Below are 57671 nucleotides of genomic sequence, written 5' to 3' on the forward strand. Positions count from 1 at the left end.
CCATCATGCAGGTTCATTCACCATCAATGCATTAGAACCTCTTCATTGTTATTAATAATGAAGATCACACAAAAACAATAAATCGAGTTCAGGACGAATGACACAACACCTTTCAAAACACCGCCACATCTCTTTTACAGCACACTATACGGGTTATATCTGGTATCAAATGGGGATCTCACACGAAGCACTTGCTACCAGTAAAGGCAAATCACTGGCATATTTAGTTCACCCATTAGAGTCTTGGGCAGAGAAATATGTGGGTGGCAGCATGCGCACGACGCTTAAACAGCGCCATACCATGCTTGATCATAATTTAGAGAAGTTAATTCAAGAAAACTCTGATTTACAGGTGCTTGAAATTGCCTGTGGTTTATCACCACGTGGCTGGTGGTTTAGGCAGCATTACCCTTCTATTACCTATCGAGAACTTGATTTACCCGATATGGCACAAACCAAACAAAATGCCCTACAACAAATTGAAAAAAATGCACCTGAGATTTTATCAGTCGATTTATTTACCGAAGCCTTTGCTCAAGCATTTGAAGTGTTTGACCCGAACCGTTCACTAGTTGTGATCAGTGAAGGTTTGATTAACTATTTTGACAAAGATTTATTAAAACAACTGATCCAGTCAATTGCTCACTATGGGACTTCTTTTAAAAAGCTCCATTACTTAACCGACCTTTACCCTGAACCTGTTAAAAACAAACTCGCCAGTATTATCTGGAACAGCAGTAAATTACTTAAACTCATGTCTCGCAGCTCTTTTAGTTTTCATTTTAAAACGCCACTTGAGGTGAAAGACTTTTTTAAAGATGCAGGATTTAGTCAGGTAAGTGTTGAACAACCACAAATATTCTTTGGACAAGTTTCTAAAGAGAGAGGTGAAGAACATTTAGGCGACTTAGTTTGGACCATTCACGCCCAAACAAAATAATAAATATAAAAAATGGAAGCTCGAAATAAACAAGCTTCCATTTATAAAAACCTAATTAAGCAGTTTGTTTTTGACGGACAATAAAACGACTTAAACGATCAGCAAGCTCAAAACTGCCATGTTTAAATAAAGCACGGATTCCTTGTTCAGTAGCTTCAAAGATTAAACATTCAATCGAGAAAGTGCCTTCCTCATCTTCTAGATGCAGAGCCAGATCCCGTGGGTGTTCATTTACAAAGTCGAGCTGTGTCACATCATCTAACTTCAAGTACATCCCAAAGAAAGTCACGTCAACAATCGTCACTGACACTTCCGTTTTACATTCACGGTGGCTCAGTTTCGTTTTAGGTTGAAGAACTGAAATCCGCTCTTCACCACGGCGCTCCATGTTTTGCATTTGTTCACGTGTCATAGGAATAATGCCATCCAAATTTTGGATAGATTCACCTTTTAAGAATGAAGTAAACAAACTCATGGTTTCTTTACGACGCTGGAGCTGTGGTACATGATCAGCATTCGCAATCAGAGCAAATTCCATATCTGGACATTGCAAAGCAAAATTGGCATTTTCATGAGGCAGAGTAAAACTGTCATACTGCCCTGCTGCAACCAGTGTTTTACACTTTGGAATCGGCACATCTGTTAAACGCAAAAGTCGATTACAGTTAATGTCATAACGTTCACGCTCGGTACCCGTAAACTCAGCCATTTGCCTAAAAAATAATTTTTTAGCTGTAGGTGACATACGGGTTTTATCTAACTTGGCATGATTGACCAAATATAAAATTACCGCTTGCCCAAACTCTTCCATACGGTTTTCTTGCATGAGTTTGAGCGATTCTTCCAAAATCATTCGCCAGCTTTTACGGGTCTTTTGCATAACACCCATCAAAATCATGCGATCCATCAAATCTGGACGGTGATAGGCAAAACAAGAAGCAACGACTGAACCCAACGACATTCCCATTACAGAAACTTTTTGAATTCCGACAATATCTAACCAGCGACCTAACATTTCTGATAAATCAGGTAGTTCTAATGTTCCAGCAGAAATTCCAGTATCCCGATTGGTAATTTGTTGATTTGCACCCATAGATGGCAAGTCAATTAGAATGACTGGACCACTTTCAAACAGTTGCTCAACACAATATTTATAAGAGTTAAAATTTTGAAAAGCACCACCAACAATCACAATCGGTGTTTTGTGAATGGTTTTTGGGTCTGCAATCGCCATGTATTCAATTTTCCAGCCGTCAATCCATGTGGTACGAGCTGGTTGTTTAAAACTATCTCTATGGTAGATATCGAAAAACCCAAAACCGGCATAAGCTTGGTTTATCTCCGAATCCATTTGAATAATGGAATTCATATCCTTGCTTCCTCCTTGCTGTAATTTTTTTATGCTGCAAGAGTTCCTTCTTGAACATGTAATCTTTTATGCACAAATCTTTAAAATTTGTATTAGTTTGTATTGCACAAGTCCATTCTAAACAATTGTCTGAAATATACGCAATCGCTGAAATGACCGCTCATCTTGTTTAAGCCGCTAATAGTTTTCAAAATATTTAAATGTTTTTTTATAGCGGTCACATTTTTGAAAAAAAGCCATTCATTGTTCCGCATTTGACTGCTACTATCGTAGTCATTGGTAAATGATTAAAAACTGCTATGCAAGATTCAATTGAACAATACATGCAAAAAGTTGGGCAACAAGCACGTGAGGCTTCACGCGTTTTAACAAGTGCTTCAACTTCGCTTAAAAATCATGCACTCTCTGCTATTTATACTGCTTTAGAAAATAATCAGGCAGCAATCTTGGCGGCGAATCAAATCGACATGGAAAAAGGCCGTAACAACAAGCTTGATAGTGCCTTACTTGATCGTCTTGAGCTTACGCCCGCACGCTTTAAAGGGATGTTGCAAGGTTTAAAAGATGTGATCGCGCTTGTCGATCCAATTGGGGAAATTACGGATCTTGCATATCGCCCCACAGGTATTCAAATTGGAAAAATGCGTGTGCCTTTGGGTGTCGTTGGTATGATTTACGAATCACGTCCAAACGTAACACTTGAAGCTGCATCTTTAGCAATTAAATCGGGCAATGCCATTATTTTACGTGGTGGTTCAGAAGCACTTGAGTCAAATAAAGCCATTGCTGAAGCGATTAAACATGGTTTAAAAGTTGCTGGTTTACCTGAGCATTCAGTACAAGTGATTGAAACCTCTGACCGTGCAGCGGTTGGTCACCTCATTACCATGGCTGAGTATGTAGATGTCATTGTTCCACGTGGTGGCAAGAGCCTAATTGAACGTGTAACCAATGAAGCTCGCATTCCTGTCATTAAGCATCTTGATGGTAACTGTCATGTGTTTGTAGAAGCTCAAGCCGACTTACAAAAAGCATTACCAATTACATTGAATGCCAAAACACATCGTTACGGTGTTTGTAATGCGATGGAAACACTGCTTGTTGATGAAAAAATTGCAGACGTTTTCTTACCACGTATTGCTGAACTTTATGCTGAAAAACAAGTCGAACTCCGTGGCTGTCCAGAAACACGTCGTATTTTAGGCGCTTCTGTAAAACCTGCGACAGAAGAAGATTGGTATACCGAATATTTAGGACCAATTCTTGCTGTTAAAGTGGTTAGTGGTATTGATGAAGCAATTGACCATATCAATAAGTATGGTTCACATCACACCGATGCCATTGTGACTGAAAACTATACTTTGGCTCGTCAGTTCTTGGCTCGTGTAGATTCGAGTTCAGTCGTGATTAATGCTTCAACTCGTTTCGCTGATGGCTTTGAATATGGCTTAGGTGCTGAAATTGGTATCTCAACAGATAAAATTCATGCACGTGGTCCAGTTGGTTTAGAAGGCTTAACTTCTCAAAAATGGATTGTGTTAGGTGACGGTCAAATTCGTCAATAAGTCCTCTCTTATTTAAATAAAATGCCTGATCAATATCAGGCGTTTTATTTTGTTAGCTCCAATAAAAAACCAGCCCAAAGGCTGGTTTTTTTAATCATATGTTCATTAGAAAATAAAGTCGGTATTCACAAATTTAGAATAGTGCTCAGACACCATAGAGGCCAGCATGCCTTTGCTATCATCGGTCTGTTTAGCCGCAATCATAGCGCGGATAGAGAAAGCACGTAACGCATCATGCACAGACAGTGTACCTTCCGCAGAATCTTTACGGCCACCGAATGGGAATACATCTGGACCACGTTGACACTGACAGTTGATATTTACACGACAAACTTGATGTACAAGTGTATCGACTAAATGACCAATTTGCTCAGGATCGCTACCAAAAATACTCACCTGCTGACCATGATCCGAAGTCGTAACATATTCCAGCACAGTTTCAATGTCATCATAAACAGAGACAGGCACCACTGGACCAAACTGTTCTTCGCGATACAGTCTCATACCCTCTGTCACAGGATAAACTACGGCTGGATAGAACATGGTTTTGCAGAATTCGCCACCTTCCGGATTAACGACTTTAGCTCCTTTTGCCACGGCATCTTCAATGACTTCAGTCATATAGGTTGTACGGTGCATACCTGGCAACGGAGTAATAAATACACCCTTTTCCCAAGGCATCCCCACTTTTAGTTTAGCCAGTTCAGCCGTTAAACGCTTAACAAATTCGTCAGCTATTGACCGATGTACCATCAGCATTTTGAGCGCAGTACAACGCTGACCATTAAACGACAATGCTCCTAACAGGCACTCTTTCACTGTTAAATCCAAATCAGCATCTGGCAGAATAATGGCTGCGTTCTTTGCATCTAATCCTAGAATCGCACGCAGACGGTGAGATTTAGGATGTTGTTTTTTCAAGTGATCGGCCACTTTACTAGAACCAATCAATGCCAATACATTAATTTTTCCAGATGCCAACAGATGTGGCACCACCAATGAACCTGGCGCATAAATGGTATTGATCACACCTTTTGGAAATGAATCACGAAATGCTTCCAACAACGGTTCAAACAGCAAGGTCCCAAATTGAGGCGGTTTAAAAATGATGGTATTACCCATCAGCATAGCCGGAATCAAGGTAGCAAAGGTTTCGTTCAGCGGGTAGTTGTATGGTCCCATACATAACACGACACCTAATGGAGTACGACGGATTTGACCAATCGTACCTTCAGCAATCACAAAGCGGGAGTTGGCATTATCCAGATCTTTCAGGGCATCAATCGTTTGACGCATATAGGTGACAGTACGGTCGAACTCTTTTTCAGAGTCCGCCAAGCTCTTGCCAATTTCCCACATGATCAGTTTAACAATGAGGTCTCGCTGTTCCACCATACGCTGAATGAAATTCTGCATACAAGCGATGCGCTCACCCACTTTCATCATTGGCCATTCACCACGACCATTATTGTAGGCGCGTACTGCCGCTTCCAACGCTTCGTCACTTTCTTTCTCACCCATGACTGGATAACTACCAAGCTCAACTTGCTGCAAGCTACCGTCAGGCTGCTGAATCCAGATTGGAGAGAATGTCTTCTTGGTTGAACCAGCCCATAACTTCAACTCACCATCCACTAACGAGATACGCTGATGAATCTGAGATGGCAGACGTACGCTGTCAGGAATACTATCTACTGGGGGAAATTTATGTTGTAAATTATTTGAATGGCTCATTATTCTTATCTCCAATTATTTATAAATTTAAACCTAGCCCGTTATGAACAGGTCTAGTTTGTGTGAATACCAGTACTGTTACCGGTATTCACCTTGCTTGGGCCTCAGGCTATAGAGCCATCAAGATGTGAGTTTTAAATGAGGTTATCCTCGACACACACTATCAGTCACCCCTAGCTTCTGGATGACTTGTTCAATGATCTGTTCTGGTGTGAGCGCAATATCAATAGCAATTGCTTCATTCACATCAGGTTCCTCTAATGTATCTAGCTGAGTTTGTAACAATGATGGGTCAAAGAAATGGCCTGCTCGCTCAGCAAGACGTTGCTGCAACAGCTCATAAGAACCTTTTAAGTATATAAACTTAATATTCTGGTCCTGCCCTCTTAAAATATCGCGATACATCCGCTTTAAAGATGAGCATGTAAATACAGCCGTTTCACCATCTCTTTGTTTGGTTTCAATCGCCTGACGAATGGCTTGTAACCACGGCAAACGGTCTTCATCAGTTAAAGGAATACCTTGGCTCATTTTGCTTTTATTTGCAGCCGAATGAAGCGTATCGCCATCGAGGAACTCACAAGCCAAACGCTCTGATAACAACTCACCGATTAGGGTTTTACCTGTTCCACAGACACCCATTGCAATCACAATCATGGATTACTCACCTTTAATTATAAAATAGTGCTAAGCAGTAGCGTGAAAGATAAACCCAACACCGAAATGATCGTTTCTAATACCGACCAAGTTTTGAGTGTCTGCCCTACTGTCATACCAAAATATTCTTTGATTAACCAAAATCCTGCATCATTTACATGTGAGAACACCAATGAACCTGAACCCGTCGCAAGGACTAAAAGTTCTGGTCTAACAGCAACACCAGCTGTAGCTGCAATTGGGGCAACAATGCTACAAGCGGTAGCCATAGCAACCGTTGCAGAACCCGTAGCCAAACGGATTAATGCTGCAACAAACCAGCCCAACAATAACGGCGATAAATTTGCCTTCAAAGCTGTAGATACAATCTCATCAGAAATACCGGTGTCACGTAAAATGCCACCAAAACCACCACCTGCACCTACAATCAACATAATCCCGGCAATAGAAGCTAAACACCCGCCACAGAATTTTTCAATTTGTTCACGGTTAAAGCCCTGCATCGTACCAAAGGTAATAAAACTGACCAGTACAGCAATAAGCAATGCGATATCAGAAGTACCAATGAAACGTAGTACATCATTTGCGAAAGTTTTTGGTGCAAAGAACAGATCAGCCCAACTTCCGATTAACATGAGTACAACAGGCAACATAATCGTAAATAAGGTAATCCCAAAGCTTGGTAGCTCACGAGTCTTAGTCGTATCCGCATCAACAAACTGCTTTGCTAACGGGTTATTTTCAGACAGTTTGACGTATTTATTAATCCAGAGTGCATACAAAGGCCCAGCCACAATAGCTGTTGGAACACCGACTATTAAACTGTAAGCAATCGTTTTACCAATATCAGCATGATATGCCTGCACTGCCAGCAAAGCTGCTGGATGTGGCGGAATTAAACCATGTACAACCGACAAACCAGCAACCATCGGCAAACCAACAACTAATAAGGACTTGCCTGTCCGTTTAGCAATGTTGAACGCAATTGGAATAAGTAGAACAAAACCGACTTCGAAAAATACGGGAAGACCAACAATAAGAGCAATAAACATCATGGCCCAGTGAATATTTTTCTCACCAAACCATTTAATTAAAGTAATTGCTATTCGTTCAGCACCACCCGACTCGGCCATCATTTTGCCGAGCATCGTTCCGAGTGCGATTACAATCGCAAGGTGGCCCAAGGTTTTACCAGTACCAGCTTCATATGACTTAACAATATCGCCCATTGGCATGCCAACAGCTAAAGCTAAACCGAGTGAAACAATGATAAGAACTAAAAAGGGATAAATTCTGAACTTCGCGATCATAACAACCAATGCAATAATCGCGATTACAGTGTAGATCAGCAACATGCCACCCTGAACCGTCTCCATGGGACACTTCTCCTTGGAATTATTATTTAGGCACACTACCTAAACAAAAGTCTTCAACCACAGTAATTCCTACTGTTAAGACATTAATTTTTTATATTTAGGTGTGACCAGCACAAACTGGTCACATCAATACAGCCTTTAAAGCACATAGAATGCACTTCATTTTTTATAAATATTGACTACATTTACAATGCTCTCAACTGACTCGCAATTTGAGCTAAACGCGTAATTTCAGCCCAGTCTTGTGCAGTAACAACAGCTTTAGGCGTCAACCATGAACCACCTACACAAACGACATTAGGTTGCTTCAAGAACTCTGGTGCTGACTCTGCTGTAATTCCACCAGTCGGGCAAAAACGTAAGTTTGGAAATGGACCATAAAATGCTTTTAGCATCTCGACCCCACCTGCTTGCTGAGCTGGGAAAAACTTCACAATGTCATAGCCAAGCCCAATCGCCTGAATCAGATCACTTGGTGTCATGACTCCTGGTAATAAAGGTAAGCCAGCATCTTGCGCAGCCAAATGTAAGTCTTTGGTCAAACCAGGAGATACACCAAACTTAGCGCCTGCTTTCTTAGCTTGAGCACAATGCTCAGGCTTGGTAATTGTTCCCACCCCCACCACAATGTCGTCTGCCAACTGAGATGCTCGCTCAATAGCAGCAAGACCCGCAGCGGTACGCAACGTAATTTCAAGGACTTTTACACCACCAGCATGCAACGCACGTGATACATGTTCACCTTGTTCGGCAGAGTCAAAGGCCAACACTGGAATTACTGGGCCTAATTTGACCACATCTTCAATCTTGCTCATTACTTTGTAATTCCTTTGTCTCAAATATGCGCTTGTGGCTCTTCACCAACAAGTGAACCAAACACAGATGCCCCATGTTCAGCAGGCGCTGCTGCTGCACGGAATACACCAAATAATTCACGGCCAAAGCCGACTTCATTTTCTGCCTGATGTTCTGGTTGTGCAACAGGGCGTGACTGCCAAGTTTGTTCATCTAACTCAATATCGAGTACACCAGCCTCAGCATCAATCACCAACATATCTCCGGTTTGAACTTTAGCAATCGGCCCATTTAGTAAGGCTTCTGGAGATAAATGAATCACCGCAGGAACTTTGCCTGAAGCACCAGACATACGACCATCCGTGACTAAAGCAACGTGGAAACCTTGGTCTTGTAAAACACCCAGAACAGGCGTTAAACGATGTAACTCAGGCATACCATTGGCACGAGCACCTTGGAAACGAACAACTGCAATAAAGTCTCGGTGTAATTCGCCACGATCAAACGCTGCTTGTACTGCTTCTTGAGAGTCAAACACAATTGCCGGAGCTCTAACTTTACGGTGCTCTGGCGCAACCGCAGAAATCTTGATAACACCACGACCAAGGCGACCTTGCATTAAGCGCAAGCCACCATCTGGCTGAAACGGCGCATCAATGCTACGGAGTACTTTGTCATCGAGGCTCTGAACCACACCGTCAACCCAAGTGAGCTTACCTTCAATCAATTTCGGTTCTTTGGTGTAGTGCTGTAAACCTTTACCAGCGACTGTCGTTACATCGTTATGGAGTAACCCTGCCTCAAGTAAGTTACGAATTAGGAAAGCAACCCCACCCGCTGCTTGGAAATGGTTTACATCAGCCTTACCATTTGGATAGATTTTTGCGAGCAATGGAACAACAGCAGACAACTCATCAAAGTCATCCCAGTCAATTAAGATGCCAGCCGCGCGTGCAATCGCAATCAGATGCAATGTGTGATTGGTTGAACCACCAGTTGCGAGTAACGCCACAATGCCATTGATAATGGCTTTTTCATCGACAACATGACCAATCGGTGTGTAGTTGCCTCGCTCAGCAGTTAGGTCAAGCACACGTTTAGCAGCTTCGGCAGTAAGAGCGTCACGTAGTGGTGTGTGAGGATGAACAAATGCAGCACTTGGCAAATGTAAACCCATCACTTCCATCAGCATTTGGTTACTATTCGCTGTACCGTAAAAGGTACATGTGCCCTGACCATGATAAGCAGCCGATTCAGCTTCAAGTAAGGCATCACGGCCCACTTGACCAGTCGCGAATTGTTGACGGATTCTGGCTTTATCATCATTTGATAAACCACTACTCATTGGACCCGCAGGCACAAAAATAGTCGGTAGATAACCAAACTGTAAGGCACCAATCAGTAAGCCCGGCACAATTTTATCGCATACCCCGAGACACAATGCGGCATCAAACATATTATGAGAAAGTGCAATTGCTGTACTCATCGCAATTGTTTCACGTGAAAACAATGACAATTCCATACCGGCATTACCTTGAGTAATGCCATCACACATTGCCGGCACACCACCTGCAAACTGAGCAACACCACCATTTTCACGGGCAGCTGTTTTTATAATGTCTGGGAAGGTTTTATAAGGGGCATGTGCTGAAAGCATTTCATTATATGAAGACACAATGCCAATATTTGGTTCACGTCCAACTTTAATAATTAATTTTTCATTATCTTCCATGCTGGCAAAACCATGCGCGAGATTGGCACATGAGAGTGCACCACGAGCAGGAAATTTACCTTGGGCATGTTCAATGCGTTGTAAATATGCAGAACGAGTTTTTTGGCTACGCGCGATTACACGCTCGGTAACTTTTGCCAATATTGGGTTCGGCAAGTCCATGCTGGACGCTCCTGTACAACCGGATAAGCCGGAAAAACAAAATAGACCAAATGATATATTTAACGATCATTTGGCAGAGGGATGAATAATATTATTAAGGCAAAAAGCGACATGCAAGCCCTTATAACTCCGAGCAATACTCTAGGCCTTAGCATTAAAGACAAATAATGTTTAAGTTTTAAACAAGGAAATGATTTTATTTTTGACTATATTTACGGGTAAATTAAACATTAATAACTATGAGAAATTTCTCATAATATCAAAGCAATAAAATATCTTTATAAATGGATAAGCACTGACTTTTTTATACTTAGTTTAATATTAAAAATGTTTATAATTTATCCTTTTTATCCTATATATAAACTATTAAAACTTAATTTCAATTACGTATATTATTTGTAATACTCCCCTCTAGTTTGATTAAAATGACAGCACTTCTTTTTTCTTAAAAAATTTATACCAAATAGTTGAAAATTACTTTAATTCAAAATTTACTTTTCATAAATACATACAAAAAACTGTTTAATTCTTCTACAAAAAAACAATAAATACAGTGGTTAAGCTTTATACTCAACGAATACTAGTTATAAAAAATTTGATGGTCGATAGTGCTTAAGTCTAATGGGCTAAAGTCTATCTTGGACAGAAAAACAACACATGTTAAAACATCACAACCTGCTCTAAATGCATGTTGCAATTAATGCTTTTGATCAGGAAGTTAGGAAAACTATTTTTAAATCAGGACTTGGGTATTTCAACGTGGCTACATCAGTATTAGTTATTAATTGCGGTTCTTCATCTATTAAATACGCGCTGGTTTCAGACCGTCGTGAAGATCGTATTTATGGTTTAGCAGAAAACTTAGGGGCGGCTGATGCTCGTATTAAAGGAATTACAGTCGGTGGAGAACCACTAGAGCTCTCAATTCCCTATGCTGACCACGCCAAAGCTTTAGAAACTTTACTTGCACGTCTTGCAAACTATAAACCTCAAGCAATCGGTCACCGTGTCGTACATGGTGGAAGCCTCACCAAAGCTGAATTACTTACTCCTGAAATTATAGAACGTATTCGTGCAGCTACTCCTCTTGCACCGCTTCATAACCCAGCCCACTTAATCGGGATTGAAGCAACGATGCGCCTATTTCCTGAATTACCTCAAGTTGCTGTATTTGACACTGCATTCCACCAAACCATGCCTGCGCATGCATACCGTTATGCAATCCCTAAATTTTTATATACAGACCATAACGTCCGCCGTTATGGCTTTCACGGCACAAGCCATGCTTATGTGTCTGACCGAGGCAGTGAACTGGCTGGTAATTTCCAAAAAGGTGGTTGGTTAACAGCGCATTTGGGCAATGGTAGTTCGACTTGTGCAGTATGGAACGGACAAAGTGTTGATACTTCTATGGGGCTTACTCCGCTTGAAGGTGTTGTAATGGGTACCCGTAGTGGTGATGTCGACCCAAGCTTACATAGTTTCCTTGCAAAAAACCTTGGTTGGGACTTGGCGAAAATCGATAAAGTTTTGAATAACGAAAGTGGCTTACTTGGCTTATCACAACTTTCTAACGATATGCGTACAGTGATTGAAGCCTCTGAAAATGGCAATGAAGATGCGCGTCTTGCAATTGAAGTATTTAGCTACCGCCTTGCAAAATCACTTGCTGCACTAAGCTGTGGTTTACCGAGCATTGATGGCTTGATCTTCACAGGTGGTATTGGTGAGAACTCAGCTTATATTCGTGAAAAGACTTTAGCTTATTTACCTCACTTTGGTTTACAGCTCGATAAAGACCAGAACAACAATTTAAAACGTGGTACAGAAGGCCGTATCGATAGTGGTACAGGCCCACAAATTTGGGTCATTCCAACCGATGAAGAAGGCCGTATTGCTAAAGAAACTCGTCAGGTTGTAGACGTTTCACAAAACACATCTCCTGAAGTTAGCCTTGTTTAATTACAGAAGTCAAAGAACGTTATTCATTTATTTATAGGTTTATATGAATACAATTTTATTAATTCCTACAGGTGAAGGGGTTGGTTTAACCTCTGCCTGCTTAGGTATGATTTATGCACTTGATTGTAATGGGATTAAAGCAGGCTTTTTAAAACCGTTTTCTCAGGTAGATCAAGAAACTTTAGACCGAACTACATCATTATTTGGTCATTTATTTCAAGGTAAAACTGTTCAATCCATTTCTCATGAAAAATTAACCCAACGCATTGCGTCAGGTGAAGTCGATGAACTCCTTGAAGAAGCAGTAAGTCTTCATCGCAGTATCGCAGCCGACAATAATGTGATTATTGTTGAAGGCTTATTGCCAAATGGGCAAGACCATTTTGCCAGTGAGCTAAATGCCAGCCTTGCCCAAGCTCTCGATGCAGAAGTGGTTTTAGTGAGCACTGCTGACATTCAAAACCCACGTAAAACAGCCGAGAAAGTTGAAGCTCACTTACGTCAATTTGGTGGTGCAACTTCTAACCGAACAGCAGGTGTACTCTTCATGCGTACACGCGGGTTATCTGAGGAAACAGCTCAGATTCCTGTCGCATTTGACCCATCGCTACGTCCAACCGAAGACATCGCAAAATTCACGACAGAATTGCAAAAATATAATCGTTACTTTGGATCGAACGATTTACCCATTATTGGTTTAGTTCCATTTAGTAATACCTTAAGTGTACCTAGAACTTTAGACATTGCGAACGTGATTGATGGCCAATGGGTACATCAAGGCGAAGCGAAAACACGTCGTATTTTGCACTCAAGTTTAATTGCCTCAAGCATTGAATATGAACTGAATAAATTCATTGCTGGCGAGTTGATTATTAGTGCATCTGAACGTACCGACGTTTTACTTGCAGGTAGCTTGGCAACCAGTAACGGTATTCCATTGGCAGGCTTGGTACTGACCGAACGTGAAGCTCCTGCTCCTGAGCTTTTAGAGTTTTGCCAAAGCGCCATTAAACAAGGTTTGCCAATTTTACATACCCGTTTAAACACACTGGAAACAGCACAGCGCTTATCCGATTTTGGTAATGAAATTCCAACCGATGACACCGAACGTGCCGAGCAAGTGACTCGTTTTGTTTCAAGTCATATCGATGTCGAATGGCTTAAACAGCACAGTAATAACGGTGCAACTCCACGCCTTTCTCCTTCAGCATTCCGTCATGAATTAGTGCAAAAATCAATTGCAGCTAAAAAGCGAATTGTGCTTCCTGAAGGCGACGAGCCACGAACTATTGAAGCAGCGGCTATTTGTCAGGCTCGTGGTATTGCGCATTGTATTTTGCTAGCAAAACCAGATGCTGTACAAGACGTTGCAAAAGCACGCGGTATTGAACTACCAGCTGACCTAGAAGTTATTGATCCGGACAGTATTCGCAACCAATATGTTTCACCAATGGTTGAGCTTCGTAAGGGTAAACTCAACGAATTACAAGCCAAAGATCAATTACAAGACACCGTAGTTCTCGGCACCATGATGTTGGCGCTAGATCATGTAGATGGTTTGGTTTCTGGTGCAGTTCACACAACTGCGAACACCGTGCGCCCTGCTTTTCAGCTCATTAAAACCGCACCATCTTACTCACTGGTTTCATCCATATTCTTTATGCTTTTACCAGATGAAGTCTATGTTTACGGTGACTGTGCAATTAACCCAGACCCTACAGCCGACCAGCTTGCTGAAATTGCGATTCAGTCTGCTGACTCTGCAAAAGCATTTGGAATTGACCCACGTATTGCCATGATCAGCTATTCAACTGGTACGTCTGGCACTGGTGCTGATGTTGAGAAAGTACAGCAAGCAACTCAAATTGCACAGCAACGTCGCCCTGATTTACTGATTGATGGTCCACTCCAATACGATGCAGCTTCTGTTGAAAGTGTCGGACGCCAAAAGGCACCAGACTCACGTGTTGCTGGTCGTGCCAATGTATTTATTTTCCCAGACTTAAATACAGGTAACACGACCTATAAGGCAGTACAACGTGCAGCAAATGTAGTCAGCGTTGGACCAATGTTGCAAGGCCTCAACAAACCAGTCAATGACTTGTCTCGTGGTGCTTTAGTAGATGACATTGTCTTTACTATTGCCTTAACAGCAATTCAGGCTGAACAACAAGCTGCTGCCAAATAATTAATATCATTTAATCTTTTCTACCTCTCGCCATTTGATGTCCGCTCAAATGGCTTTTTTTATTCTCAAATAACTGCCTTAGCTGTTGGTTATTCTTAGTTTTAAATCACTTAGCATTGGTCTTATTCGACTTTCGGTCAAAAGATCAACCAATCCCCCACAAGATTGTGTTTTTGTCATATAATTTAGCCCGCTAGCTAACAGCCCGCTCAAGAGATTTTTTGGTATGACAACGATTATCAAACAAGATGACTTGATTACATCAATCAAGGACGCCCTACAGTTTATTTCGTACTATCACCCGCAAGACTTTATCCAAGCGATGAGCCGTGCTTATGATCGCGAAGAAAACAAAGCTGCAAAGGATGCAATTGCACAGATTTTAATTAACTCTCGCATGTGTGCGGAAGGTCATCGTCCAATTTGCCAAGATACTGGTATTGTTAACGTTTTCCTTGAAGTGGGCTTAGATGTTAAATTCGATTTAACAATGAGCTTAGACGATGCAGTAAATGAAGGTGTTCGCCAAGGTTACCTTGAAAACAGCAACGTTCTTCGTGCATCTGTACTTGCTGACCCTGCATTTGGTCGTAAAAATACAAAAGACAACACCCCTGCTGTTATTCACTACAAACTCGTACCGGGTAACAAAGTAGATATTACTGTTGCTGCTAAAGGTGGCGGTTCAGAAAACAAATCTAAACTTGCTATGCTTAACCCATCTGACTCGATTGTTGACTGGGTACTTAAAACTGTTCCGACTATGGGTGCAGGCTGGTGTCCTCCTGGTATGCTCGGTATCGGTATTGGTGGTACTGCTGAAAAAGCCATGATGCTTGCTAAAGAAGCACTCATGGAAGAAATTAACATGGACGAATTACTTCGCCGTGGACCAGAAAACAAAATCGAAGAACTTCGTATCGAAATCTTTGAGAAAGTAAATGCTCTTGGTATTGGTGCACAAGGTCTTGGCGGTTTAACGACTGTTCTTGATATTAAAATTAAAGATTACCCATGTCACGCTGCTGGTAAACCAGTTGGTATGATTCCTAACTGTGCTGCGACTCGTCATGCTCACTTCCAGCTTGATGGTACAGGTGTAGCTCATATTCAAGCACCAAAACTTGAAGACTACCCATCTGTAACTTGGGACTCTTCACAGTCTAAACGTGTAAACCTTGATACCATTACTCAAGAAGAAATGGATTCTTGGAAACCGGGTGATACATTACTTCTTAGCGGTACAATGTACACAGGTCGTGATGCTGCACACAAACGTATGGTTGAAATGATCGACAATGGTGAAGAATTACCAGTTGATCTTAAAGGTAAATTTATTTACTACGTTGGCCCTGTTGATCCAGTGGGTGATGAAGTCGTTGGTCCTGCTGGCCCTACAACTGCAACACGTATGGACAAATTCACACGTAAAGTACTCGAGCATACTGGTCTATTCGGTATGATTGGTAAAGCTGATCGTGGTCCAACAGCAATCGAAGCAATTAAAGACAACAAAGCAACTTACCTTATGGCAGTTGGTGGTGCAGCTTACCTCGTATCTAAAGCTGTTCGCGAAGCTGAAGTTGTTGCTTTTGCAGACTTAGGTATGGAAGCAATCTACAAATTTGTAGTTGAAGATATGCCTGTATCTGTAGCGGTTGATGTAAACGGTACATCAATTCACGCAGTGGCTCCAAAAATCTGGCAAGCGAAAATTGGAAAAATTCCAGTAATCGATGCCGCAGCAGGCTAATCAAGAAAAGCACCGGATTCGGTGCTTTTTTTATGCCTTGTAATTTTTTTGGAAATTGAAAAGAATTGTAACAATTGATTCACCAATCTGTGCTATTAATAAATACACCCACCCGCCATAAACTGCATATAGGTCATTTCATGACTATCCGCCCTATTCTTAAAAATCTCTCAATCAGCCTCTGCCTAAGCTGTATTACGACAAGCTTATTTGCTTCTCCTGCCAAATTAAGTTCAGTAAAAGAACTCATGCAAATGAGCCAAATTGATTATTTGCTTAAAGAATCAATTAATGAATTAACACCTTATTATGATCAACAAGCTGAACAGATCATCACTAATATTACGGGCATCAAAACTTTAGGCCCGAAAGAAAAAGAGGCAGCGAAAAAGTTAGGCTTACTTTTAAAAGATTCGAGTAACCAGCTCATTAGTAGCCCAAAAACTACGCAAGCCTTACAAGATATTTATTTAAAGACATATACTGAAGAAGAAGTTCAGGCAAATCTGAAATTTTTGAAAACCCCAGAAGGCCAATCGATTACGCGTAAAAACGTACAGATTATGGGACAAATTTCAGAATATATGATGGAGCTGGGTCAACAAACCTTTAATGACCCTAAAGCACGTGATCACATGCAAGAAGAGATGCTTAAAATTATTGCGCCATTGATGAAAGATAAAGAAAAGTCTTAACTTTTCTTTATCCTTTGTAGGTCATTACCACGTTAAAGGGTTCCACAACTTAAATGGTTTAATCAGATGAACATCTGACTTCTCATCATATTTAGCTGGTTTTAGCTCTTGCGGTTTATGACGTATTTTTCCTGAAGTATCTTCAGCAACAAAATTGTAGCTAGAAGATTTAAGCTCAGTAAAAGCAATCTCTCTACGTCCAATATTGTCTTGCATTAACATAAATGGGCCAGTGTGTTCACCACGGTCCATTTTATTTTCTTCATCATATTTTAAATAATAAGACGTTCCAGCATCGACCGTAATATCAATATATTTTGGCTCTTGGAAATGAATACCTAATAGAGGCCGACTTGCAGAAATACGATAACTTCCTGCTGGCAGTTCAATCCAGTAATAATGGTTATGCAATAAGCTTGGAATTCGTTTGCCATTTACAAACAAATTGATTGCTGCAATTTCCTGACGGTTCCATTTGGTATCTGGCCGATAGAGATAGACTACTGCTGCATGTTCATTTTGCGGTTTAATCGGTACAAATGTCTGACCTAGTTTTTGGTTGACCCATCCCCCCATGCTAAAACCACCCACATGGTATTGATCAAATACACCAGGTGCTTTATCAACATCAACTTTAGGTAAAGTCGCAGTCAGCTCACCTGATTTTTTTGCTAAGTGTGATGAACTTTGGCAACCCGCAAGTAATGTGGTACAACTTAATGCAATAATTAAATAACGCATGACATCCCTCAAAGCGTTTTCTTTTGATTTTTCTATATCGCAAAACTATGCGTATTTTGTTTTTTTAGATTAACACCACCTACATGAATTGAAAACAAAAAAAGCATGAATCACGAGCGCGATCCATGCTTTTTAGATGAATGAAATCTAAGCAGACTTCGAATCAATTACTTTTAAATCTGCCTTAGCAACACTTTCATGAGTTGCTGCTTCTTTAGGCTGACGTTCTGACTTGTAAACAGGTTCAGCTTCACCATTAATGACTGCTTCATTAATGAAAACTGTTCCTACATCTGTACGGCTTGGTAAGTCATACATTGTTTCAAGTAAAACATTTTCCAAAATCGAACGTAGACCACGAGCACCGGTATTACGCTCAAGCGCACGCTTAGCAACTGCACGTAAAGCTGAATCTTCAAATACAAGGTCAACATTTTCCATGTTGAACAAGTATTGATATTGGCGAGTTAATGCATTTTTTGGTTCTGTCAAAATTTGCATTAATGCTTCTTCATCAAGCTCTTCAAGCGTTGCAATAACTGGTAAACGACCAATAAATTCTGGAATTAAACCAAATTTTACTAAGTCAGTCGGCTCAACTTGACGGAACAATTCAGCAATTTTCTTGCTTTCATCTTTTTTCTTCACGTCAGCTGTAAAGCCAATTCCGCCTTTCTCTTGGCGCTGTTGTACAATTTTTTCCAGTCCAGCAAATGCACCACCACAAATAAATAAGATATTTGAGGTATCAATTTGAATGAACTCTTGCTGCGGATGTTTACGTCCACCTTGTGGTGGAATTGAAGCTACAGTACCTTCAATCATCTTAAGCAATGCTTGTTGTACACCTTCACCAGAAACGTCACGCGTAATCGACGGATTTTCAGATTTACGTGTAATCTTGTCGATTTCATCGATATAGATAATGCCCTTTTGAGCTTTCTCTACATCGTAATCCGCTTTTTGCAAAAGCTTTTGTACAATATTTTCAACGTCTTCGCCGACATAACCCGCTTCAGTTAAAGTAGTCGCATCTGCCATAGCAAACGGAACATCTAACAAACGAGCCAATGTTTGAGCAAGTAATGTTTTACCTGAACCGGTAGGTCCAATCAGTAGAATGTTACTTTTAGCAATTTCCACATCTTTAGACACATGACCAGATTGCCCGACTTTCAAACGCTTATAATGGTTATAAACGGCAACAGATAATGTCTTTTTGGCAAGATCCTGACCAATCACATATTGATCAAGCGCAGCACGTATTTCATGTGGTTTTGGCAATGCCTTGCTCGCCCAGTCACCTGCTTCAACCTGTTGGCTGGTTTGTACAAGGTCTAAGCAGACATCTACACACTCATTACAAATATATGCGTCCTCGCCCGCAATCAGTTTCCCGACTTCAGACTGCGTTTTACCGCAAAATGAACAATGTTTTTGTCCTTGAGGATGTTCGGACATATTCTCTCCACAAATAGAATCTTAAATATGAGGGCAAGCGATAGGGTTAAATGACTATATGGAGACGTTTTCTAACAACTCAAGCCACTTAAAACTCCCCCTTATGGACGCTTACTTAATACCTGATCGACTAAACCATATTCTTTTGCTGCTTGTGCAGTCATAAAGTTATCACGATCAGTATCACGAGCAATCGTGTCATAGTCTTGACCACTGTGTTCTGCCATCAAACGATTCAAGCGTTCTTTAATAAATAGAATTTCACGTGCGTGAATTTCAATGTCTGATGCCTGACCACGGAATCCACCTAATGGTTGGTGAATCATTACACGTGCATTTTCAAGGCAATAGCGTTTACCTTTAGCACCAGCATTTAATAAGAATGCGCCCATAGATGCAGCCTGCCCCATACAGTATGTCACTACATCAGGTTTGATAAATTGCATCGTGTCATAAATCGCCATACCAGCAGTGACTGAACCACCTGGCGAGTTAATATAAAGATGGATATCTTTATCTGGGTTTTCAGCTTCTAAGAACAACATTTGAGCAACAATCAAATTTGCCATGTTGTCTTCAACTTCACCAGTTAGAAAAATGACGCGCTCACGTAAAAGTCGTGAATAAATATCAAAAGAACGTTCGCCGCGAGAAGATTGTTCAACCACAACAGGAACTAAAGCATTTTCAATTGTTGGAACATACATACGTTATTTATTCCTAAATTTTTTGTGACTTAACCTATGGCAACAATATGCGGGATAATTTCTCAAATTGCAAAAGGTTCGCACTGAAATATTATATTATTTATACCTAAGTACTTAACGACGTACTCAAATTAACCACATACCTAAAAATGAAAAAGGCGCCTAAAGCGCCTTTTCCTGACTTCTCAAAAGATTAGCCCATACGGCGAGCTTGTTGTTCTTTCAATAAATCTTCGTAAGATACTGCTTTGTCAGTCACTTTAGCAGCAGCTAAGATGTGATCAACAACTTGATCTTCTAATACAACAGCTTCGATTTGAGCACGTTGTTGAGCATCATTTTTGAAGTATTCAATCACTTCAGTTGGATCTTCATAAGAAGAAGCCATGTCGTCGATGTAAGCATCAACACGTGATTGATCAACTTCAAGTTTAGCATCAGCTAAAACTTTGCTTACTAATACGCCAAGTTTAACAGAACGCTCTGCTTGTTCTTTGAACAATTCGTCAGGAAGCATGCTCTTGTCAAAAGATTGAGCACCAGCACCACCAAATTGTTGAGTGAACTGTTGAACCATTTGTTGACGTTGACGGTCAATTTCTTGAGCAACCATTGCAGCTGGAACTTCAACTTCGTTCGCAGCAACAAGAGCATCAAATGCAGCTTGTTTAACTTGGTTACGTAAACCATTGCGAACTTCACGTTCCATGTTTTTACGAACGTCAGCTTTTAATTTTTCAACGCCTTCTTCTTCAGTAACACCGAAGATTTTTAAGAATTCAGCATCAATCTCTGGAAGTTTAGGTTTTTCAACTTGCTTCACAGTGATTTTGAATTGAGCTGCTTTACCAGCTAAGTTTTCAGCTTGGTAATCTTCAGGGAAAGTCACATCAATTACTTTCTCTTCACCAGCTTTCATGCCAACGATGCCGTCTTCGAAGCCAGGAATCATACGACCTGAACCTAACACAAGTTTAAAGTCTTCAGCAGAACCGCCTTCGAACTTCTCACCGTCGATAGAACCTTCGAAGTCAAAAGTCACTTGCATGTCTTTTTTCGCCATACCCTTGGTTACAGCCCAAGTTTGACGTTGTTTTTGCAAGTTTTCGATCATAGTGTCAACGTCAGCGTCTTTAATTTCAGCTGTTTTACGTTCAACTTCTAAGCCGTCAAATGCTTTTACTTCAACTTCAGGATAAACTTCTACAGTTGCTTCAAAAACTAAAGCATCTTCTTTATGTTCAACTTTCTCAATGTTCGGCATACCTACCGCATTGATTTTTTCTTGTTGAATTGCTTCGAATACGCTGTCACGAATGATGTCATTCACAACTTCTTGATAAATACTTGCACCGTATTCGCGACGAACAACGTTTGCAGGTACTTTGCCCGGACGGAAGCCGTTGATCTTCACAGTTTTGGCAGTGCGCTTCAAACGAGCTTCAAATTGCTCGTTAATACGGCTCGTCGGTACAGAAACATTTAAACGACGGGCAACGCCCGAAACCGCTTCAGTCGTTACTTGCATGGCTTCCTCGATAAAAATTAGTTAGTAGGAACAGTTTTTAAAAAAGTGCTGTATTATATGACAACTTTCAAGATATACAAAATTAACCGATCAGATCAGTAAATTGAAGGCCGTTTTTCCAGTAAATTTCACAATAATTTTATGATTTTTTAATTTTTTTTAATTCAACCTTAAGCTAAAGTAATTTTTTAGTTATGCTTCATAAATCTAAAATTACAATTAATTTATCAATAATTATCGCTTTTCATAAAAATTAATAATAATTAATTAATTAGCAATTTTTAGCGACAAAATCCGATTAAATCTTTCATATTTTCTTCACAATCCTATCGGCAAATCCAATTAACACAAACTGTACATATAAATAAGAATTATTATTATTCGCATAACGTTTTATATTTAAGTCCTGAAAGTCATGTCATTGATTAGAACACGTAAAAAAATTGTTTCATCTGCAATCGCATCATCCCTTTCTATGATTGCAACAACTGCAATGGCACAAGAAACTGTTTCACAACTACCAACCATTCATACTCAAGCAACTCACGAAGAATCTTTAAAAGTAGATGAGTCGGCAAATTCAAAATTAGTTGCTCCCCTTTTAGATACTCCAAAATCCGTTTCTATTCTTTCTCAAAAATTAATTAAAGATTCAAACTCTAACACCCTACTCGAAGCTTTACGCTATGAACCAGGTATTACTTTAGGTGCAGGTGAAGGCGGTACCCCATTTACCGATATGCCATATATTCGTGGCTATAGCGCTCAATCCTCTGTCTATGTTGATGGTGTTCGTAATTCAACTTCTCAAAATCGTGACATGTTTGCTATCGAGCAAGTTGAAGTCATTAAAGGATCTTCTTCAGCTCTTGGCGGCGGCGGTGGTGTTGGAGGCAGCATTAATCTGATTCCTAAAGTTGCTCATGAAGGTGATGTTTACCAAGGTAGTGTTCAAGGTGGTACCGATAACTATCGCCATATCCAACTTGATGCAAACAAAGACTTTGGTAATGGTGTTGCTGGCCGAGTTGTAGTTATGGGCCATGAAAACGAAAAAGCTGGTTCAAATGATGGTGCTGAATATGCTCGTGCTGGTATTGCTTCAAGTCTTGCATTTGGCCTAGATACAGCAACTCGAGGAACATTGAGCTACTACTATTTACGTAGTAATGATGAACCAGATGCAGGTATTCCATTCCTTCCTGTTGGTGGGAAACCAATTGATGTAAAACAAGGCATGTATTACGGTTGGAAAGCTCGTGATTTTGATAAACGTGAAAACCACATCGGTACGTTTAAATTAGAACATGATCTCGCTGATGATTTAACATTATCAAATACGATGTCTTACACAAAATCTAAATCAGATTACATCTATACCAATGCAGATGACTCAAAAGGTAATGTAACGAAAAACGGTACTATTTCACGTCGTGCTTTAAGTCGGATTGTAGACACAGATGCTTATAGCGATCAACTTGCATTAAAAGGTAAATTCAATACTGGTACTCTTAAACACTCTTTTAATACAGGTGCCGAGTGGAGCTACCAACAATCAAATCAAGGGGTTTATACGTTTACAGATGCCTCTGGCACAACATCTACTGTCCATAACACCAGTTGTCCTGTAAGCAGTGCTCTTTCGAATGGCTGGTGTACTTCAGTCAACAACCCAATGAATGGAGCATTTACTGATACTTTAGGCAGCATCAAAAATCAGTATACAACTCGCAGCCGTACTGTTTCTCTTTATGCTTTAGATAGCATCGAATTTAATCCACAATGGCTTTTAAATTTAGGCGTACGTTGGGATAAATTCGAAACTGAACGTAAATATAATAAAAATATTTATAAAACTGTTAAAGATATCGATAAAACAAGTACGAGCGGCAACTACACAAATGACGTAAGTATTGCAGCTGGTCAGAAATTCGAAAATGATAGTGACTATTTCTCTTATCAAGCTGGTTTAGTCTACAAACCAACTGAAAATGGCAGTATCTATGCAAGTTTCGCAACTTCTGCAAATCCGGTTGGGGTAGACCAAGGTGATGGTGCAGATGCCTTATCCACTTCTTCTCAACAAGCAAATGATTTATCTCCAGAAAAAGCACGTACTTTCGAAGTTGGTACTAAATGGGATCTATTCAATAATCGTGCAAACTTAACTGCTGCTATTTTCCGTACCGAGAAACAAAATACTCGTATCGCTATTGATGCCAATACCACAACCAATGCTGGTGAAAGTAAAGTTGATGGCTTCGAAGTCGGGTTCAACGGTAAAGTAACCGACAAATGGGAAGTTTCTGCGGGTTATAGCTATTTAGATAGTGAATTGACAAAAGCGGCTTTTAACGCAGTTGCACAAGAAGGTAAACCGCTCCCATTCGTCGCTAAAAATAGTGCGACATTGTGGTCTACTTATCGAGTACTACCTAAGTTAACTCTAGGTGCTGGTGCCGAATACCGCGATAAAGTATTTACCAATACAAATACTGGCACAACAATGCTTGAAGACAAATATTTGCCAACTTATACCATTTACAATGCTATGGCTAAATACGATGTCAACAAGAACGTAAACTTACAGCTGAATATCAATAACATTTCTGATAAACGCTATTTTACAAGTGCTCACCCGGCTCACTATGCATTTGAAGGCAATGGTCGTAACGCCGTTTTAGCCATTAACTTTAAATACTAAAATTTAATTCCATAATTTATTTATGGTATTAATTAAAGCAGATATAAAGATAGCCTCGTAATGAGGCTATCTTTATAAATAAAGTATCTACTTAAAAGGTGTTTGCTGTGATTCATCATATCCCGAATGTTTTAAGCAAAGAGCAAGTTGCCGAGTTTCGCAAGCTCATGAAAGAGGCAAATTGGGTAGGTGGTAAAGTAACTGCCGGCACTTTGTCTGCCTCTGTTAAAAGAAATCAACAACTCTCTGAACAAGACCCGCTTACACATCACTTAAGTGATATTGTCATTAAAGCAATTTGGCAAAATCCTGTGTTTCAAGCAGCAGCCCTACCCCACAAAATTATTCCACCGCTTTTTAATCGTTATGATGAACATGAAAGCTTTGGTTTCCATGTAGATAACTCAATTCGTCTTATCCGTGGTACAGCGGAACAAATTCGTACCGATTTATCTTGTACCTTATTTTTAAGCGAACCAGATGAATATGAGGGTGGTGACCTAGTGATTGAAGATACTTATGGTTATCACGAAGTTAAATTACCTGCTGGTGACGTAGTTCTCTACCCTTCTACTAGCTTGCATGAAGTCAGTAGTATTACATCAGGTACTCGATTTGCTTCTTTTTTCTGGGTACAAAGCTTAGTACGCGACGATAGTAAACGACATCTTCTCTTTAATTTAGATGAAAGCATACGTGAACTACGGAAATCACATGGTGATAGTTATACTGAAGTCATGAAACTCACCAACATCTATCACAACCTTATCCGTATGTGGTCAGAACTGTAACTCTATTTATTTTTGCCTTATTTAGTCTAATTAATTATTTTTATCTCAATAAGGCAAAATAATGAAAATTATTTTCGATAAAATACAGAACAATGCAAAATTAGAAAATTATTTTCTGAACACTGAAATTAAAATGAGTATAAGACTTTTGCACAACGTGTAATCATTGTTTAGATGTGGTATATCTAAACAATAAGCATATTAGCAAACCACCAAACTTACTATTACATGGTCTATAGATGAAAACGAATCACTTGTTTGCCCAGCCTACTCAAGCAAGACATCATCTCGAACTCCTGATGCTGCGCCTCGCGCGCGTTTAAATTTTTGTCTGCATTTTAGAGCAGACCTTTCTAAATTCCCTTTAATTTTTCTGTATTAGATACCATATATAACTGTAGAACGTTGCCTTTCACACGATACCTAGAGCAACCGTGCTACGAGATAAGGAGTTTTCTCATGATGTTGGCTGACCCTAGCAAAAAATACCGCCGTATGTACCAGCGAGTCGATTTACCAGATCGCCAATGGCCAAATAACGAAATTACAAAAGCGCCAATCTGGATGAGCACGGATTTACGTGATGGTAACCAAGCAATTTTTGAACCGATGAACATGGAACAAAAATTCAAAATGTTCAAAATGCTTGTAAAAATCGGTTTTAAACATATTGAAATCGGTTTCCCATCTGCATCTCAAATTGACTTCGATTTTACCCGCATGTTAATCGAAGAAAATCATATTCCTGATGATGTCTACATTGAAGTATTGGTTCAGGCACGTGACCATTTGATTGAACGTACTTTTGAAGCTTTAGCAGGTGCTAAGCGCGCAATTGTGCATATTTATAACTCTAACTCTCCAACCTTCCGCCAAAAGGTGTTGAATGTAGATGTAAATGGCGCAAAACAGTTGGCGGTGAATGCAGCTCAGAAAGTGAAAGAGTATGCTGCGCAATATCCTCAAACTGACTGGATTTTCCAGTACAGCCCAGAATGTTTCTCTGCAACCGAATTAGAAGTTGCAAAAGATGTTTGTGATGCCGTCACAGAAATTTGGGATGCACGTCCAGATCATAAAGTGATTTTAAACTTACCTGCGACTGTCGAAGTTTCTACGCCAAATGTTTATGCAGACCAAATTGAATGGATGCATCGTAACTTGGCACGTCGTGATGGCGTGATTATTTCTGTTCACTGCCACAATGACCGCGGCTGTGGTATTGCTGCATCAGAACTTGCCATTATGGCCGGTGCTGACCGTGTTGAAGGTTGTGTGTTTGGTAATGGTGAACGTACAGGTAACGTTGACGTTGCTGCGATTGCATTGAACATGTACACCCAAGGTGTAGCGCCAGAGTTAGATTTCTCTAACATTAATGAAGTGATTGCAACAGTTGAAGAATGTACTGGTTTACCTGTACACCCTCGTCATCCATATGCAGGTGACTTGGTATTTACTGCATTCTCTGGTTCGCATCAAGATGCAATCAAAAAAGGCTTCGAATACCAGAAAAACGAAGAAATCTGGGATATGCCTTACTTGCCAATCGACCCGAAAGACTTGGGCCGTGACTACGATGCTGTAATTCGTGTAAATAGCCAGTCTGGTAAAGGCGGTATCGCTTACTTATTGGAATCAAACTACAACGTTGTATTGCCGCGCCGTTTACAAATTGAATTCAGTCAGGTTGTTCAACAATATGCTGATGAGAATGGTACAGAAATTAATGCCAAAGAAATCTGGACCTTGTTTAAAGACGCATATGTCGATGTGAAGAACCACCATTACACAGTCAAAAACTATAAGTTATCTGACATAAATGGTACTCAAATCATTGAACTTGAGATCGACGTTGAAGGTGAAACTCAACAATTACGTGGCGAAGGTAATGGTCCTATCTCTGCATTCTTAAATGCACTTCAATTACCAATTGACGTATTGAACTATGAAGAACGTAGTATTAGTTCAGGTGCAAATGCCAAAGCATTAACCTTAATTGAACTTCAAGTGAAAGGTACTGGTAGAGGCTCGTTTGGTGCGGGTGTTCACGACAACACAGTCACCTCATCAATTGAAGCAATTATTGCATGTACCAACCGTTTGATTGATCAAGGTGTTTTAAGTACAGATCAGGTTGTTGCCGCCGCTGTTTAATTAAAAAAAAGACTTTGGAAAGGATACCTAGCTTGGTATCCTTTCTTTTTATTCCTGAAAGATTTAAAAGGCGAAATGTTCCCGTGTCTTTTCCAGCTGACTCAGTGGGGTTAGTCACTCCGCAAAAGTTCCAATTTGAAGAACCCTTACATCTTGAATGTGGCCGTGTTTTACCACGCTTTGAGTTAATGGTTGAAACCTACGGCACTTTAAATGCAGATAAATCAAATGCGATTTTGATCTGTCATGCCCTTTCCGGACATCATCATGCAGCGGGCTATCACCATGAAGATGATAAAAAAGCTGGATGGTGGGATAGCTGTATTGGCCCGGGTAAGGCAATCGACACAAATAAATTTTTTGTAGTTGCACTCAACAATATTGGTGGATGTAGCGGGTCGACTGGTCCAATTTCACCAAACCCTGAAAATGATAATCGTCCTTATGGACCAGATTTTCCATTAGTAACGGTACGCGACTGGGTTAAAACTCAAGCGATGCTTTCTGACCGTTTAGGAGTAAGTGTTTGGTATGCAGTAGTTGGCGGATCATTAGGGGGCATGCAGGCACTACAATGGTCAGTAGACTACCCTGACCGTTTACAAAAATGTGTCGTCATTGCTAGCGCGCCAAAGCTTTCAGCACAGAATATTGCATTTAACGAGGTGGCACGTCAGTCCATCTTGTCTGACCCAGACTTCCATCATGGTCGTTATTTAGAAAATGATAGCTATCCAAAACGAGGCCTAATTTTGGCTCGTATGGTAGGCCATATTACCTATCTTTCTGAAGAAGCGATGAAACAGAAATTTGGCCGTGATTTAAAATCCGGCAAGTTTATGTATGGTTTTGATGTCGAGTTTCAGGTCGAAAGCTATCTGCGTTATCAAGGTGAACAGTTTAGCCGTAACTTTGATGCCAATACTTATCTAATTATGACCAAAGCTTTGGATTATTTTGATCCATCACGTGAGTATGGTCATTCACTTACAGATGCGATGAGTAAAACCAAATGCCAGTTCTTAATTGTTTCGTTCACAACTGACTGGCGTTTTGCACCAAGCCGTTCACAAGAAATTGTAGATGCGCTCATTACCAACCATAAGCCGGTAAGTTACCTCGATATTGATGCTGAACAAGGTCATGACTCGTTTTTATTCCCGATTCCACTGTATGTCAAAACACTGCGCGCTTTCTTAGGCGGTGAAGAACATTTAAAATCGACATCACTGGAGGCAAGCTAATGCGTATTGATCAACAACTGGCAGAAAAGTGGATTAAACCCGGCTCTAGCGTACTCGATTTAGGGTGTGGTGACGGTGAATTACTCGCTCATATGAGCCAAAAGCATCAAATTCGTGCTTATGGTTTAGAAATTGATCAAGAAAAGATTGCAATTGCCGTCAGTCGCGGGTTAAATATTATTCAACAAGATTTGAATCTCGGTTTGAGCCGTTTTGCCGACCAGTCTTTTGACTATGTGGTCATGGCACAAGCTTTGCAAGCCGTAGATGCACCCGATGTTTTATTAAGAGACATGGTGCGTGTGGGAAAACAGGCCATTATTACCTTTCCAAACTTTGCACACTGGAAGACTCGCTCTTTTCTAGCATTAAAAGGGATGATGCCTGTATCGGATGCTCTACCATATATGTGGTATAACACCCCCAACATTCATTTATGTACGTTTAAAGATTTCGAAGCACTGTGTGCGGAAAATCAAATACAAATTATTAATCGACTCGCCGTCAATGGAAACCAGCAGGGAAGCCTGTTAAGCAAACATGTTCCGAATTTGTTTGGTGAAGTCGCTATTTATCGAGTGAGTGCACTATGAAAAAGACATTATTTAGCACACTAATTGCAGGACTGCTAAGTATGCAGGCTCATGCAGATTATATCGCCCAGCCACAATCGGTTGCTAGCCAGGCTGCGCGCTTCTCCACAATGGGGATTCATGACCTTCAAAAAGCAGCTCAAGCTGGCCAAGCTGGCGCACAATTTTATCTTGGAACACGTTACCAATACGGTAAAGATGTAGCAAAAGACGATAAACAAGCATTTACTTGGTTTAAAGCTGCTGCTGACCAAGGTTTATCACCAGCACAGTTAAATGTAGGCCGTATGTACGCCGACGGCATTGGTGTTAAGAAAGATGAGTCTATGGCTCGTAAGTATTTCGAAAAAGCTGCAAGCAATGGTGATAACCGCGCAAGCTATAACCTCGCGATGATGGAAGAGCAAAAGAAAAACTACGTAGGTGCTTACCAGTGGTATGAGCTTTCAACTCGTGATGGCATGCTCGACAATAAAGTGATTAGCTTATCTGAAGGTAAAAAGACAGCTCTTGCCGCAAACTTAACTCAAGAGCAAATTCGTATGGCACGCGACCGTGCGGATAAATGGATTCAAGCTCAATAATAATCCAGCTCAAACTTACTCGACTAAAACCACCTTATAGCATCTATAAGGTGGTTTTAGTTTTTAAGCTTCTAATTTTATATTCTATTTGTTTTACTCTATATCCCCTTCCAAAAAACACGTAACATAACTGGCGTTCAATATTGGTTATAAAGTTTGGTTATCTTATGTCTACCCCACATTGGTTTGATCAGGGCTCTTTAGTCCTTGCAAGTAATAACAAAGGTAAAGTCGCAGAGTTTGAAAAACTTTTTGAACAGCTTAAGTTACCTGTAGAAATTATTCCTCAAGGTCGCCTTAATATTCCCGACGCCATTGAAGACGGCTTAAGCTTTATTGAAAATGCCATTATTAAAGCACGTCATGCCTCTAAAATTTCAGGGAAACCTGCTATGGCTGATGACTCAGGCATTTGTGTTCCGGTTTTAGGTGGTGCACCTGGTATTTATTCAGCACGCTATGCTGGAGAACATGGTGACGATGCAGCGAATAATGCCAAGTTATTAAATGATCTTTTGCCATTTCGTAAAAATGGAGAAGTGATTGAAGGCATGTTCGTATGTGTGCTTGCTTTAGTGACTCATGCAGAAGATCCATTGCCACAAATTTTCCAAGGCATCTGGCACGGCGAAATTTTAGAAGCTGCACGTGGTGAAAATGGTTTCGGCTATGACCCATTGTTCTGGTTACCTGAACTACAAGTTTCTAGCGCTGAGTTGTCTAAAGAAGACAAGAATAAGATTAGTCATCGTGGACAAGCGATGCAGTTATTTAGAGAAAGTTTAGTATAATTTTTTCCATATAGCCTTTGAATACCGCGTTAGAGAGTATTCGACTTTGTATAGGCAAACCTTACTTTTCAAAGATGAAAAGTAAGCAAAAATCTTTTGTTAGACTGATGGCACGTCCTTGTGCCACAGTCTAACTGGCGGCATCCATGCCGCCTTCGCACCAGCGAGTGTAGAAAAACTTAGAATTAAATAATTAATTAGACGAATATGTGCAAAAACACTGCATAAATCGCAATACACACACAACTCACAATTGTCCCTGAGGCGATATAAGCCGCAGATCTCCCCGTCCCTTGATAATGTGTCTCTAACGCTACAATATTGGCTGCTGGTGGCAAACAAAACATTAAAAACATCACCCCTATTTGCTGACTTATATTTGGAATCGGTAAAAACCTATAAGTTAGACCACATAGAACAAAGCCACACGCGACTTTAAAGGCTTGAGCTTTTGTACTGTAAATTAAGTCTTTTGCATAAACTCTGGTACGGCGTAGCCACATTCCAAGCACACACATACCTGCAAAAGTCATTGCAAATTTAGCAACTTCATAGACCCAATGTATGGCTGGATGTTCAATATGTTGAGCACCTAAGAGCCTGAGCACCACAGCACAAAATATTGATATACAAGGAGGGGAAGTTAAAACCTTTTTTAATATATTGAGCTTACTTTGTGGTGCGGTAGTGACTGCCGTAACAGCCCAAGCATTGCCAAAAATTGACATCCCAATATATAAAGCCACAATCGGAGCAGTCGCTTCGGGACCAAATAGAGCCATAGCGAAAGGAAAACCCAACCATCCCATATTGGTATAGCTTACACAAAGGGCCAGTAAGCGGTCTTTAAATAAAGCCAAATAGGCAAAGAAAATAATAAATGCTGATCCAAAACTAAAGAGCATTAAGCTCAAACTTCCAGATTGATAAAAGACCATGTTGTAAATGATCACAATCGGAATCAGAAGTCGTGCAAGCCAAGCTGAAAGAATAGGTTTTATGGTTTCTGCAATAGAAGTCTGAGCAAGTAAAAGTCCGGTGATAAATGCCAATACAGGCAGTAGTAATGCCACGCTCTCTCCTCTTGCTCATTAAAAACAGCTTGTTATGCTACACCTTTTGATTTTGAAATGTATGATCTATTTCACGTAAATTGGTCTAAAATCTAAGTTAAATAAAATTTAAAATTACTCAGATAAATATCTTTAAAAATCTAACCGTAACTGACGACTTATAAATACTGTCTTAAAAATGAAATATAAGTGTCACATTCCTGTCATGGCAACCTGTTGATATAAAGCGAACTAAAAAGAGGTATAAAATCATGGCTGGTTTATCTATTTGGCATGTCGTTATTTTCGCAATCGTCGTTATTTTATTATTCGGTACATCTAAATTAAAAAATATCGGCAAAGATGTTGGCGGTGCAGTAAGAGACTTTAAAAAATCAGTTCGTGAAGAAGACGAAGCTGCATCTTTAAATACTCCTCGTACGATTGACGCACAAGTTAAAACATCTGAAAGCACATCAGTGAAAAGCTAAAGGTTTGACCCATGCTTGATGTAGGAATGACAGAGCTACTCTGTTTTGCAATTATTGCAATTTTAGTTTTAGGTCCAGATAAGCTTCCCGAAGCTGCACGCTTTGCAGGCCGCTGGTATGTTCGACTAAAACGCTATATTACCAATCTGCAAAACGAGATTGATCAGGAGCTGCGTCTTTCTGAGTTCCGCAAAGAAATGCAAGAGGAACTTAACCGCATCGAAGCATTGGAACGAAAAGTACAACAGCAGCTTGAAGAAATACAAAAACAGCAGATTTCAGAACATTTAGAAGTTCCAGAAACGCCTAAAACAACACAAAAGCCTATTCGGAAATGTATTCCTATATCAGACCATTACAAAGTGCCGTATGTTGCCAAACTTACGCCATTAGTTCCTCAAACTGATATTTCAGAAACATCTCCTGTTGAATTGAAGATTGCCGTATGAACCAACTGCCTTCAACCACTGTAAATAGTCAAGAAAACCTAGACCAAATGCCAATCATGAATCATTTGGTGGTTTTAAGACGCCATTTATTCAGGATTGTAGGGGTAACATTATTCTTATTCTTTTGTTTACTACCCTTTCGAAATAATACTTACCAATTATTGTCTGAGCCTTTAAGGTTACAACTTCCTGTGTCATCTTCAATGATTGCAACGGATGTAACAGCAACCTTTATGGCGCCATTTAAACTTAATTTATTTGTCGCACTTATGCTTGCAATGCCATTTATTCTTTATGAAATATGGTCTTTTGTTCGCCCTGCGCTTTATCAAAAAGAACGCCATTTAGCGCTACCGTTACTGATTGGTAGTATTGTTCTATTTTATGCAGGCGTCGCTTTTGCTTATTACATTACCTTGCCGGCAATATTACATTTCTTTATTAGCGTTTCACCTGAAACAGTAGCGCCAATGACCGACATTAATAGTTATTTAAGCTTCTGTTTAAAGCTATTTTTAGTGTTTGGTGTCACTTTTGAAATTCCTATCGCAACCTTATTACTTATTTTAATTGGCGTAGTAAATACTCAAAGCCTTGCTGAAAAAAGACGTTTTATTATTGTGGGATGTTTTTTTGTTGCTATGTTTATTACACCCCCAGATGCGATTTCAATGGTGATGCTAGCGATTCCAATGTGGTTGCTTTTTGAAATAGGCCTACTGTTCGGTAAAATTCTTGAGAAGAGAAAAAGCCAGTCTGCTGAATAATTTAAAACTTCTCTTTAAAAGCCCAAATATTAAGATTTGGGCTTTTTACTTTTAAATCGTCTTAATTAATCAAATTATAAACTGTCTTCAAAGTGACTTAAAAATGTAAGAAAAGTGTCATTTCCAATCCATAGAATCGACTCAACAAATATACACACAAAAGTTACGGATTTATTATGACAACTGCTTCTAACCACCCAACACGTCGCGATATTTTAAAATGGTTTACGGGGATCCCTTTTCTTCCATTAGGTGCGATGGCTACGGCAGCAACGTTAGCAGGCTGTAATGACAGTAATAATGATTCAGATGTTGTTACTCCACCACCAACAGTAAACTTTAAAAATGCAACGTTTACCTCAATGGCTGCACCATCTTTAGCCAACCCAGCAGCGATGGCAACAACAACTGTTGGATCAAGCCTTTCAATTAGCTGGGAAGATGGCTCAAAAACTGACTACACATTAGCGTACAAGCCATTCTTTACCACAGGTGATCTGGTTGCAGACGGTAAAGGTGGAAAAATTCTAGCGGGCGGTTATGTTGATATTAATAATCAACCAATTATTGATAAATCAAAACCAGGGCAAGAACGTCAATTCTTCTCTGACTGTCCAGATGGAAGCTCTTTAATTAGCTTTAAACAAGCAACTGGGCGTGACTTTACCGATGCGGACAAACAAGCTTTAGGTGTGACAGGTAATCCTGTATTTCACGTCGTTCAGTTTGAATATACGACTCGTGACCAAAGCTTAGCGTCTATGTATGGCTTACTACCATCTCCAATTGCGATTTTAACTTTAGACCAAGACCCTAAAACTGGTCATTTAACACTGGTTAAATACCACAATGTCGATACGTCTAAAGTAAACGGTTTATGGATTACTTGTGGTGCAAGCTTATCTCCATGGGGAACTCACCTTTCTAGTGAAGAATACGAACCAGACGCAAACAACGTTGCTGGAAGCTACTTACCAGTATTTAGCAAAAACTTATTTGGTGACAGTACCAAAGGTAACCCATACCACTACGGTCATTTACCAGAAGTGACTGTAAATACAGATGGTACAGGTTCAATCAAAAAACATTACTGTTTAGGTCGTATCTCGCACGAACTTATTCAAGTTATGCCAGATAACCGCACTGCATTGATGGGTGATGATGCAACGAATGGCGGTTTATTCATGTTTGTTGCCGATAAAGAAAAAGACTTATCTGCGGGTACGCTCTATGTTGCTAAATGGAAGCAAACCTCAGGCGTAGGCGCTGGTGCGGGTGATATTTCTTGGATTAACCTTGGTCATGCAACAAGTGCAGAAGTAAAAAGCTGGGCAGATCAATACAAGATTTCAGACTTGATGGATGTAAAAACTACAGATCCTCAAGATGCAAGCTATACCAAAATCCGTTATAGCGGCAAAAATAACTGGGTCAAACTTGTACCGGGTAAAGAACGAGAAGCAGCTTTCCTAGAAACGCATCGTTATGCAGCTTTAGTGGGCGCAAGTATGGGCTTCACCAAGATGGAAGGCACAACTGTAAATATTAAAGACAAAATCGCATACTCTGCGATGTCTTATGTACAGTCTTCTATGGTTGATAAAACCACTGATATTCAAGTACAAGGTCCAAAAGCTGGTGCAGTTTATGCACATACGTTAAAGGGCAGCCAAGTCGACAACAAAGGTCAGCTCATTAACAGTGAATGGGTATCGACTCATATGGAACCGCCAGCCGCTTTAGTTGGTGAAGACCTCACAACTGCTGATGCTTTGGGTAACCTTGCAAATGCAGATAAAATTGCAAATCCAGATAACATTAAGTTCTCTGAAAACTTACGTACGCTCTTCATTGGTGAAGACAGTGGTATGCACGTAAATAACTTCTTATGGGCATATAATGTAGACACCAAACAATTAAGCCGTATCTTATCAACACCTGCTGGTGCTGAATCGACAGGTTTACATGCTGTAGATGCGGTGAATGGCTGGACTTACATCATGAGTAACTTCCAGCATCCGGGTGACTGGGAATCTCCATTACACGATAAAGTAAAAGCAACTCTTGATCCTCTTGTTCGTGCAAACTACAAAGATCGTTTTGCAGCGGCAGTTGGTTATATTACGGCTGACCCTCTAGCACCATCTGTTGTGAAGAAATAATTCTTACCACAACTCAAAAGAAACCTGCTTTATGCAGGTTTCTTTTATTTTAAAACCCCCATAAAAATAAAAAGTACTTTTCTTTTTGACTAAACGATCAAATTTTTCATTAAGTTATCATTAAAACGTCAAGACCTCGTCATATTCAAAACTTAAGCTAATCAAGACATTTAGAAAAAACTTATTTTGAATTAGGAATTTAATATGAACGACTTGACCCCATATTATGAAGATCAGGAACTAGACAACAACACTTCGAACAATATTCACTTTCGTGATGTTTTAGACCAATACGTAAGTCGTCGTAGCCTCATTACTAAAGCAGCAAGCGGCGCTGTGGCACTAACTTTAGCCTCTACTTTAACGGGCTGTAATGATAATAACGATGACTCTGGCTCCAACAACGGTGGAACTGCTCCAGTCGATCCAAACAAAAAGCCTGAAAAACTTACCTTTACGCCAGTTGCTAAAAATTTAAATGATATTGTGACCGTACCGGAAGGTTATGAGGCAAATGTGATTTACGCTTTAGGTGACTCTATTAATCCTTCTTTTGGTGATTGGGATGATAACAATATTCCATCTGGTCCAAGCTTCCAGTTTCGCTCTGGCGACTGCCACGATGGTATGCACTATTTTGGTTTAAACACATCAACAAACCGTTTTGATGACACTGTTTCAGCACAAGGTTTATTGGTGATGAATCACGAATACATCAACCAAACCTTTTTGCACCCTAAAGGTCCAACCAAAGTTGATGGACGCCGTCCTGAAGACGAAGTCATTCGCGAAACCAATGCTCATGGCGTTTCTGTAGTTCATATCAAAAAAGACCCTACTACACAGAAAGTAGAAGTTGTAAAAAACTCTATTTTTAATAGACGTATTACAGGCTCTACAGTCATGGACTTTGCGGGTGCAGCAGCAGGGTCTAACTTACTTTCAACGCGCTTTTCGCCTGCTGGCCGCCAGACTCGTGGTACACACAACAACTGTGGTAATGGCTATACACCTTGGGGAACATACTTAACCACAGAAGAAAACTTTATCGGTTATTTTGCCCGTAGCACAACTGATGACACGCTACGTGCTCCAGAAGAAATTATTGCCCTTAAACGCTATGGCCTTAAAGCAGGGTCGAGTTCTCGTTACGGTTGGGAAACCGTAATTGGTCAAGTAGAGGCACAAGACCTATATGACCGCTGGAATGCCGATGTAAAAGCAGCTCAAGCAACCCAAGATTACCGCAATGGTCCAAACACATTTGGTTGGATGGTTGAAATTGACCCATTTGATAACCGTCAAAATCCGGTTAAACGTACCTCATTAGGCCGTTTTGCCCATGAAGACAGTGCATGTCGCGCCGTAGCAGGTCAACCAATCGCATTTTATATGGGTGATGACTCTCGTGGCGAATACATCTATAAGTTTGTTTCAACCGCAGTGTGGGACACAAAAGATATAAACGGCGGCTATGCAGCTGGTGACAAATACATGAACTCAGGTAAGTTGTATGTTGCCAAGTTTAATAACGATGGTTCAGGTCAATGGATTGAACTTGCCTACGGTAAAAATGGTTTAAATGAAAGTAACACTACCTATCCATTTAAATCTCAGGCAGACGTAGTCACCTTTGCGCGTTTAGCAGCAGATTCAGTCGGTGCAACAAAAATGGACCGCCCAGAATGGGCAACCGTTAACCCAATTAATGGCGAAATTTATGTCACACTCACCAACAACTCAAACCGTGGTAAAGATTACCCTACAGATGCAGCCAACCCTCGTAACTATACGGACCTATATGCAGGCACAAAAGAACAAAAAGGAAATGTGAACGGCCATATCATTCGTTTTAAAGAAACTGATGATAAAACGACTGCTGAAACCTTCAAATGGGATATCTATTTATTTGGCGCAGAAGCAGCAATGGCTTCAAACATCAACTTATCTGGCTTAACAGATAACAATGATTTTTCATCTCCGGATGGTATGTGGTTTGACCCACGCGGTGTTCTCTGGATTGAAACCGATGACGGCGCTTACACTGATGTTACTAACTGTATGATGCTTGCAGCTCTGCCGGGTCAAATCGGTGATGGTGGTACAGCAACAACTTCAAATGGTCAGCAGACCATAACAGGTGCCAAAGTTACAGACGCAACATTACGTCGTTTCTTAGTCGGACCAAAGCAATGTGAAATTACTGGTATTGCCATGACTCCTGACTACAAAGCAATTTTCATTAATGTTCAGCACCCTGGTGAAGATTCACCAAGTTACGCGAAACCAGAAAGTAACTGGCCTGCCACACAAAAAGACCCAAGCAATAAAACTGCGCGCCCACGCTCAGCAACTGTTGTGATTACCCGTAAAGATGGCGGCGTTATTGCCGGTTAATTGATTTACCCAAAAAAATGCCGATCACTTGATCGGCATTTTGTTAACGATTTAGAAGTATCTGCTGCTGTACAATTTGGCCGCTATGTTCACCTTGCTGGGTCTTTTCCAACCATATCCATTCATTATTGGTCATTCTTAAAAAATTCGAACACCGTGTTCCATATACGGGGCTTTGAATAAAAGTCGATGACAATAATTCTTCCATTTCCGGCTGAATGCCCGTGTTTGGCAACAATGCTGTGGTGACCTTACGCTCATCTTCTAAAATATCCCACGCTGCATGTTGCAAGCTTAACTCTTCTGTTTTGTGCTGATGCATAGGCAAGAACTCTTGCGTAAAACGGGTTCTTAAATGTCTGGTTTTCTCCCAGTGATCGGACATTAAACCATTCGAAACCACATACACGCCATTAGCTAATACTTGTGGGGCTTCACCACGGTTACTCATATAGACCGCCTGATCAGCAGTCCCCATAAACAGGTTAAAACCAGCAAAGTTCTGTTGCTGTTGTTCTAATTGTTGAGCAAAGCGAATCGGCAATAAATCAGACTCTAAAAAAGCCTGAACTAAATGACCACGAGAAGTCTCGTATTGCTGTTTATCACGCCCATCACGGAAATTGGTTAACACAGCCCATCGGCCCTGTGGCGTAATGCCCATCCAAGTACCACCTGACTGTAAGTCTTGCCCTGCAATGATGGGTGCATGTTCCCATTGATGCAACAATGCAGTTGGTCGGTGATAAAACTCATCACGGTTTGAAATAAGACACAAGGGCATATCATCCAGAACATGCCATGCTAAAGCCACAATACACATTGATTCTTGTTCCCTATGTTTACACATTGAATGTACAACATTTTTCACATCATTCCGCTACAATCTGTCAAAACGTAAGATCAAGGAGCAGCAATGCTGACCTATCCTAATATCGATCCGGTCGCAATACATCTAGGACCTCTTCAAGTCCATTGGTATGGACTCATGTATTTATTGGCATTTTTATGTGCTTGGGGGCTTGCTTCCTACCGTGCCAAACAGCGTGATGGCTGGACATCGGACATGGTTTCCGATCTGGTGTTTTACGGCGCCTTAGGTGTTGTACTCGGCGGACGTATCGGCTATGTGCTTTTCTATGAGTTTGATAAATTCCTTGAAAACCCAATCTGGTTATTCCAAGTCTGGACAGGTGGTATGAGCTTCCACGGCGGCTTCTTAGGCGTCATGATTGCAATGCTATTCTGGTGTAAAAAATATCAAAAAACATGGTTCCAAACACTCGACTTTATTGCCCCTTGTGTACCGACAGGCTTAATGTTCGGACGCTTCGGTAACTTTATTGGTGGAGAGTTATATGGCCGTGCGGTTACAGATCCGAATTATCCCTTTGGAATGATTTTCCCAACCGATCCATTACATTTGGTTCGCCACCCTTCTCAAATTTATCAAGCACTTTGCGAAGGTCTAATTCTATTCATTATCTTGTGGTGGTTTAGTTCAAAACCTCGCCCACGTATGGCCGTTTCAGCGTTATTTTTAATGGGTTACGGCGTTGCACGTTTTGTAATGGAATTCTTCCGTCAACCCGATGCCGACCAAGGTTTCATTTTATTTGGCTGGATGACTAAAGGTCAGATCCTTACCGTTCCAATGCTGCTCATTGGCCTTTGGATGATGTGGTATGCCTACCAAAAGAAAATTTATGACTGGGGCCCACAAAAGAACAGTTAACATCTAAATTAGAGGAGTTTCGGCTCCTCTTTTTTATGCTACAGTTTTTATCTCCCAAGAAAGAAGATACACCATGCTGGAATTCTGGTTTAACAAGCAAGTCCCGTCTTTTAAAAAATTAATGATCTTAATTATTACCCTATTAATCTGTATTGGGTTATATCAATATCAACCATTACCGTTAGATACTATTTTAATGTTTACGGGAACTGGGGTTATTTTTTTAATCTGCCGTTACTTTAAATTGCATTTTGCTCAAAGTAATCCAACCGGTTTACTTTACCGTCTATTTACATGGGTTCCTATTGCACTCTTGTTTGCACTTATTTTTGTGAAAGCCATGCCTAACTTACTTATTTGGGGCGTTCAAGGCATTGCATTTATGGCGCTTGCTGCTTTTATTTTTTCACCACAATCGTTATTTAACAAATAGGCTCCCGTTTTATGTTGGCTTATTGGTACAACGCACCGCGTCACATCAAACTCATCTTCATTATTGTCGTTTGTGCTGCAATTTATGTAGCCAATCAAGTCCAGCCTTTATCGCCGACTTACACTATTCTGAGCCTTGCGTTAGGTTTCGGACTTCATTTCGGGCAATATTTACAAACAAAAATTCCAGACCGTAGTTCATATAAATCTAACTTCCAGTTTCTGCTTAGAATTTATCCTCTTCTTATTGTTGCTATTGTGGTGTGGATATTGCCACCTCAGCACAATTGGATCGTAACGATACAAGCTTTAGGCTTTGTACTGGTTGGATTTTTTCTTGTTTCGATTTATCAAAATCGTGCCAAGCGTTTTGAATAATTACGCCTCTTGAAATGCCATAGAACTATTTTTAGATTTTCATCTTGGGCTACAACAGGTATCATCTTCAATGGTTCATGATGAAGCAGCTCTATTGCGTAATTATTTATCGTTGAGCTATCTCCCCCCTTTATTTTATGGAATTAATCCGAACTCGAGAGTGTTATGCGTGCATATTTAGACCTACTACAACATATCCTTGATAATGGCGGTGACAAAGGCGACCGTACAGGCACAGGAACCCGTTCTGTATTTGGTCATCAAATGCGTTTTGATCTCTCTAAAGGTTTTCCTTTACTCACCACAAAAAAAGTTCACTTCCGTTCTATTGTGATTGAGTTACTTTGGTTTTTAAAAGGCGACACCAACGTCCAATATTTAAAAGACAATAAAGTTTCAATTTGGGATGAATGGGCTACAGCAGAACAAACAGCTCGTTTTGGCCGCCCAGAACATGAACTAGGCCCGGTTTATGGCCACCAATGGCGTAATTTCGGCGCAACTAAAAATGCTGACGGTACTTATAACCAAGATGGTTTTGACCAAATTAAATGGTTAATTAACGAAATCAAAACTAACCCAAATTCGCGCCGTTTAATCGTTTCTGGCTGGAACCCGAATGAAGCTGGACAAGTTGCATTGCCACCTTGTCACACACTCTTCCAATTTTTCGTACAAGACAACAAATTGTCATGCCAGCTTTATCAACGTAGTGCTGACGTGTTCTTGGGCGTGCCATTTAATATTGCTAGCTATGCCTTACTCACCCATATGATTGCTCAAGTGTGCGGTTTAGGCGTAGGTGATTTTGTTTGGACAGGTGGCGATACGCATCTTTATGCCAACCATTTCGAGCAGGCACGACTACAATTAACGCGTGAACCATTACCACTTTGCCAATTAAAACTTAATCCGGAAGTTAAAGACCTTTTCGATTTCAAATTTGAAGATATCGAGATTGTAGGTTACGAGTCACATCCAGCAATTAAAGCTCCGGTTGCAGTATAACGACGGCTTAAATTTCATTAGATTACGGTTTAGAGAATAAGATTATGGCATGGCAAAATGTAGAAGTTGTCCACGTTGTCGCAATGGACAAAAATCACTGTATTGGTAAAGGCAATGCGTTGCCATGGCATATCTCTGCCGACTTAAAACATTTTAAAGAAATCACCCAAGGTGGTGTGGTCATCATGGGCCGTAAGACTCTTGAGTCTATGGGCCGTGCTCTACCGAACCGTGTGAACTGGGTGATTACCCGTGACATTAACTGGCACTTTGACGGCGTAAAAATTGCGTATTCAATTGAAGATGCTTTAAACGCAGCTTTAGAAGACGCCAAAAACACCGAAAAGCAGGCGCTTTTCATCATTGGTGGTGGTGAAATATTTAAGCAAACCTTGTCAATTGCAGACCGTCTCGAGCTCACTCATGTTGACTTAGATGTCCAAGGTGATGCACATTATCCAACTATACCGAGTGAATTTCATAAAACTGTGAGCGAGCAGCAAGTAGATGAAAAAACAGGAACTTCATTCGAATTTGCAACTTATAAAAAATAATTTTATGGCCGCCTATGCACAATATCGGAACACGTGAATTTATTATCGCCCTCCTCTTCGGCGCTTTACATGGTCTATTCACGTTGTTTATTGTGCTCTCCAGTATTTGGGTATGTTTAGCGCTTTGGGTGCAACAACCTTTTGGCTGGTTAGGCAGTCGCATTATTATCGGTATATGGATTGCCTTTGCATTAAGTATGGCTGGCTTATACTTCAATGGTCATATCATTAGCCGTCGTACAGATATCTTAATTTATCTTTTAGCTTTTGCCTGTTCTCTGGTTTGGTATTTCTCAATTACTGCACGTCAAGACCGTGACTGGAACCCTGAAGTTGCCAATATGCTAAGTTACGAAAAACACGGCAACGTTGTTACTTTGCATAATGTCCGTAACTTCAACTGGCATCCCGATGGTACTTATGACGTTCGCTGGGAAACCCGTACTTTTGACCTGAACCAGTTAAATGGCATAAATATTATTACTTCTTACTGGATGGGGCCACAAATTGCCCATACGCTGGTCAGTTTCGAATTTAAGAATCAACAGCCTTTAGTTTTTTCAATCGAGATTCGCAAAGAAAAAACTGAAGAGTTTTCGGCAGTGGGTGGCTTTTTTAGAAAATATGAACTGAGCTTAATTGCGTCCGATGAAAAAGATATTGTCTACACGCGTAGCAATATCCGTAAAGAGCAAGTTTATAATTTCCCAGTCAATATGCCACGTTCAGAACAAAAAGCGTTATTTTTAGAATATCTTAAAAAGTCAGATGAGCTACGTGCACAGCCAAAATGGTATAACACCCTCACAAGTAATTGTACAACCTTGATTTTTGATATGGTTCAAGCCATTAATCCATATCAGCTTCCTAAAGATTATCGTTTAATAGCCTCTGGTTATTTACCTAATTATTTATATGATCTTAAAGCGCTCAATCAAAATATTAGTTTAAAGCAGTGGTATCAAATCGCGCATATCAATCCACGTACTGAGCATTTTGAACAACTTTCAGATCAGAGTAGTGAACACTTCTCTCAAATTGTGCGACAAGGTTTACCCAAAGCTGACTAGAGTCTGCTTGATATTCTATAGGCTCATTTTCGCCAAATATTAGAAGAACACTTTGTTAGCTTTGAAAATAATTTGCCAGAATCACAAAGTAACTCCATAACTTAAATTAACCAGTTTTCTAATTAAAGGAAAATAATCATGACAGAAAAAATTACACCATTTAGTATTTCTAAAGTATTCAATGCACCTCGTGATCTTGTATTCAAGGTTCATACTGATATTAATCACTTACAAAATTGGATGAGTCCAAAAAATTTCAAAATCATTCATACCTCAATGGATTTTGGAGTTGGTGGAACTTATCACTATGGATTAGAAGGACCCGATGGAACACAAATGTGGGGTAAGCAAGTGTTTCGTGAGATTGTACCCAATGAGCGATTAACGTTTATTCAATCTTTTTCAGACAAAGACGGTAACAACACACGACACCCTATGTCACCGACATGGCCATTAGAAATGTTAGCAACCACAACTTTTGAAGATATTGATAATAAAACAAAAGTCACAATTACTTGGCAACCGTGGAACTCTGACGATATTGGGAACTCAACTTTTGATTCTGCTCGCGATGGAATGACACAAGGATTTAATGGCACATTCTCCAACTTAGAAGCGTATCTACAAACCCTTTAAATATTGAGGATCTGTTGGTGGCTATCGAAAACTAAATAAGTTATTCTCTTTTTCTTTACTTTTTTATACACGCTTTACTTTGTAATCTAGTTAGATAGACCCTATTGTAATAGGCAGGAAATAGAGGGAAAAACAATGCAACAGGCATTATTTGGCGGCGGCTGTTTTTGGTGCGTCGAAGCCGTATTTTTACAAATACGTGGTGTAGAAAAAGTAACAAGTGGTTATGCTGGTGGGCATACAACTCAGCCAACTTATGAGCAAGTATGTCAAGGTGACACTCAGCATGCTGAAGTGGTCCTTATTGACTTTGATGAACAACAAGTTACATATTCTCAGTTACTTGATGTCTTCTTTGCAACGCATGATCCAACGACTTTAAACCGCCAAGGTAATGATATTGGTACTCAGTACCGCTCTGTTATTTATTATTATAATGAAGAGCAAAAACAGGCAGCAGAACATACGATTCAAACGTTAAAAGATGACGATCTTGATATTGTGACTGAGCTGTCTCCTGTCCCGACATTCTATCCAGCCGAAGAATATCATCAGAATTACTATGCAAAGAACCCTTCACAAGGTTATTGCAACTTTGCGATTCCACCTAAGTTGCTCAAGCTGTATAGTAAATTCCAGCATCTGATGAAAGATCAATAAATCAGAGCAATAAAAAAGCAACCAACTTGGTTGCTTTTTTATTGAGTAAACTAAATTTTAGTTTTCACTTACAAAGGCAATATCGCTCAGTCCGGCTTCACTGGCGCGAGACATTACCTGAGCCACAGTATCGTACTTCGACTCTTTATCAGCACGAAGTTGAACCGTAGGTTTAACCTCACCTTGACCTGCTTCTTGGAAACGTTTTTGAAGCTCATCAAGGCTAATTACTTGAGTATCCCAAGCCACTTCACCATTTGCATTGATACTAATCGTAATCGCTTTTGGTGGTGGATCAATAATTTCAGCAGTTGTTTTAGGCAGTGTTAATGGAATCGATGGGTTGGCAACTGTTGCTGTGACCAAAAATATGATCATTAACACCAACATAATGTCGATTAGCGGAATGAGGTTCATCTCATTTATGCCACTATCGTGGTCTTCACCCAATTGAAAAGCCATTAAGCTTGACCTCCAACATAACTTTGTTCTGCAGTTTTAACATCAGACTTTACAGTTGAGTCTTGCTGCAACATTGTATCGATTAACAAACTGTGTGCTTGATCTTGTAAATCATGAGCAAGACCACGGTTAGCACGTACACAAATGTTATAAGCCAATACCGCAGGAATCGCAACTGCAAGACCAAGACCAGTCATAATCAGTGCTTCACCTACTGGTGTAGCCACTTGAGCCAATCCTGCTTGTCCGCTCTTACCTACAGCAACCAGCGCGTGGAAAATACCCCATACCGTACCAAACAAACCAACAAATGGTGCAATTGAAGCAATTGTTCCTAAAACAGAAATACCTTTCTCAGCATTGACTTTTTCAGCAGAAATTTGGCGTAATAATGCTTGCTCTGCAACTGCTTTACGCTGTTCAAAACTCAAAAGCTGTAACTTCGCTTTTAGCGAACTAATAGCTTTAGAGAGTTGAGCGTAAGCTTGTTGTTTTAGTTGGCGAGTCCCCATCAAACGTAAGATGAAAACTGTCCAAGTAGCAATCGACATTGCCAATAAGATGAAATACAGGGTTTTACTCACTGCATCTGCATGTTGCCAATAGATTGAAAAGTTCATATTCGAACTCCTGATTAAGGTTAGCCGTTGGGACTCAAATTTCGTTTAAGGGGTTAAATCAAACGGTTGCTCTGCTTTAATTGGATAAGCAACACCGTTTTCCATATAAGGTTTAAATTTTGCACCACGTACAGCACGGACTACTTTGTCATCTAGACTTGAAATGCCGCTGCTTCGGGTTACGCGCACATTGGTAATCTTGCCTTTTTCATCGGCTTCAATGAGTACAACAACTGAACGCGCTTCGCCTTGTAAATCTTTTGGTGAAACAGTCAAACGTGGTGAGCGACTCCACTGCACACCTGAACCACCAATTGAAACGCGTTTTGGTGATGGATCTGGCGCAGGTTGAGCTTTAGGTGCTTCTTGTACCACTGGTTTTGGCTTTTCAACGACTTTTTCAGTCACAGTAGTCGTTGGAGTAACTACTTTTGGTTCAACTTTAGGTTCTGTCTTTACTGTTTGTTTAGGAGTTTCAGCCTTTTTCACCTGCTGAATTTTTTCCACTGGTTTAGGTGGAATCACAGGTTTCTCAACAACCTTTACCTCTTTCACTTCTTTTTTGGGTTCCGGCTTTTTAGGCGGTTCTTTTGGTTTCGGTGGTAAAGGTTTTGGTTGTTCTTGAATTTTTACAAAGCGGACTTGTAAAGGCTTCTTGTCAATTGGCTTTAGTTCAGCAGGCTTAATGTGGCTAACTGCCCATAAGACCCCGATATGACCAATTGCAACCGCAATTAGGGCCGTGATGACTTTCTTTTTCATCGGATTGGGAGAGTTTAAGGCTGCGGAAGATTGACTCATAAGAATCTAATTACCTAATGGATGATGATCTCGACTTCAATTTATAGAAACGATTTCAAACATCGGATAGAACAATAAAGTGCCACAATAATAAATGAGAAGTGTTTTCATTTGCAACTAATTTTTTGCGAAAAACATTTCCTAGTATTGTGCAATCTAACTTCATAAAGTGATATCACCTTACTTTTCTCATGCTTAGACAACACACTAAAATTTGTTAGTTCCATAGACTACTTATCAAATCGTACTCAACTTAAAAAAACTTTAAGTAGTTACAATATTGAGAATAACCAATAGAACATCAAATTAAGGTTATGTTATAACATTTTAAATTTATTTTAGCCATAAAAAAGCACACTCAAAAGTGTGCTTTTAAAAAGATAAGGTAATTAGAAAACAACTGTCTTATTACCATCTACAATAATGCGGTCTTCCAAATGCCATTTAACAGCACGAGCCAATACATTACGCTCAACATCTTCACCAAGCTCACGTAACTGCTCAACGTTATAATCGTGGCTTACACGTTCAACGTCTTGCTCAATAATCGGGCCTTGGTCTAGGTCAGCAGTCACATAGTGAGCTGTTGCACCAATCAACTTCACACCTTTTTCATAGGCTTGCTTATATGGGTTTGCCCCAACGAAAGCAGGTAAGAATGAATGGTGAATATTGATGATTTTCATTTCCCATTTTGCAACAAAATCTTCGCTTAAAATCTGCATGTAACGTGCAAGAACTAATAAGTCGTTACCTTGCATCATTTCATCAATTTGAGCATAAGCTTCGGCTTTATTGTCTTTGGTTACTTTAATTACAGTAAATGGAATACCAAAGTTCTCAACAGATTCACGTAAATCTTCATGGTTAGAAATCACATGCGTAATTTCACAAGGTAAAGAACCACGCGCATGACGCCATAATAACTCAAGCAAAGCATGGTCGACTTTAGAAACTAAAATACCAACCTTTTTAATTTCGTTTACGAAAGCAAGACGCCATTGCATGCCATAACGTTCAGCAACGTTGGCAGCAAATGTTTGAATTAATGCATCTTTACGCGACTGTAAATGATCAAGTTCAAATTCAACACGCATGAAATAACGTCCGCCTTGAGCTTCCGTCGCATATTGATCAAGCGCGGTAATGTTTGCACCTTGATGGTACAAAAAGCTCGATACAGCCTGTACGATCCCAGGCTTGTCTTCACAAGTAATCAGTAAACGGGCTGTATTGGCAGTGGTCATATTCATTTTGTTAATATCACTTAATTGAGACAAATTTTTAATAAGCCGAGTATTCTAGCGCTCTAAATAAGCAAGCACAACTATTCATCTTTTAAGGATGACAAGCTTGCAAAAAGATCAGAAGGTCCAAGTGATTCGAGCAATTGTTCATAAGTCGCACGGCTTTCACCCATTAAATAAGGACCCTCTAAGAAAACCATTTGGCGTAATGCTTGCCAAACCCATTTTTCCTCAAGGTGGTTATTGTCACTAATATGGCCGGACATATATAAAAAGTTGGTCCAGTTGGTTAAGACAATCCAGAGGTTAATAATTAAAGCTTCAATTTCGGAAGCTGTCATTTTCATAAGACCCGCATCGACAAAGGCCTGATAAATTCTTTGTCCTTGCTGCATCACCTGCCCCGCAAAGCGCGGATAGATTTTCTTAAAGTCTTCGTTACTTTCAACTAAGTGATAAACATCGCGATGAATAAAGCGATAGTTCCACAACTGACCGCTGAGCACCTGAAAATAACTAATTTTGTCGTTGGTGGTTAATGGTCTGTCTTCAGGTAAAGAGAGCATTTCTAAAGTCTCGACCTGATACTGATACATTAATTCCTTAATAATTTCATGCTTGTTTCGAAAGTGATAATACAAGTTTCCAGGACTGATCCCCAGCTCTGCAGCAATATGATTGGTAGTGACAGACCGTTCGCCACGCTCATTAAAGAGCTGCAAACTGATTTGTAAAATCCGGTCTTTTGTCTTCAGAGCTTTAGGTAGAGACATTTTAATAACCTTCGTTAATTCATATGGTTAAGACTTGCACACAGAAACCAACTTGACTCTTTAGAGTATTTACTCTAAAAAATAAGTATATCAGTATATTTGGTAAGTACCGATGAACAGTCAAACAAAAACAAATCCAGAGACTCAGGTTCCTTATGATGTTAAGCATTTACAAGATTTGCTTGAGCAGCAAAAGATTGCCTACTTACGTCATCCGGTACCCACTGCTAAAGAGCGTATTGATCGTTTAGCTCGTCTTAAAAAAGTCTTGGTAAAATATCAAGATCAGATTGCCGAAGCAATTAACCTTGATTATGGCAATCGTGCCATTATGGAAACCAAAATTGGTGAGTTACTTACTTGTCTTGAACAAATCAAGTATTACAGTAAGAACCTAACCGGATGGATGAAACCATCAAAACGCCATATCAGTGTATTACATCAACCAGCAAAAGGTTGGGTACAATATCAACCAATGGGTGTAATTGGCATTATTACACCATGGAACTACCCGTTACTACTGTCTGTTGGTCCACTCATCTGTGCTTTAGCTGCCGGCAACCATGCCATGATCAAAATTTCGAGTGCATCTCCAAATTTTGGACAGATTCTTGAAAATGCACTTTCTGAAGCTTTCCCACAAGAACTGGTTGCTGTAGTAAACGGCGGTGGCGTCATTTCTGATGCGTTTAGTCATCTGCCTTTCGACAAAATGATTTTCACAGGCTCAACTTCCGTTGGTAAAACAGTCATGGCAGCCGCAGCTCAAAACCTTGTGCCAGTTATTCTTGAGTTGGGTGGTAAATCCCCTGCTCTGGTACATGCTTCTGTAGATATGAAAGATGTCGCACAGCGTATTGCTGTAGGTAAACTATGGAATGCAGGCCAAACTTGCGTTGCACCCGACCATATTTTCTTGCCACGCGGGAAAACTGCCGAATTTATCGAGAACTTTAAATTGATTGTGGCTGGAATGTATCCTCATTTCCGCAACAACCAAGACTACACTTCTATTATTAATGATAAACAGTACAACCGGATTCAAGGTTATCTTGAAAATGCCCGTGATCAGGGTGCTCGTATTGTTGAAATAAATCCGCAAAATGAAATTTTAGATGATGTCCGCAAAATTCCACCAACTTTAGTGACTGGTGTAACGACTGCAATGGATATCATGCAAAATGAAATTTTTGGCCCTGTGCTACCAATTTTAGAATATGACCAAATAGAAGAGGTCATTGAGTTCATTAATAGTCGTCCACGTCCTTTAGCAATGTATTATTTTGACTATGATCAGGCACGCGCCGATTATATCTCGCAGCATACTCATTCAGGACATTTCGGAATTAACATGGTCATTACCCATGTTGCTCAAGATGACTTGCCATTTGGCGGAATTGGGGCATCAGGTATGGGCAAATATCATGGACCAGAAGGCTTTTTTGGGCTTTCACATGAACGTTCGGTGATGTCAAATCCAAAACTTTATAGCCTGAAATACATTCTTCCACCGTTCAATAAACCAATTCATCGCTTCATTTCGAAAACCTTGTTGCGTTAACTGATCAAGGCATGATCTGTTACACTAGATCATGCCTCGTTTTTACCAATTTCGCTTGTCTTTTAATCGTATTTTTGGTATAAAACGCCCCTTGAATGAATTCATCCGTTTACATTTAGTATGACTGGCCACAGATTTGCTGTTGGCTAAATCAATGGAGTTACACCATGTCTAAGGTTTGCCAAGTTACCGGCAAGCGTCCAGTCGTTGGTAACAACGTCTCACACGCCAACAACAAAACCAAGCGCCGGTTCGAGCCGAACCTGCACCACCACCGTTTCTGGTTAGAAAGCGAAAAACGTTTTGTACGTCTTCGTTTAACCACTAAAGGTATGCGTATTATTGACAAATTGGGTATCGAAAAGGTTGTTGCAGACCTTCGTGCTCAAGGTCAAAAGATCTAAGGAGTCTGAGCAATGCGTGATAAGATTCGTCTCGTTTCTTCAGCTGGTACAGGTTATTTCTATACCACGACTAAAAACAAACGTACTATGCCGGAAAAAATGGAAATCAAAAAATTTGATCCAAAAATCCGTCAACACGTGATTTTCAAAGAAGCTAAAATCAAATAATTTTAGCGTCGAAAAAAACGACTTCTTTAAGAAGTCGTTTTTTTTGCATTTTTTTTATACCCGCCTTTTTGTTAAACTTTCTACATATTCCGCCTTGGCATTTTTTATGCTTGTCTTTAGCCTAACTCACGTAAAAGGAGTTTTTAGTGCCGCATGACGTAGATTTAATTATTTTACTTGCTGTTGGTTTCGGCGTTGCCCTCTTTTTTGGCTATATTGCCGCCCGACTACGACTTCCCCCTCTTATCGGCTATTTAATTGCCGGAATTATTATTAGTCCTAATACCCCTGGCATAGAAGCAGATATTCATCTTGCAAACCAACTTGCTGAACTTGGTGTAATGTTCCTCATGTTTGGCGTTGGGATGCATTTTTCATTAAATGATCTTTTACAAGTTCGACGTATTGCCTTACCTGGTGCAATTTTACAGATAGCCGTTGCCACCTTACTTGGCGTTGGCGTTTCAATGTTATGGGGCTGGAGCTTTGGTTCAGCATTGGTTTTTGGCTTAAGCTTATCGTGTGCGAGTACCGTTGTATTATTAAAAGCTTTAGGAGACCGTGGTCTTTTAGACTCTGTAAACGGCAAAATTGCTGTAGGTTGGCTGTTAGTTGAAGATTTAGTGATGGTACTTGTTTTAGTACTTCTTCCAGCTACAGCGGTTTTACTTGGTGGAAAAGCACCGGCAGGCGCAGAAGGAAACATCTGGCTAACGCTTGGAATCACCCTATTAAAAGTGATTGGCTTTATTGCCTTTATGCTGATTGTAGGTAAGCGTGTTGTTCCTATCATTATGCAGTTTGTTGCGCGTTTAGGTTCAAGAGAGCTATTTACGCTGACCGTTGTAGCAGCAGCTGTTTCGATTGCCTATGGCTCTTATGCCATCTTTGGGGTTTCAATGGCGCTAGGGGCGTTCTTTGCGGGTATGGTCGTAAAAGAATCAGACTTTAGCCACCGTGCAGAAGAAGAAACCCTTCCTTTACGTGAAATTTTCTCGATTTTATTCTTCGTTTCGGTAGGAATGTTGTTTGACCCACATATCCTTATCGAGCGTCCACTGCATATTTTGGCAGTTATCGCGATTATTATGGTGGGTAAAACGCTTGCTGCAATGGCGTTGGTTTTATTCTTCCGCTATCCAATTAATACTGCTTTGACCGTCGGGGCCAGCCTTGCACAAATTGGTGAGTTCTCATTTATTTTGGCAACGCTAGGTGTTTCTTTAGGTCTATTAACGCTAGAAGCTCAAAACCTGATTTTAGCAGGTGCCTTGTTCTCAATTACGCTTAACTCTTTTGTTTTCTCGGCAGTTGAACCTGTACAACGCTGGATTCGTGAACGCTCTCATTTAGCACGACTTCTCGAGCGCAGTGGTGATCCACTCGCGATGTTGCCAGATGAAGTTGACCAAGCTTATCTACGCGATCAAGTGGTGATTGTAGGGTATGGTGGTGTTGGACGACGTATTACTGAAAATTTAATTAATCAGAATATTAAAGTCGTAATTGCAGAAGAAAATCGTGAAATTGTAGAAAAGCTGCGTCAAGCAAATATTGCTGCCGTGAGTGGTGTCGCAACTGAACCTGGTGTTTTAATTCAGGCTCATATCATGCATGCACGACTATTGGTGATTTCCCCTATGGATATTTTAGATATTCACCGAATTGTGGATATTGCCAAACAATTAAACCCTCAAATTCAGGTTTTAATTTGTGCAGAAAGTAAAGAAGAAGCTGCCGTCATTCGACATGAAAATATTGGTGAAGTCTTCTATGCAAAAGAAGAAATGGCAAAGAATATGAGCCATCATATTTTAAATCAAATCGAACTCGCGCATCAGTCAACACATCATTAACGCATACAAAAAAGCGTACTCAAGAGTACGCTTTTTTTAACTTAGGAATTTAGGCTGCTCATCTACAACTTCAGCCTGCCATTCATTGACCTGCTTTTCGAGCAGTCCAAATAAAGCAGCTTGAATCATATGTTGGGCAACGATAGGCGTTTGCTCGCCTAATATCTCTTTTAGTTCATCACTAAATTGAATTTTAACCAAAGGCTCTTTTTCAGAACCAGCATTACGCAAGGCGAGCTCACCACCTTCGAGTTGGACTAACTCCAACACTGCTTCTTGATTTCCAAATAACTCTTTCAATTGCTGTATAGACATATACTTCCTCCATGTTTCAACATGGTGGCAAAGCACCCTTGCACTTTGCATCTCTCGTCTTATTTATATAGGCGCACTGGGATTAAATTTCAAGCGCTCAGACAGTTTAATTTTAGAACTCGACCATTTCGTTACGAAAACCATCAATTAAATGACTTAACTCTCTATGCCATTCACGCAAAATTTTCACATCAGGTAACCATGACTGGGGTCCCTGAGTCACTTTAATGATCAAATTAGAAGATGTTTCTTCTTCCGGTGTTGGTTCAGTGGGTTCCGGTGCATACTGACACATACGGTAAGCACGTTTTAACTCTGCCACAAAACCATCTTTTGCCAGTTGCTGTAAAACAGAAACTTCAGGAGAAACCTGTCCTTTTGCCGCCATATGCTCTTCAATCGATTTTAATGTCGGCTGTGAATCGTTTAAACGGTAGTAACGTACCAGTTCTTGCAAAAATGCCAGCATCGCACCATGCAAGTGAAAGACAGCTGTTTCACGATACGCTTGCACCTGCTGTACATGATCAGTTTGCTCTGCTTGTTGACACGCTAAGCGTGCAAAATAGAGTTTTTGATTGGTACGATCGGCATGATAACGAGCAACACGTGACATAACTAAACTTTCCTGTTCTAAAATTGCCATCAATATGGCTATTCTTAGCTTAACGACTCCATTGATAAAATCAACGTTATTTATGGAAAATCCAAAGTGACTTGATAAATTTTTCGTTTAGCCTGAACTTTCAACTGCTGCTTCACTGGACGCACATTACTCAGAACCCAAGCGAAATATCCTTCACTCCAACCAGTAGCACAGGCAGGTTCAATCTCATCATTTTGCCAAACATGAATAGAGACAATATCGGCCAAAGCGACAGCTATTCCCTCTTCTTCATCACCATCATTCATTAAAAAATTCTAGTTTTCAACAATTAATAGATCTTTAAGAGGTAATTCTGTAGGCACCCATGAACGGACTTCTATTGTCTTTACACCTTGGGCTATACGGGTGCCATTTAGAGCAACCATAGAAAGAGCTAAAAATTGTTGCATAAAAGCATTACTCTTCAGCGGCTTTAACGCGAATTCCGTAACCTTTTACTTTAAGTGTATTTAAGCCTTTAATGGCTTTGATCGCTTCACGTGGATTCGGCATTTCGACAAAGCCAAAACCTTTTGATTTACCTGTCTCTTTATCGGTTACAACGACGCAAGACTCAACTTTACCATAAGCCTTAAACAGCTCTAAAACTTCAGCTTCAGTCACTAAACGATCTAAATTACGAACTAATATTTTCATTTTCCAACCTTCATTGGCCTTCAAAATAAAGGCCAATATACATTTGAGTATTCACAGTGTCTTATACAGTAGTTTAGTCGAGATCGATACCAAAACCTAAGTTTACTGTTCGTGAAGTGTTCCATTGTTTTTTGGCAAATGGCTGTGGAACTTGACGATGAATTTTTGCCTGAACTAAATGCGCAGGTAGATCATTTAAGAAATAACTTTCGATTTTACGGCCTTGTTCATCATACGTGTCTTGTGACCATGTATTGAGATTTTGCTTGGTCAAAATCAATTCATTTTCCGCACGTGTTAATGCAACATACAATACGCGGCGTTCTTCTTCGACTTCATCAAAATCTCCCTGTGCCCTTGCATAAGGATATTGATTTGGAGATACATGCGGTACATAACATACTTTTTGCTCTGCACCTTTAGCCGAATGAATTGTAATTAAGGTTACTAAATCATCGTCGCCCGCTTTTTCAATTTCAGAAACTGAAATAGGTTCAAGCACATATTCTTCAAGAAACTCACCAAGCGATGCATGCTTACGCGCCAGTTGCTTAACCAGATCAAAATCTCTAGCGCGACGTGACCAGTCTTTAGTTTTATAGTTTTGCTCTAACTGTTCACTTAAGGCATCGAGTGCGAGACCAATACTTGCTTCAACATGCTGCTGTAGCACATCAAGCTGTTTCAAAATCAAAATAGCCTGTAAAGGGACTTTTCCATGACGCTCTAACCGCTGACAACGCTCTTCAACGTCAGCAATACCCATTAACTCTTGTGCTAACTTACTGGCCCCAACGTCACCAATTCCATCCCATAAAGTTAAAAAGCGCATCCACGCTAAGTCATCCTGCGGATTACTCACAATACGTAAGAGACTGAGCACATCTTTTACATGTGCGGATTCAAGTAACTTTACGCCACCAATAAAACGATAAGGAATTTCAGCTGCAATAAATGCCCCTTCCAGATAGCGAGCACTGTAGCCAGAACGAACCAACACCATATGGTCGTACCAATTTGCGCCCTGCTGATGTCGCTCTATTAAGTCTTGTGCAATCCAGTTGGCTTCTTCAAATTCATTACCAAATAAATGCAGTTGTGGCTTTTGCCCTTTGCCACGATGTGCCTGTAGCTGTTTTTCATAATCGATTGGACTATGCGCCAATAACCAATTTGATAAATCTAATATTTCTTGAGTCGAGCGGTAATTTAAATCTAAGGTATGAATAACCGCGTCAGGAATACGTTCTTTAAAAGAATGAATATTTTCGAAATCAGCACCACGGAAACCGTAAATTGACTGGGCATCATCTCCCACACAAAATAATTTCACCTTGCCAATCAAGGGCTGCAAAAGTGCCCACTGTAAAGGGTTGGTATCTTGCATTTCATCGACCAGCAAAGCTTGACAAAAACCTGCAACCCAATCTGTGAGTGCTTCGGAATTTTGCAAATGAACAGCGACAATCGACAAAATATCGTCATAGTCTAAAAAATTACGCTCTCTTTTACGTTGTTCATAGGTTTTCATTAGCTCCGCAATTTGTGCCTTGTACTCATATGCTTCAGGTAATTGCTTGAGTAATGCCTCTGAAAGCTTAGATTGCGTATTTCGGGCATAAGAATACAAATCACACAGCTCTGCTGCTTTAGGTAAAACGTTATCTTTGTCTTTACCTCTCAATAAGCGAAACATGAGTAACTGATCATCTCGATCAATAATACTAAATTGGGTCAAACCAAAAGCTTGTGGATTACGGCGTAGCAAGTACATACAAAAGGTATGAAAGGTTGATGCACGAAGGCCTTTGGCTTGTGCCCCCACATGCTGTTCAACCCTTGCCACAATTTCACTCGCAGCACGGCGCGTGAACGTTAAAATCTGGATTTGATTTGCAGGTAACCCCTGATCAATTAAATAAGCTGCGCGAGCAACAATGGTTTTAGTCTTGCCACAGCCTGCTCCAGCCAAAACCAGACAGTTTTGAGCCGTAGTCGTTGCTGCCTTTTTTTGCTGAGCATTTAATTCATTAATTAACTTTGCAAGACTCATAACACACATCGCTAAAACACCAAGGCGTAGTTTAACAGACCCATGCCATGAGATGGACCCTAGCTCACTAAAAACAAAAAAGGACACCTTAAGTGCCCTTTTATTCGCTATTTAATTTAAGAAACTGTTTTTGAGCTAGCAGGTAAATGTTTAATTGCAGAAGCAAGTCCTAAAAAGTTAATGCCCTGAAATAAAATATCTACTGCCAAAAACATTCCCAATACCCAAAATGGTGAGTCCTTAGAAACTAAAATTAAAATACCTGTAGCGAGGGTTAATAACCCTGAAAATAAGGTCCAGCCCCACCCTGCAATTGGTCTTAATAAAAATGCATTTATGGTGCGGATGACCCCAGCAATAATCAGTGCAATCGATAACAGGCTAGTTAAAACTACAGCTGTAGTCACAGGTGTAGAAAATGCGTAATAGCCAGCCATTAAATACAGCACTCCAAAAAGCGCCCATAGCCATCGGCTACCACCTTTAAATACACTTAAGGCAGCGATCAAATGCAGAACACCACCTATCATCATTAAAATACCAAATAGGAAAACAACCGAAAATGTTGCAAATGGTAATGAGCTAAATAAGACTAAACCGAAAATAATGAGCACGAAGCCTAATATTAGATACCATTTACGATCAGCATGTAGCTGATTACGAACTAAATCATTACCTACAGTTTTCATCATGGCTACTCTTATTATCAGGTATTAGGAAGTTTATATAATGTCATTATAGTGATGTACTTCACATTTATTGTCTGTATAAGATCTGCATCGTTTATTAACAATTGATGTGGATAAAACAGTATTTATCCACAATTTTATTTCAACCAACCAATTTCTTGAGCTGTTGGTAAACCTATGACTGTTTCTTGTAAATCACTCGGCATTTTATTGGTCTGCTCAGACAATGCTGTTCGGCCACCCATGATTTCTGCTAACTTTTGTGGGTAAAGAGGCACTTTTTCAGGTTCTGCATAACCTAATGGATAGATCGGCTGGCCTGTTGTTAAATCATATTTATCTTTTGCGCCAAAGCCATGCAACAGCTCATGAACAAGAACGACCTGATTTTCTGATGCCTGCTCACGTGTAGCAAACAAATTAACGCTACCAATACGGCCTTTTTCTAAAGCAGTCGAATGCACCAAAACTTTTTGATAACTTGGATCATAATAATTTAAATAAAGCTTGAGTGATGCTCCGCTATCTTCAGACTGTTGTTGTCGCCACGCATAAAAACGAAACTTTAAACTCCACCAAATTACATTCAGGATATTGGCATTTTGCGGAACCACAGGTGGTCTTTGCTGTAGTTCTTGACCTAAACGAATTTCAAAATTGCTGGGCTGCCCACGATAATGCTGTGACCATTCACGTAAATAGCTTTTGAGTGTTTGGAAATCAGCGTTTTGTAGCTGATGAATATAAGCTTGTGTGGTTTGTAAGCCATCCGCATTTACTGGGTGCAATACCACGATAACAGGCTGGTTCCAATCTTGGTTCTGGTCACGCCATGCCTGAACCGCAACGATTAATAAAATAATCAATAAACACAAAATCCGAATGTTTTTCCACATTCTTTTTCCCCATAAAAATTAAATTTTCTTTTATTGTTGTTGATATAAAAAATGCTAGCTGAGCTAGCATTTTTCATCTGTCTTATTTAGCCTTCAATCCATTTACCGTCTTGATAAATCAGACTCCATTTAGTTTGTTTACCTTCTGGTGTTTCAGATCCTACATACTGTGATTGGTTCTTACGACTAAACTTCACAATAGTTGGATTACCTTCAGGGTCTACATCTGGAGCTTGTAAAATAAACTGGTATTTTGGATCAAGTTGGTCAGCCACACTACGAAGCTCAGCAACTTTTGGTGCACGTGTTTCACGAATTTTCGGGAACTTACTTGCAGCCAAGAACAGACCAGCCGCGCCATCACGTAACACGAAATAGTCATCATGCTTGGTTGAACGCAAATGTTCCATCTTGATTGGTTCTACACGTGGTGGTGCAGGTTGACCACTCTTCAAGACTTTACGAGTATTGTCACAGCTTGTACAAGCGAAATACGGGCCGAA

The 57671-nt window shown here is 40.2% G+C and carries 54 protein-coding genes and 1 pseudogene (1 of these 55 only partly in view); 30 read left to right on the forward strand and 25 right to left on the reverse strand.

The genetic code is table 11. From position 1 onward, the window contains the following. The first annotated feature begins 97 nt into the window (after positions 1 to 97). On the forward strand, positions 98 to 940 hold the full coding sequence (locus ACH63V_RS01205) for a class I SAM-dependent methyltransferase (protein WP_396462505.1): 843 nt from the start codon (positions 98 to 100) through the stop codon (positions 938 to 940). A 55-nt stretch (positions 941 to 995) separates the two neighbouring features. On the opposite strand, the gene ACH63V_RS01210 is transcribed toward ACH63V_RS01205, so the two are convergent. After that, positions 996 to 2309, reverse strand: coding sequence for an alpha/beta fold hydrolase (locus ACH63V_RS01210; RefSeq protein ID WP_396462506.1), 1314 nt, complete (start codon positions 2307 to 2309; stop codon positions 996 to 998). 299 nt (positions 2310 to 2608) lie between these two features. Between ACH63V_RS01210 and ACH63V_RS01215 the strand changes: the two genes are divergently transcribed. After that, a complete protein-coding gene (locus tag ACH63V_RS01215) occupies positions 2609 to 3874 on the forward strand; it encodes a glutamate-5-semialdehyde dehydrogenase (protein WP_396462507.1) in 1266 nt (421 codons plus the stop codon). A 105-nt stretch (positions 3875 to 3979) separates the two neighbouring features. Here ACH63V_RS01215 and ACH63V_RS01220 read toward each other — a convergent pair whose 3' ends face one another. The 5 genes from ACH63V_RS01220 to edd form a co-directional block, all read right to left on the reverse strand. Then, positions 3980 to 5608, reverse strand: a complete 1629-nt coding sequence (locus ACH63V_RS01220) for an NADP-dependent glyceraldehyde-3-phosphate dehydrogenase (protein WP_274785914.1) — start codon at positions 5606 to 5608, stop codon at positions 3980 to 3982. Positions 5609 to 5752: 144 nt separating this feature from the next. Beyond that, positions 5753 to 6265 (reverse strand): gluconokinase, encoded by a 513-nt coding sequence (locus ACH63V_RS01225; protein WP_004698777.1) that lies wholly within the window; start codon positions 6263 to 6265, stop codon positions 5753 to 5755. A 17-nt stretch (positions 6266 to 6282) separates the two neighbouring features. Continuing rightward, positions 6283 to 7641, reverse strand: coding sequence for a gluconate:H+ symporter (locus ACH63V_RS01230; RefSeq protein ID WP_049066377.1), 1359 nt, complete (start codon positions 7639 to 7641; stop codon positions 6283 to 6285). A gap of 185 nt (positions 7642 to 7826) precedes the next feature. Beyond that, positions 7827 to 8456 carry a bifunctional 4-hydroxy-2-oxoglutarate aldolase/2-dehydro-3-deoxy-phosphogluconate aldolase gene (gene eda / locus ACH63V_RS01235; protein ID WP_396462508.1) on the reverse strand — a complete coding sequence of 210 codons (630 nt, stop codon included), beginning with the start codon at positions 8454 to 8456 and terminating at the stop codon, positions 7827 to 7829. Between the two features lie 20 nt (positions 8457 to 8476). Continuing rightward, positions 8477 to 10330: a phosphogluconate dehydratase gene (gene edd, locus ACH63V_RS01240; RefSeq protein ID WP_396462509.1), complete on the reverse strand. Its 1854-nt coding sequence runs from the start codon at positions 10328 to 10330 to the stop codon at positions 8477 to 8479. A gap of 759 nt (positions 10331 to 11089) precedes the next feature. Between edd and ACH63V_RS01245 the strand changes: the two genes are divergently transcribed. The 4 genes from ACH63V_RS01245 (at position 11090) to ACH63V_RS01260 (ending at position 16928) form a co-directional block, all read left to right on the forward strand. After that, positions 11090 to 12292 (forward strand): acetate/propionate family kinase, encoded by a 1203-nt coding sequence (locus ACH63V_RS01245; RefSeq protein ID WP_396462510.1) that lies wholly within the window; start codon positions 11090 to 11092, stop codon positions 12290 to 12292. Positions 12293 to 12335: 43 nt separating this feature from the next. After that, on the forward strand, positions 12336 to 14480 hold the full coding sequence (pta, locus tag ACH63V_RS01250; RefSeq protein ID WP_396462511.1) for a phosphate acetyltransferase: 2145 nt from the start codon (positions 12336 to 12338) through the stop codon (positions 14478 to 14480). A 226-nt stretch (positions 14481 to 14706) separates the two neighbouring features. Continuing rightward, positions 14707 to 16233 carry a fumarate hydratase gene (locus ACH63V_RS01255; RefSeq protein WP_004883333.1) on the forward strand — a complete coding sequence of 509 codons (1527 nt, stop codon included), beginning with the start codon at positions 14707 to 14709 and terminating at the stop codon, positions 16231 to 16233. 140 nt (positions 16234 to 16373) lie between these two features. After that, on the forward strand, positions 16374 to 16928 hold the full coding sequence (locus ACH63V_RS01260; RefSeq protein ID WP_004710671.1) for a DUF2059 domain-containing protein: 555 nt from the start codon (positions 16374 to 16376) through the stop codon (positions 16926 to 16928). A 24-nt stretch (positions 16929 to 16952) separates the two neighbouring features. On the opposite strand, the gene ACH63V_RS01265 is transcribed toward ACH63V_RS01260, so the two are convergent. The 4 genes from ACH63V_RS01265 to tig all read right to left on the reverse strand — a co-directional run bounded on the left by ACH63V_RS01265 (position 16953) and on the right by tig (position 21365). Further along, the gene (locus ACH63V_RS01265) at positions 16953 to 17669 is read right to left on the reverse strand and encodes a DUF2846 domain-containing protein (RefSeq protein WP_396462512.1); all 717 of its coding nucleotides are present in this window, start codon (positions 17667 to 17669) and stop codon (positions 16953 to 16955) included. Between the two features lie 147 nt (positions 17670 to 17816). Then, entirely contained in the window at positions 17817 to 19130 is a 1314-nt protein-coding gene (gene clpX, locus ACH63V_RS01270; protein ID WP_004883341.1) for an ATP-dependent Clp protease ATP-binding subunit ClpX, read from the reverse strand. Positions 19131 to 19231: 101 nt separating this feature from the next. Then, complete coding sequence (gene clpP, locus ACH63V_RS01275) at positions 19232 to 19837, reverse strand: ATP-dependent Clp endopeptidase proteolytic subunit ClpP (protein WP_000289452.1); 606 nt, start codon at positions 19835 to 19837, stop codon at positions 19232 to 19234. A 193-nt stretch (positions 19838 to 20030) separates the two neighbouring features. Further along, positions 20031 to 21365 (reverse strand): trigger factor, encoded by a 1335-nt coding sequence (gene tig, locus ACH63V_RS01280; RefSeq protein ID WP_263612886.1) that lies wholly within the window; start codon positions 21363 to 21365, stop codon positions 20031 to 20033. 415 nt (positions 21366 to 21780) lie between these two features. On the opposite strand from tig, the gene ACH63V_RS01285 reads away from it, so the two are divergent. From ACH63V_RS01285 to rdgB, 7 genes are all read left to right on the forward strand, one after another. Beyond that, the gene (locus ACH63V_RS01285; RefSeq protein WP_396462513.1) at positions 21781 to 24069 is read left to right on the forward strand and encodes a TonB-dependent receptor; all 2289 of its coding nucleotides are present in this window, start codon (positions 21781 to 21783) and stop codon (positions 24067 to 24069) included. Positions 24070 to 24176: 107 nt separating this feature from the next. Next, the gene (locus ACH63V_RS01290) at positions 24177 to 24860 is read left to right on the forward strand and encodes a Fe2+-dependent dioxygenase (protein ID WP_263612884.1); all 684 of its coding nucleotides are present in this window, start codon (positions 24177 to 24179) and stop codon (positions 24858 to 24860) included. Between the two features lie 459 nt (positions 24861 to 25319). Further along, a complete protein-coding gene (leuA, locus tag ACH63V_RS01295) occupies positions 25320 to 27017 on the forward strand; it encodes a 2-isopropylmalate synthase (RefSeq protein WP_263612883.1) in 1698 nt (565 codons plus the stop codon). A gap of 83 nt (positions 27018 to 27100) precedes the next feature. Continuing rightward, positions 27101 to 28261, forward strand: a complete 1161-nt coding sequence (locus ACH63V_RS01300; protein ID WP_396462514.1) for a homoserine O-acetyltransferase — start codon at positions 27101 to 27103, stop codon at positions 28259 to 28261. Then, complete coding sequence (gene metW, locus ACH63V_RS01305) at positions 28261 to 28854, forward strand: methionine biosynthesis protein MetW (RefSeq protein ID WP_001217230.1); 594 nt, start codon at positions 28261 to 28263, stop codon at positions 28852 to 28854. The genes ACH63V_RS01300 and metW overlap by 1 nt, the downstream gene beginning before the upstream one ends. Continuing rightward, positions 28851 to 29438, forward strand: coding sequence for a tetratricopeptide repeat protein (locus ACH63V_RS01310; protein WP_000751694.1), 588 nt, complete (start codon positions 28851 to 28853; stop codon positions 29436 to 29438). The genes metW and ACH63V_RS01310 overlap by 4 nt, the downstream gene beginning before the upstream one ends. 167 nt (positions 29439 to 29605) lie before the next feature. Further along, the gene (gene rdgB, locus ACH63V_RS01315) at positions 29606 to 30229 is read left to right on the forward strand and encodes an RdgB/HAM1 family non-canonical purine NTP pyrophosphatase (protein WP_174743414.1); all 624 of its coding nucleotides are present in this window, start codon (positions 29606 to 29608) and stop codon (positions 30227 to 30229) included. 197 nt (positions 30230 to 30426) lie between these two features. Here rdgB and ACH63V_RS01320 read toward each other — a convergent pair whose 3' ends face one another. Next, positions 30427 to 31302 (reverse strand): AEC family transporter, encoded by an 876-nt coding sequence (locus tag ACH63V_RS01320; protein ID WP_396462515.1) that lies wholly within the window; start codon positions 31300 to 31302, stop codon positions 30427 to 30429. A 251-nt stretch (positions 31303 to 31553) separates the two neighbouring features. Between ACH63V_RS01320 and ACH63V_RS01325 the strand changes: the two genes are divergently transcribed. The 5 genes from ACH63V_RS01325 to ACH63V_RS01345 all read left to right on the forward strand — a co-directional run bounded on the left by ACH63V_RS01325 (position 31554) and on the right by ACH63V_RS01345 (position 37547). Then, positions 31554 to 31772, forward strand: coding sequence for a Sec-independent protein translocase subunit TatA (locus ACH63V_RS01325; RefSeq protein ID WP_002053267.1), 219 nt, complete (start codon positions 31554 to 31556; stop codon positions 31770 to 31772). Between the two features lie 11 nt (positions 31773 to 31783). After that, positions 31784 to 32221 (forward strand): Sec-independent protein translocase protein TatB, encoded by a 438-nt coding sequence (tatB, locus tag ACH63V_RS01330; protein WP_311069544.1) that lies wholly within the window; start codon positions 31784 to 31786, stop codon positions 32219 to 32221. Then, the gene (tatC, locus tag ACH63V_RS01335; RefSeq protein WP_396462516.1) at positions 32218 to 32988 is read left to right on the forward strand and encodes a twin-arginine translocase subunit TatC; all 771 of its coding nucleotides are present in this window, start codon (positions 32218 to 32220) and stop codon (positions 32986 to 32988) included. The genes tatB and tatC overlap by 4 nt, the downstream gene beginning before the upstream one ends. Before the next feature lie 176 nt (positions 32989 to 33164). Continuing rightward, positions 33165 to 35150, forward strand: coding sequence for a PhoX family protein (locus ACH63V_RS01340; RefSeq protein ID WP_396462517.1), 1986 nt, complete (start codon positions 33165 to 33167; stop codon positions 35148 to 35150). A gap of 204 nt (positions 35151 to 35354) precedes the next feature. Beyond that, a complete protein-coding gene (locus tag ACH63V_RS01345) occupies positions 35355 to 37547 on the forward strand; it encodes a PhoX family protein (RefSeq protein ID WP_396462518.1) in 2193 nt (730 codons plus the stop codon). A gap of 43 nt (positions 37548 to 37590) precedes the next feature. Here the strand turns inward: ACH63V_RS01345 and ACH63V_RS01350 are convergent, their stop codons facing one another. Then, positions 37591 to 38370, reverse strand: coding sequence for an NRDE family protein (locus tag ACH63V_RS01350; protein ID WP_396462548.1), 780 nt, complete (start codon positions 38368 to 38370; stop codon positions 37591 to 37593). 93 nt (positions 38371 to 38463) lie between these two features. Here ACH63V_RS01350 and lgt point away from each other — a divergent pair, with 93 nt between their 5' ends. The 8 genes from lgt to msrA all read left to right on the forward strand — a co-directional run bounded on the left by lgt (position 38464) and on the right by msrA (position 44020). Beyond that, positions 38464 to 39282: a prolipoprotein diacylglyceryl transferase gene (lgt, locus tag ACH63V_RS01355; RefSeq protein ID WP_200000190.1), complete on the forward strand. Its 819-nt coding sequence runs from the start codon at positions 38464 to 38466 to the stop codon at positions 39280 to 39282. 73 nt (positions 39283 to 39355) lie between these two features. Further along, positions 39356 to 39715, forward strand: coding sequence for a hypothetical protein (locus ACH63V_RS01360; protein WP_032048365.1), 360 nt, complete (start codon positions 39356 to 39358; stop codon positions 39713 to 39715). An 11-nt stretch (positions 39716 to 39726) separates the two neighbouring features. Continuing rightward, complete coding sequence (locus ACH63V_RS01365) at positions 39727 to 40092, forward strand: hypothetical protein (protein WP_263612874.1); 366 nt, start codon at positions 39727 to 39729, stop codon at positions 40090 to 40092. A 165-nt stretch (positions 40093 to 40257) separates the two neighbouring features. After that, entirely contained in the window at positions 40258 to 41100 is an 843-nt protein-coding gene (thyA, locus tag ACH63V_RS01370; protein WP_002115009.1) for a thymidylate synthase, read from the forward strand. Positions 41101 to 41144: 44 nt separating this feature from the next. Further along, positions 41145 to 41654, forward strand: coding sequence for a dihydrofolate reductase (locus tag ACH63V_RS01375; protein ID WP_396462519.1), 510 nt, complete (start codon positions 41145 to 41147; stop codon positions 41652 to 41654). A gap of 14 nt (positions 41655 to 41668) precedes the next feature. Beyond that, positions 41669 to 42724: a DUF4105 domain-containing protein gene (locus ACH63V_RS01380; protein WP_396462520.1), complete on the forward strand. Its 1056-nt coding sequence runs from the start codon at positions 41669 to 41671 to the stop codon at positions 42722 to 42724. Positions 42725 to 42862: 138 nt separating this feature from the next. Further along, positions 42863 to 43360 (forward strand): SRPBCC domain-containing protein, encoded by a 498-nt coding sequence (locus ACH63V_RS01385; RefSeq protein ID WP_396462521.1) that lies wholly within the window; start codon positions 42863 to 42865, stop codon positions 43358 to 43360. 135 nt (positions 43361 to 43495) lie between these two features. Continuing rightward, positions 43496 to 44020 carry a peptide-methionine (S)-S-oxide reductase MsrA gene (gene msrA, locus ACH63V_RS01390; RefSeq protein WP_032048138.1) on the forward strand — a complete coding sequence of 175 codons (525 nt, stop codon included), beginning with the start codon at positions 43496 to 43498 and terminating at the stop codon, positions 44018 to 44020. Positions 44021 to 44077: 57 nt separating this feature from the next. On the opposite strand, the gene ACH63V_RS01395 is transcribed toward msrA, so the two are convergent. From ACH63V_RS01395 to ACH63V_RS01415, 5 genes are all read right to left on the reverse strand, one after another. After that, a complete protein-coding gene (locus ACH63V_RS01395) occupies positions 44078 to 44482 on the reverse strand; it encodes a biopolymer transporter ExbD (RefSeq protein WP_004698850.1) in 405 nt (134 codons plus the stop codon). Then, positions 44482 to 45102: a MotA/TolQ/ExbB proton channel family protein gene (locus tag ACH63V_RS01400; protein ID WP_396462522.1), complete on the reverse strand. Its 621-nt coding sequence runs from the start codon at positions 45100 to 45102 to the stop codon at positions 44482 to 44484. Before ACH63V_RS01400 ends, ACH63V_RS01395 begins: the two co-directional genes overlap by 1 nt. Before the next feature lie 45 nt (positions 45103 to 45147). Beyond that, positions 45148 to 45903, reverse strand: coding sequence for an energy transducer TonB (locus ACH63V_RS01405; RefSeq protein WP_263612871.1), 756 nt, complete (start codon positions 45901 to 45903; stop codon positions 45148 to 45150). 389 nt (positions 45904 to 46292) lie between these two features. Beyond that, positions 46293 to 47156, reverse strand: coding sequence for a formyltetrahydrofolate deformylase (gene purU / locus ACH63V_RS01410; RefSeq protein WP_005066088.1), 864 nt, complete (start codon positions 47154 to 47156; stop codon positions 46293 to 46295). 74 nt (positions 47157 to 47230) lie between these two features. Then, entirely contained in the window at positions 47231 to 47923 is a 693-nt protein-coding gene (locus tag ACH63V_RS01415; protein WP_263612870.1) for a TetR/AcrR family transcriptional regulator, read from the reverse strand. Positions 47924 to 48035: 112 nt separating this feature from the next. Here ACH63V_RS01415 and ACH63V_RS01420 point away from each other — a divergent pair, with 112 nt between their 5' ends. The 4 genes from ACH63V_RS01420 (at position 48036) to ACH63V_RS01435 (ending at position 51912) form a co-directional block, all read left to right on the forward strand. Beyond that, positions 48036 to 49484, forward strand: a complete 1449-nt coding sequence (locus ACH63V_RS01420) for a coniferyl aldehyde dehydrogenase (RefSeq protein WP_311087147.1) — start codon at positions 48036 to 48038, stop codon at positions 49482 to 49484. A 167-nt stretch (positions 49485 to 49651) separates the two neighbouring features. Further along, the gene (gene rpmB / locus ACH63V_RS01425; RefSeq protein ID WP_000048256.1) at positions 49652 to 49888 is read left to right on the forward strand and encodes a 50S ribosomal protein L28; all 237 of its coding nucleotides are present in this window, start codon (positions 49652 to 49654) and stop codon (positions 49886 to 49888) included. A gap of 12 nt (positions 49889 to 49900) precedes the next feature. Then, on the forward strand, positions 49901 to 50056 hold the full coding sequence (gene rpmG / locus ACH63V_RS01430) for a 50S ribosomal protein L33 (protein WP_001205031.1): 156 nt from the start codon (positions 49901 to 49903) through the stop codon (positions 50054 to 50056). A 146-nt stretch (positions 50057 to 50202) separates the two neighbouring features. Then, on the forward strand, positions 50203 to 51912 hold the full coding sequence (locus ACH63V_RS01435; RefSeq protein ID WP_263612868.1) for a cation:proton antiporter: 1710 nt from the start codon (positions 50203 to 50205) through the stop codon (positions 51910 to 51912). 36 nt (positions 51913 to 51948) lie between these two features. Here ACH63V_RS01435 and ACH63V_RS01440 read toward each other — a convergent pair whose 3' ends face one another. The 8 genes and pseudogenes from ACH63V_RS01440 to topA form a co-directional block, all read right to left on the reverse strand. Continuing rightward, a complete protein-coding gene (locus ACH63V_RS01440; protein WP_002053465.1) occupies positions 51949 to 52227 on the reverse strand; it encodes a hypothetical protein in 279 nt (92 codons plus the stop codon). A 112-nt stretch (positions 52228 to 52339) separates the two neighbouring features. After that, complete coding sequence (locus ACH63V_RS01445) at positions 52340 to 52843, reverse strand: DUF6586 family protein (RefSeq protein WP_004710685.1); 504 nt, start codon at positions 52841 to 52843, stop codon at positions 52340 to 52342. A gap of 80 nt (positions 52844 to 52923) precedes the next feature. Beyond that, positions 52924 to 53283: pseudogene (locus tag ACH63V_RS01450) on the reverse strand (ASCH domain-containing protein). Positions 53284 to 53290: 7 nt separating this feature from the next. Continuing rightward, positions 53291 to 53530 carry an RNA-binding protein gene (locus ACH63V_RS01455; RefSeq protein ID WP_004698872.1) on the reverse strand — a complete coding sequence of 80 codons (240 nt, stop codon included), beginning with the start codon at positions 53528 to 53530 and terminating at the stop codon, positions 53291 to 53293. 73 nt (positions 53531 to 53603) lie between these two features. Beyond that, positions 53604 to 55583 carry an ATP-dependent helicase gene (locus ACH63V_RS01460; protein ID WP_396462549.1) on the reverse strand — a complete coding sequence of 660 codons (1980 nt, stop codon included), beginning with the start codon at positions 55581 to 55583 and terminating at the stop codon, positions 53604 to 53606. Positions 55584 to 55699: 116 nt separating this feature from the next. Further along, positions 55700 to 56272: an HdeD family acid-resistance protein gene (locus ACH63V_RS01465; RefSeq protein WP_019458042.1), complete on the reverse strand. Its 573-nt coding sequence runs from the start codon at positions 56270 to 56272 to the stop codon at positions 55700 to 55702. A gap of 137 nt (positions 56273 to 56409) precedes the next feature. Further along, positions 56410 to 57168 carry a hypothetical protein gene (locus tag ACH63V_RS01470; protein WP_396462523.1) on the reverse strand — a complete coding sequence of 253 codons (759 nt, stop codon included), beginning with the start codon at positions 57166 to 57168 and terminating at the stop codon, positions 56410 to 56412. Positions 57169 to 57254: 86 nt separating this feature from the next. Further along, positions 57255 to 57671 carry the end of a type I DNA topoisomerase gene (gene topA, locus ACH63V_RS01475; RefSeq protein ID WP_311069530.1) on the reverse strand. 2220 nt of this gene lie beyond the right edge of the window, so 417 of the gene's 2637 nt are visible here — the last part of the coding sequence; its start codon lies beyond the right edge, outside the window; its stop codon occupies positions 57255 to 57257.

This window comes from Acinetobacter sp. ABJ-A23_2, assembly GCF_044538765.1.
Taxonomy (GTDB): domain Bacteria; phylum Pseudomonadota; class Gammaproteobacteria; order Pseudomonadales; family Moraxellaceae; genus Acinetobacter; species Acinetobacter nosocomialis_A.

Bases quoted from the DNA above. Each gene is read 5' to 3' on its own strand.
- purU (WP_005066088.1), bottom strand. From the start codon at position 47,156: ATGAATATGACCACTGCCAATACAGCCCGTTTACTGATTACTTGTGAA.
- ACH63V_RS01445 (WP_004710685.1), bottom strand. From the start codon at position 52,843: ATGTCACGTGTTGCTCGTTATCATGCCGATCGTACCAATCAAAAACTC.
- ACH63V_RS01255 (WP_004883333.1), top strand. From the start codon at position 14,707: ATGACAACGATTATCAAACAAGATGACTTGATTACATCAATCAAGGAC.
- ACH63V_RS01215 (WP_396462507.1), top strand. From the start codon at position 2,609: ATGCAAGATTCAATTGAACAATACATGCAAAAAGTTGGGCAACAAGCA.
- ACH63V_RS01465 (WP_019458042.1), bottom strand. From the start codon at position 56,272: ATGAAAACTGTAGGTAATGATTTAGTTCGTAATCAGCTACATGCTGAT.
- ACH63V_RS01260 (WP_004710671.1), top strand. From the start codon at position 16,374: ATGACTATCCGCCCTATTCTTAAAAATCTCTCAATCAGCCTCTGCCTA.
- ACH63V_RS01415 (WP_263612870.1), bottom strand. From the start codon at position 47,923: ATGTCTCTACCTAAAGCTCTGAAGACAAAAGACCGGATTTTACAAATC.
- lgt (WP_200000190.1), top strand. From the start codon at position 38,464: ATGCTGACCTATCCTAATATCGATCCGGTCGCAATACATCTAGGACCT.
- ACH63V_RS01375 (WP_396462519.1), top strand. From the start codon at position 41,145: ATGGCATGGCAAAATGTAGAAGTTGTCCACGTTGTCGCAATGGACAAA.
- rdgB (WP_174743414.1), top strand. From the start codon at position 29,606: ATGTCTACCCCACATTGGTTTGATCAGGGCTCTTTAGTCCTTGCAAGT.
- ACH63V_RS01380 (WP_396462520.1), top strand. From the start codon at position 41,669: ATGCACAATATCGGAACACGTGAATTTATTATCGCCCTCCTCTTCGGC.
- ACH63V_RS01340 (WP_396462517.1), top strand. From the start codon at position 33,165: ATGACAACTGCTTCTAACCACCCAACACGTCGCGATATTTTAAAATGG.
- ACH63V_RS01230 (WP_049066377.1), bottom strand. From the start codon at position 7,641: ATGGAGACGGTTCAGGGTGGCATGTTGCTGATCTACACTGTAATCGCG.
- ACH63V_RS01460 (WP_396462549.1), bottom strand. From the start codon at position 55,583: ATGAGTCTTGCAAAGTTAATTAATGAATTAAATGCTCAGCAAAAAAAG.
- ACH63V_RS01365 (WP_263612874.1), top strand. From the start codon at position 39,727: ATGTTGGCTTATTGGTACAACGCACCGCGTCACATCAAACTCATCTTC.
- clpX (WP_004883341.1), bottom strand. From the start codon at position 19,130: ATGTCCGAACATCCTCAAGGACAAAAACATTGTTCATTTTGCGGTAAA.
- ACH63V_RS01360 (WP_032048365.1), top strand. From the start codon at position 39,356: ATGCTGGAATTCTGGTTTAACAAGCAAGTCCCGTCTTTTAAAAAATTA.
- clpP (WP_000289452.1), bottom strand. From the start codon at position 19,837: ATGTATGTTCCAACAATTGAAAATGCTTTAGTTCCTGTTGTGGTTGAA.
- rpmG (WP_001205031.1), top strand. From the start codon at position 49,901: ATGCGTGATAAGATTCGTCTCGTTTCTTCAGCTGGTACAGGTTATTTC.
- pta (WP_396462511.1), top strand. From the start codon at position 12,336: ATGAATACAATTTTATTAATTCCTACAGGTGAAGGGGTTGGTTTAACC.
- ACH63V_RS01205 (WP_396462505.1), top strand. From the start codon at position 98: ATGACACAACACCTTTCAAAACACCGCCACATCTCTTTTACAGCACAC.
- leuA (WP_263612883.1), top strand. From the start codon at position 25,320: ATGATGTTGGCTGACCCTAGCAAAAAATACCGCCGTATGTACCAGCGA.
- ACH63V_RS01345 (WP_396462518.1), top strand. From the start codon at position 35,355: ATGAACGACTTGACCCCATATTATGAAGATCAGGAACTAGACAACAAC.
- tig (WP_263612886.1), bottom strand. From the start codon at position 21,365: ATGCAAGTAACGACTGAAGCGGTTTCGGGCGTTGCCCGTCGTTTAAAT.
- rpmB (WP_000048256.1), top strand. From the start codon at position 49,652: ATGTCTAAGGTTTGCCAAGTTACCGGCAAGCGTCCAGTCGTTGGTAAC.
- ACH63V_RS01470 (WP_396462523.1), bottom strand. From the start codon at position 57,168: ATGTGGAAAAACATTCGGATTTTGTGTTTATTGATTATTTTATTAATC.
- ACH63V_RS01350 (WP_396462548.1), bottom strand. From the start codon at position 38,370: ATGTGTATTGTGGCTTTAGCATGGCATGTTCTGGATGATATGCCCTTG.
- eda (WP_396462508.1), bottom strand. From the start codon at position 8,456: ATGAGCAAGATTGAAGATGTGGTCAAATTAGGCCCAGTAATTCCAGTG.
- ACH63V_RS01420 (WP_311087147.1), top strand. From the start codon at position 48,036: ATGAACAGTCAAACAAAAACAAATCCAGAGACTCAGGTTCCTTATGAT.
- ACH63V_RS01285 (WP_396462513.1), top strand. From the start codon at position 21,781: ATGTCATTGATTAGAACACGTAAAAAAATTGTTTCATCTGCAATCGCA.
- ACH63V_RS01210 (WP_396462506.1), bottom strand. From the start codon at position 2,309: ATGAATTCCATTATTCAAATGGATTCGGAGATAAACCAAGCTTATGCC.
- tatB (WP_311069544.1), top strand. From the start codon at position 31,784: ATGCTTGATGTAGGAATGACAGAGCTACTCTGTTTTGCAATTATTGCA.
- metW (WP_001217230.1), top strand. From the start codon at position 28,261: ATGCGTATTGATCAACAACTGGCAGAAAAGTGGATTAAACCCGGCTCT.
- msrA (WP_032048138.1), top strand. From the start codon at position 43,496: ATGCAACAGGCATTATTTGGCGGCGGCTGTTTTTGGTGCGTCGAAGCC.
- ACH63V_RS01385 (WP_396462521.1), top strand. From the start codon at position 42,863: ATGACAGAAAAAATTACACCATTTAGTATTTCTAAAGTATTCAATGCA.
- edd (WP_396462509.1), bottom strand. From the start codon at position 10,330: ATGGACTTGCCGAACCCAATATTGGCAAAAGTTACCGAGCGTGTAATC.
- thyA (WP_002115009.1), top strand. From the start codon at position 40,258: ATGCGTGCATATTTAGACCTACTACAACATATCCTTGATAATGGCGGT.
- ACH63V_RS01325 (WP_002053267.1), top strand. From the start codon at position 31,554: ATGGCTGGTTTATCTATTTGGCATGTCGTTATTTTCGCAATCGTCGTT.
- ACH63V_RS01400 (WP_396462522.1), bottom strand. From the start codon at position 45,102: ATGAACTTTTCAATCTATTGGCAACATGCAGATGCAGTGAGTAAAACC.
- ACH63V_RS01310 (WP_000751694.1), top strand. From the start codon at position 28,851: ATGAAAAAGACATTATTTAGCACACTAATTGCAGGACTGCTAAGTATG.
- ACH63V_RS01395 (WP_004698850.1), bottom strand. From the start codon at position 44,482: ATGGCTTTTCAATTGGGTGAAGACCACGATAGTGGCATAAATGAGATG.
- ACH63V_RS01405 (WP_263612871.1), bottom strand. From the start codon at position 45,903: ATGAGTCAATCTTCCGCAGCCTTAAACTCTCCCAATCCGATGAAAAAG.
- ACH63V_RS01455 (WP_004698872.1), bottom strand. From the start codon at position 53,530: ATGAAAATATTAGTTCGTAATTTAGATCGTTTAGTGACTGAAGCTGAA.
- tatC (WP_396462516.1), top strand. From the start codon at position 32,218: ATGAACCAACTGCCTTCAACCACTGTAAATAGTCAAGAAAACCTAGAC.
- ACH63V_RS01220 (WP_274785914.1), bottom strand. From the start codon at position 5,608: ATGAGCCATTCAAATAATTTACAACATAAATTTCCCCCAGTAGATAGT.
- ACH63V_RS01265 (WP_396462512.1), bottom strand. From the start codon at position 17,669: ATGCGTTATTTAATTATTGCATTAAGTTGTACCACATTACTTGCGGGT.
- ACH63V_RS01225 (WP_004698777.1), bottom strand. From the start codon at position 6,265: ATGATTGTGATTGCAATGGGTGTCTGTGGAACAGGTAAAACCCTAATC.
- ACH63V_RS01440 (WP_002053465.1), bottom strand. From the start codon at position 52,227: ATGTCTATACAGCAATTGAAAGAGTTATTTGGAAATCAAGAAGCAGTG.